Origin of the sequence: Alteromonas abrolhosensis (assembly GCF_001953635.1) — a bacterium.
GTDB lineage: Bacteria > Pseudomonadota > Gammaproteobacteria > Enterobacterales > Alteromonadaceae > Alteromonas > Alteromonas abrolhosensis.
The window spans coordinates 1-57,671 of record NZ_MEJH01000009.1 but is presented as its reverse complement, the minus strand read 5'-3'; the positions used below and the strand labels follow the sequence as shown (position 1 = coordinate 57,671).

The 57,671-nt window shown below is 44.6% G+C and carries 50 protein-coding genes, 3 tRNA genes, 1 other RNA gene and 1 pseudogene (1 of these 55 running past the window's edge); 42 read left to right on the top strand and 13 right to left on the bottom strand.

The annotated features are described in order from the left end of the window. From BGK61_RS13835 to BGK61_RS13790, 10 genes are all read left to right on the top strand, one after another. On the top strand, positions 1-275 hold the final stretch of the coding sequence (locus BGK61_RS13835) for a ParA family protein (RefSeq protein ID WP_014997659.1). 490 nt of this gene lie to the left of the window's left edge; only the last 275 of its 765 coding nucleotides appear in the window; its start codon lies off the left edge, out of view; its stop codon occupies positions 273-275. 7 nt (positions 276-282) lie between these two features. Then, a complete protein-coding gene (locus BGK61_RS13830; protein WP_014997660.1) occupies positions 283-1,089 on the top strand; it encodes a chemotaxis protein CheW in 807 nt (268 codons plus the stop codon). 17 nt (positions 1,090-1,106) lie between these two features. After that, positions 1,107-1,598, top strand: a complete 492-nt coding sequence (locus BGK61_RS13825) for a chemotaxis protein CheW (RefSeq protein WP_014948654.1) — start codon at positions 1,107-1,109, stop codon at positions 1,596-1,598. Positions 1,599-1,657: 59 nt separating this feature from the next. Further along, positions 1,658-2,092, top strand: coding sequence for a DUF2802 domain-containing protein (locus BGK61_RS13820; RefSeq protein ID WP_014997661.1), 435 nt, complete (start codon positions 1,658-1,660; stop codon positions 2,090-2,092). 109 nt (positions 2,093-2,201) lie between these two features. Next, positions 2,202-3,140, top strand: coding sequence for a homoserine O-acetyltransferase MetA (gene metA / locus BGK61_RS13815; RefSeq protein WP_014997662.1), 939 nt, complete (start codon positions 2,202-2,204; stop codon positions 3,138-3,140). Positions 3,141-3,143: 3 nt separating this feature from the next. Then, positions 3,144-4,211: a homocysteine S-methyltransferase family protein gene (locus tag BGK61_RS13810; protein WP_014997663.1), complete on the top strand. Its 1,068-nt coding sequence runs from the start codon at positions 3,144-3,146 to the stop codon at positions 4,209-4,211. 9 nt (positions 4,212-4,220) lie between these two features. Beyond that, positions 4,221-6,845, top strand: coding sequence for a methionine synthase (gene metH, locus BGK61_RS13805; protein ID WP_076012876.1), 2,625 nt, complete (start codon positions 4,221-4,223; stop codon positions 6,843-6,845). Between the two features lie 24 nt (positions 6,846-6,869). Further along, a complete protein-coding gene (locus BGK61_RS13800) occupies positions 6,870-7,460 on the top strand; it encodes a DUF938 domain-containing protein (protein ID WP_014997665.1) in 591 nt (196 codons plus the stop codon). Between the two features lie 34 nt (positions 7,461-7,494). Next, positions 7,495-7,779 carry a pyrimidine/purine nucleoside phosphorylase gene (ppnP, locus tag BGK61_RS13795; RefSeq protein WP_014997666.1) on the top strand — a complete coding sequence of 95 codons (285 nt, stop codon included), beginning with the start codon at positions 7,495-7,497 and terminating at the stop codon, positions 7,777-7,779. Positions 7,780-8,267: 488 nt separating this feature from the next. Then, positions 8,268-10,289, top strand: coding sequence for a methyl-accepting chemotaxis protein (locus tag BGK61_RS13790; RefSeq protein ID WP_014997667.1), 2,022 nt, complete (start codon positions 8,268-8,270; stop codon positions 10,287-10,289). A gap of 156 nt (positions 10,290-10,445) precedes the next feature. On the opposite strand, the gene BGK61_RS13785 is transcribed toward BGK61_RS13790, so the two are convergent. Together BGK61_RS13785 and BGK61_RS13780 are read right to left on the bottom strand one after the other, a co-directional pair. After that, positions 10,446-11,333, bottom strand: coding sequence for a LysR family transcriptional regulator (locus BGK61_RS13785; RefSeq protein ID WP_044556755.1), 888 nt, complete (start codon positions 11,331-11,333; stop codon positions 10,446-10,448). Positions 11,334-11,350: 17 nt separating this feature from the next. After that, the gene (locus tag BGK61_RS13780; RefSeq protein ID WP_014997669.1) at positions 11,351-12,319 is read right to left on the bottom strand and encodes a hydrogen peroxide-inducible genes activator; all 969 of its coding nucleotides are present in this window, start codon (positions 12,317-12,319) and stop codon (positions 11,351-11,353) included. 158 nt (positions 12,320-12,477) lie between these two features. On the opposite strand from BGK61_RS13780, the gene BGK61_RS13775 reads away from it, so the two are divergent. The 4 genes from BGK61_RS13775 to betI all read left to right on the top strand — a co-directional run bounded on the left by BGK61_RS13775 (position 12,478) and on the right by betI (position 18,106). Then, a complete protein-coding gene (locus tag BGK61_RS13775) occupies positions 12,478-13,131 on the top strand; it encodes a carbonic anhydrase (protein ID WP_014997670.1) in 654 nt (217 codons plus the stop codon). 11 nt (positions 13,132-13,142) lie between these two features. Beyond that, a complete protein-coding gene (locus BGK61_RS13770; RefSeq protein WP_076026095.1) occupies positions 13,143-14,780 on the top strand; it encodes a SulP family inorganic anion transporter in 1,638 nt (545 codons plus the stop codon). A gap of 253 nt (positions 14,781-15,033) precedes the next feature. Continuing rightward, positions 15,034-17,457 carry a TonB-dependent receptor domain-containing protein gene (locus BGK61_RS13765; protein ID WP_076012890.1) on the top strand — a complete coding sequence of 808 codons (2,424 nt, stop codon included), beginning with the start codon at positions 15,034-15,036 and terminating at the stop codon, positions 17,455-17,457. Between the two features lie 73 nt (positions 17,458-17,530). After that, positions 17,531-18,106 carry a transcriptional regulator BetI gene (gene betI, locus BGK61_RS13760; protein WP_076012888.1) on the top strand — a complete coding sequence of 192 codons (576 nt, stop codon included), beginning with the start codon at positions 17,531-17,533 and terminating at the stop codon, positions 18,104-18,106. Between the two features lie 241 nt (positions 18,107-18,347). On the opposite strand, the gene BGK61_RS13755 is transcribed toward betI, so the two are convergent. Next, complete coding sequence (locus tag BGK61_RS13755; RefSeq protein WP_076026094.1) at positions 18,348-20,423, bottom strand: M13 family metallopeptidase; 2,076 nt, start codon at positions 20,421-20,423, stop codon at positions 18,348-18,350. Next, positions 20,413-21,738 carry a GNAT family N-acetyltransferase gene (locus BGK61_RS13750; protein ID WP_076012081.1) on the bottom strand — a complete coding sequence of 442 codons (1,326 nt, stop codon included), beginning with the start codon at positions 21,736-21,738 and terminating at the stop codon, positions 20,413-20,415. Before BGK61_RS13750 ends, BGK61_RS13755 begins: the two co-directional genes overlap by 11 nt. Positions 21,739-21,856: 118 nt before the next feature. Between BGK61_RS13750 and BGK61_RS13745 the strand changes: the two genes are divergently transcribed. The 10 genes from BGK61_RS13745 (at position 21,857) to BGK61_RS13700 (ending at position 30,830) form a co-directional block, all read left to right on the top strand. Beyond that, complete coding sequence (locus BGK61_RS13745) at positions 21,857-22,315, top strand: regulatory protein RecX (protein WP_076012082.1); 459 nt, start codon at positions 21,857-21,859, stop codon at positions 22,313-22,315. Positions 22,316-22,628: 313 nt separating this feature from the next. Next, entirely contained in the window at positions 22,629-25,226 is a 2,598-nt protein-coding gene (alaS, locus tag BGK61_RS13740; protein ID WP_076012083.1) for an alanine--tRNA ligase, read from the top strand. Positions 25,227-25,360: 134 nt separating this feature from the next. After that, positions 25,361-25,552 (top strand): carbon storage regulator CsrA, encoded by a 192-nt coding sequence (gene csrA, locus BGK61_RS13735; RefSeq protein ID WP_012517705.1) that lies wholly within the window; start codon positions 25,361-25,363, stop codon positions 25,550-25,552. Positions 25,553-26,139: 587 nt separating this feature from the next. Then, a tRNA-Ser gene (locus BGK61_RS13730) sits at positions 26,140-26,231 on the top strand. 37 nt (positions 26,232-26,268) lie between these two features. Beyond that, positions 26,269-26,345: transfer RNA gene (locus tag BGK61_RS13725), tRNA-Arg, on the top strand. Positions 26,346-26,398: 53 nt separating this feature from the next. Then, positions 26,399-26,475, top strand: a tRNA-Arg gene (locus BGK61_RS13720). A 132-nt stretch (positions 26,476-26,607) separates the two neighbouring features. Beyond that, complete coding sequence (locus tag BGK61_RS13715) at positions 26,608-27,027, top strand: acyl-CoA thioesterase (protein WP_076012084.1); 420 nt, start codon at positions 26,608-26,610, stop codon at positions 27,025-27,027. 541 nt (positions 27,028-27,568) lie between these two features. After that, positions 27,569-27,856 carry an OadG family protein gene (locus BGK61_RS13710; protein WP_076012085.1) on the top strand — a complete coding sequence of 96 codons (288 nt, stop codon included), beginning with the start codon at positions 27,569-27,571 and terminating at the stop codon, positions 27,854-27,856. Positions 27,857-27,875: 19 nt separating this feature from the next. Next, the gene (gene oadA, locus BGK61_RS13705) at positions 27,876-29,696 is read left to right on the top strand and encodes a sodium-extruding oxaloacetate decarboxylase subunit alpha (protein WP_076012086.1); all 1,821 of its coding nucleotides are present in this window, start codon (positions 27,876-27,878) and stop codon (positions 29,694-29,696) included. 3 nt (positions 29,697-29,699) lie between these two features. Then, positions 29,700-30,830, top strand: a complete 1,131-nt coding sequence (locus BGK61_RS13700; protein ID WP_014948675.1) for a sodium ion-translocating decarboxylase subunit beta — start codon at positions 29,700-29,702, stop codon at positions 30,828-30,830. Between the two features lie 171 nt (positions 30,831-31,001). Here BGK61_RS13700 and BGK61_RS13695 read toward each other — a convergent pair whose 3' ends face one another. The 6 genes from BGK61_RS13695 to pspF are packed head-to-tail and all read right to left on the bottom strand — an operon-like array spanning position 31,002 to position 37,601. Beyond that, complete coding sequence (locus tag BGK61_RS13695) at positions 31,002-31,808, bottom strand: ATP-binding cassette domain-containing protein (RefSeq protein WP_076012087.1); 807 nt, start codon at positions 31,806-31,808, stop codon at positions 31,002-31,004. Then, the gene (locus BGK61_RS13690) at positions 31,808-32,803 is read right to left on the bottom strand and encodes a peptide ABC transporter ATP-binding protein (RefSeq protein WP_014997682.1); all 996 of its coding nucleotides are present in this window, start codon (positions 32,801-32,803) and stop codon (positions 31,808-31,810) included. The genes BGK61_RS13695 and BGK61_RS13690 overlap by 1 nt, the downstream gene beginning before the upstream one ends. A 1-nt stretch (position 32,804) precedes the next feature. Then, positions 32,805-33,698, bottom strand: a complete 894-nt coding sequence (locus tag BGK61_RS13685; protein ID WP_076012088.1) for an ABC transporter permease subunit — start codon at positions 33,696-33,698, stop codon at positions 32,805-32,807. Continuing rightward, a complete protein-coding gene (locus BGK61_RS13680) occupies positions 33,685-34,716 on the bottom strand; it encodes an ABC transporter permease (protein ID WP_014997684.1) in 1,032 nt (343 codons plus the stop codon). Before BGK61_RS13680 ends, BGK61_RS13685 begins: the two co-directional genes overlap by 14 nt. Then, positions 34,713-36,473 carry an ABC transporter substrate-binding protein gene (locus tag BGK61_RS13675; RefSeq protein ID WP_076012089.1) on the bottom strand — a complete coding sequence of 587 codons (1,761 nt, stop codon included), beginning with the start codon at positions 36,471-36,473 and terminating at the stop codon, positions 34,713-34,715. The genes BGK61_RS13680 and BGK61_RS13675 overlap by 4 nt, the downstream gene beginning before the upstream one ends. A 3-nt stretch (positions 36,474-36,476) precedes the next feature. Further along, the gene (gene pspF / locus BGK61_RS13670) at positions 36,477-37,601 is read right to left on the bottom strand and encodes a phage shock protein operon transcriptional activator (RefSeq protein ID WP_014997686.1); all 1,125 of its coding nucleotides are present in this window, start codon (positions 37,599-37,601) and stop codon (positions 36,477-36,479) included. A 221-nt stretch (positions 37,602-37,822) separates the two neighbouring features. On the opposite strand from pspF, the gene pspA reads away from it, so the two are divergent. From pspA to maiA, 7 genes are all read left to right on the top strand, one after another. Beyond that, positions 37,823-38,506 carry a phage shock protein PspA gene (pspA, locus tag BGK61_RS13665; RefSeq protein ID WP_014997687.1) on the top strand — a complete coding sequence of 228 codons (684 nt, stop codon included), beginning with the start codon at positions 37,823-37,825 and terminating at the stop codon, positions 38,504-38,506. A 75-nt stretch (positions 38,507-38,581) separates the two neighbouring features. Continuing rightward, positions 38,582-38,821 carry an envelope stress response membrane protein PspB gene (pspB, locus tag BGK61_RS13660; protein ID WP_014948683.1) on the top strand — a complete coding sequence of 80 codons (240 nt, stop codon included), beginning with the start codon at positions 38,582-38,584 and terminating at the stop codon, positions 38,819-38,821. Next, a complete protein-coding gene (gene pspC, locus BGK61_RS13655; protein WP_014997688.1) occupies positions 38,818-39,264 on the top strand; it encodes an envelope stress response membrane protein PspC in 447 nt (148 codons plus the stop codon). Before pspB ends, pspC begins: the two co-directional genes overlap by 4 nt. A 193-nt stretch (positions 39,265-39,457) precedes the next feature. Beyond that, a complete protein-coding gene (gene phhA / locus BGK61_RS13650; RefSeq protein WP_014997689.1) occupies positions 39,458-40,258 on the top strand; it encodes a phenylalanine 4-monooxygenase in 801 nt (266 codons plus the stop codon). Between the two features lie 214 nt (positions 40,259-40,472). Next, positions 40,473-42,029: a transcriptional regulator TyrR gene (tyrR, locus tag BGK61_RS13645; protein WP_014997690.1), complete on the top strand. Its 1,557-nt coding sequence runs from the start codon at positions 40,473-40,475 to the stop codon at positions 42,027-42,029. Between the two features lie 421 nt (positions 42,030-42,450). Next, entirely contained in the window at positions 42,451-43,461 is a 1,011-nt protein-coding gene (locus BGK61_RS13640; RefSeq protein WP_014997691.1) for a fumarylacetoacetate hydrolase family protein, read from the top strand. A gap of 174 nt (positions 43,462-43,635) precedes the next feature. Then, complete coding sequence (gene maiA / locus BGK61_RS13635; RefSeq protein WP_076012090.1) at positions 43,636-44,289, top strand: maleylacetoacetate isomerase; 654 nt, start codon at positions 43,636-43,638, stop codon at positions 44,287-44,289. Positions 44,290-44,334: 45 nt separating this feature from the next. Here maiA and BGK61_RS13630 read toward each other — a convergent pair whose 3' ends face one another. Further along, complete coding sequence (locus BGK61_RS13630) at positions 44,335-44,802, bottom strand: Lrp/AsnC family transcriptional regulator (RefSeq protein WP_014948689.1); 468 nt, start codon at positions 44,800-44,802, stop codon at positions 44,335-44,337. Between the two features lie 308 nt (positions 44,803-45,110). On the opposite strand from BGK61_RS13630, the gene BGK61_RS13625 reads away from it, so the two are divergent. Together BGK61_RS13625 and ffs are read left to right on the top strand one after the other, a co-directional pair. Continuing rightward, positions 45,111-46,169 (top strand): Glu/Leu/Phe/Val dehydrogenase dimerization domain-containing protein, encoded by a 1,059-nt coding sequence (locus tag BGK61_RS13625; protein ID WP_014997693.1) that lies wholly within the window; start codon positions 45,111-45,113, stop codon positions 46,167-46,169. Positions 46,170-46,255: 86 nt separating this feature from the next. Then, positions 46,256-46,352: signal recognition particle sRNA small type (gene ffs, locus BGK61_RS13620), an RNA gene on the top strand. Positions 46,353-46,367: 15 nt separating this feature from the next. Here the strand turns inward: ffs and BGK61_RS13615 are convergent. Continuing rightward, positions 46,368-46,649 (bottom strand): late competence development ComFB family protein, encoded by a 282-nt coding sequence (locus BGK61_RS13615; RefSeq protein WP_014997694.1) that lies wholly within the window; start codon positions 46,647-46,649, stop codon positions 46,368-46,370. Between the two features lie 237 nt (positions 46,650-46,886). Here BGK61_RS13615 and BGK61_RS13610 point away from each other — a divergent pair, with 237 nt between their 5' ends. The 9 genes and pseudogenes from BGK61_RS13610 (at position 46,887) to BGK61_RS13570 (ending at position 57,415) form a co-directional block, all read left to right on the top strand. Beyond that, positions 46,887-47,975 carry a tryptophan 2,3-dioxygenase family protein gene (locus tag BGK61_RS13610; RefSeq protein WP_014997695.1) on the top strand — a complete coding sequence of 363 codons (1,089 nt, stop codon included), beginning with the start codon at positions 46,887-46,889 and terminating at the stop codon, positions 47,973-47,975. Positions 47,976-48,489: 514 nt separating this feature from the next. Then, positions 48,490-51,132 carry a TonB-dependent receptor domain-containing protein gene (locus tag BGK61_RS13605; RefSeq protein WP_076012763.1) on the top strand — a complete coding sequence of 881 codons (2,643 nt, stop codon included), beginning with the start codon at positions 48,490-48,492 and terminating at the stop codon, positions 51,130-51,132. 103 nt (positions 51,133-51,235) lie between these two features. Beyond that, a complete protein-coding gene (locus BGK61_RS13600) occupies positions 51,236-52,150 on the top strand; it encodes a class I SAM-dependent methyltransferase (protein WP_076012764.1) in 915 nt (304 codons plus the stop codon). Between the two features lie 321 nt (positions 52,151-52,471). Next, the gene (locus tag BGK61_RS13595) at positions 52,472-53,233 is read left to right on the top strand and encodes a DUF3450 domain-containing protein (protein ID WP_014948702.1); all 762 of its coding nucleotides are present in this window, start codon (positions 52,472-52,474) and stop codon (positions 53,231-53,233) included. Between the two features lie 6 nt (positions 53,234-53,239). Then, positions 53,240-54,598 carry a MotA/TolQ/ExbB proton channel family protein gene (locus BGK61_RS13590; protein WP_014978639.1) on the top strand — a complete coding sequence of 453 codons (1,359 nt, stop codon included), beginning with the start codon at positions 53,240-53,242 and terminating at the stop codon, positions 54,596-54,598. Position 54,599: 1 nt separating this feature from the next. Then, the gene (locus BGK61_RS13585; protein ID WP_012517736.1) at positions 54,600-55,124 is read left to right on the top strand and encodes a MotA/TolQ/ExbB proton channel family protein; all 525 of its coding nucleotides are present in this window, start codon (positions 54,600-54,602) and stop codon (positions 55,122-55,124) included. A gap of 11 nt (positions 55,125-55,135) precedes the next feature. Further along, positions 55,136-55,534, top strand: coding sequence for an ExbD/TolR family protein (locus BGK61_RS13580; protein WP_012517737.1), 399 nt, complete (start codon positions 55,136-55,138; stop codon positions 55,532-55,534). A 1-nt stretch (position 55,535) separates the two neighbouring features. After that, positions 55,536-56,147 (top strand): annotated as a pseudogene (locus BGK61_RS13575) (energy transducer TonB). Between the two features lie 2 nt (positions 56,148-56,149). After that, on the top strand, positions 56,150-57,415 hold the full coding sequence (locus tag BGK61_RS13570) for a tetratricopeptide repeat protein (protein WP_014997703.1): 1,266 nt from the start codon (positions 56,150-56,152) through the stop codon (positions 57,413-57,415). 44 nt (positions 57,416-57,459) lie between these two features. Here the strand turns inward: BGK61_RS13570 and BGK61_RS13565 are convergent. Then, positions 57,460-57,671, bottom strand: a 212-nt coding sequence (locus tag BGK61_RS13565) for an integrase core domain-containing protein (protein ID WP_157888798.1), incomplete at its 5' end; no start/stop codon positions are given.

Here is a 57,671-nt window from a genome sequence, read left to right as displayed (position 1 = left end):
GAATGATTCGTACCATGGAAATTATGGGACGTTCGTTAGATAAATCCTTTGATACTGTAATTATTCCAACTATGTTCGACAAGCGCACAAATGCGGCGCTAGCATCGCGAAAACGCTTGATGGATGACTATGGTGAACGAGTATGGGAAGGGGTCATTCCTGTAGATACGCATTTTAGGGATGCAAGCTTGGTGCAGCTTCCTATATCAGCGGCATACCCAAAAACACGTGGTGTGTCTGCGTATGAGAAACTTTTAGCGGTATTGGAGAAATAACAATAACATGAGCAAGCAATCGCCTTTTGCCCGTGAAGAAGTGATGGAGGCCTACCTAGATAGCCTTCTCAAAGAGCCAGAAGCACCGGAAGATGTGACTGCGCGCACGGCAAAATTGCTTGAGCAGGCCTCTCAGCAGATGGCTGAGTCAGCACTTGCCTCTACCGCAAACGTCAATGAATCGTTGAAAAACGAACAAGAAGCGTTAGCGGAAAAAGTTACATCGTTAATTGAAACGCAAAAAGCAGAGACCATTGAGAGTGAGAAACAAGAGGCTCACACCGAAACTTTAGTAGAAAATCAGCAAGAAACAGCGTTAAGTCGCTCTGAAAAAACAAAAATTCCACTAAAGGATACTCTCGGTTTTCGCTTTCAAGCGCTATTCTTTGAGGTTGCAGGGTTGACCCTTGCGGTGCCGTTGACATCGCTAGGTGGGATCCACCAAATTGAGAAAATAGGGCCTTTATTTGGGAAACCTGATTGGTTTATGGGTGTAATGTTGCACAGAGAGTCTAAACTAAGTGTTGTTGACTCTGCAAAATGGGTAATGCCAGAAAAATATGACGAAAACCTCGCACAATCGCTTAACTACCGATATCTTATAATGTTAGGAGAAAGTACGTGGGGATTGGCGAGCGAAAAGCTTGTTAATACGGTCAATTTGACTACCGATGATGTTAAATGGCGCGAGTCCACAGGTAAGCGTCCCTGGTTAGCGGGGATGGTTAAAGAAAAAATGTGCGCGTTAATTGACGTTGAAGAATTAATATCTATGCTTAACAAAGGCTTAGGCAGTAACGACCAGACGCCATAGTATTGGGAGCCAGGTTCATGAGCGACGAAAGAATAAATAACAACGCCACCGACAGCAACGACGAAGTCCTTCAATGGGTAACGTACCGCTTAGGTGAAGAAACTTACGGTATTAACGTAATGCAAGTGCAAGAAGTATTGCGTTATACCGAAATAGCCCCTGTACCCGGTGCGCCCGATTACGTGCTAGGTATTATTAACCTGCGTGGTAATGTGGTAACTGTCATTGATACCCGTGCTCGATTTGGTTTGCCTCCTACAGAAATTACGGACAATACACGTATCGTCATTATTGAATCTGACGAACAGGTTGTCGGTATTCTTGTGGACAGTGTTGCAGAAGTGGTTTACTTGAAATCTTCAGAGATTGATAGTGCGCCTAATGTAGGTACTGAAGAAAGCGCCAAGTTTATTCAAGGGGTGAGCAACCGTGACGGTGAACTACTTATTCTTGTTGACCTGAATAAATTGCTAAGCGACGAAGAGTGGGATGAGCTTAGCAACATCTAGATAAATGAATAGGCAGTGTCGCTATCGATGCTGCCCACATTTCCCCAAGGGTTACGTCCATGGATTGGCAGCTTGCTGCACCTACCTTATTAGAACTCATACTGTGTGTTGTTGTAGTTTTGCTTACCGTTGCTGTAGGCGTGCTACATTCACACATCAATCAGTTGCGTAAAGCGTTAAGCGAAAGCGAAAATAGCCACGCTGAAGCTATTGCACGTGCCGAAACAATAGCCAAGAACGCAAACAATCAACAATCTGAAGCGCAAGCACGAAGCTTGGTCATTACTCGCCATCTTCAAGAATTAGATGAAAAGCAAACTGAAATAGAAAACCAACTTCGCGAACTGAAGCTACAAGACCCATCTCTACGCCTATATCAGCGTGCTGCTGACCTTGTTAAACAAGGCGCCAGCATTGATGAAATTATCGAAGCGTGTGACATTCCTCGCGCCGAAGCAGAAATGCTAGTGATGGTACACAAGCAAAATACTTAATATGTTGTACATCATAAAAAAAACGTTTAGACGTCTAGACGTAAAGATGTTGACATATTCCCAGTTATAGACACAATACAGATATTGTAATTTATCACTGGAGCCCTCTATGCCAATTCGTATTCCTGAGCAGTTACCCGCACAGAATGTACTACTAGGTGAAAATATTTTTACCATGGACATGGACAGGGCCGCCAATCAGGATATTCGTCCCCTTGAAGTCGGCATACTTAACTTGATGCCAAATAAAATAGAGACGGAAGTGCAATTACTTCGTCTACTGTCAAATACCCCACTACAAATCAATGTGGACCTGATCCGTATCGACAATCAAGCGCCTAAAAATACACCGCAGTCACACATGGATGCCTTTTATCACGATTTCTCAGCGGTAGCGGATAAGAAATACGATGGTCTTATCGTTACCGGCGCGCCCCTTGCGCTTATTGATTATGAAGAAGTGAAGTACTGGGACACCATGACCACCATATTGGAATGGGCGCAGCGTCATGTAAACTCGACCCTTTATTTATGCTGGGCTGCTCACGCCGCTATGTATCATTTTTACGGCATCACACGTGAACTAAGAGATGAAAAATTCTCAGGCGTGTTTAAACACAAAGTAAACGACCCGCACAATGAGTTACTACGAGGTTTTGATCCGACATTTTACGCACCTCACTCTCGGTATGGCCATATTAAAACGTCGAACTACAACAGTGTTGAGGGATTGAGTGTTGTGGCTGAATCTGACGAAGTGGGTGCCTATATTGTTGCATCAGATGATAAGCGCATGGTGTTTGTAACGGGTCATCCAGAATACGATCCAGATACGCTAAAAGACGAATATCTGCGTGATCTTGCTGCGGGTCAAACTCCAGCAATTCCAAAAAACTATTTTGAAGGTGATGATCCAGCCCAGTCTCCTATTGTACAGTGGCGCTCACACGGCAGCCTATTGTTTACAAACTGGCTGAATTATTATGTCTATCAGACCACGCCATACGATTTAAGTCAGCTAGCTGAAAAGTCACAGCCAAAGAGGTAGCACGTGAGCCAAAGACCAAATTCAAGCGCGCAGGCAACGCTAACAGAAGCCGCGAAAAAACGCATTCTTATATTAGACGGCGCAATGGGCACAATGATCCAGCGTCATAAGTTAGAAGAAGAAGATTATCGCGGAGAGCAGTTTGCCGACTGGCACTGTGACGTTAAGGGTAACAATGATTTGTTGGTCCTTACTCAGCCCGACATTATTTATCAAATTCACTGCGATTATTTTGAAGCTGGCGCGGACATTATCGAAACGAATACGTTTAATGCCACGACTATCGCTATGGCCGATTATGATATGCAGGCCCAATCTCGCGATATCAATTTAGCTGCCGCCAAATTAGCGCGAAAAGCGGCTGATGAGTTCACAGCCAAAACGCCAGATAAACCCCGCTTCGTGGCGGGCGTACTTGGCCCAACAAACCGCACTGCATCTATTTCGCCTGACGTTAACGACCCGGGTAAGCGCAATGTCACGTTTGACGAATTAGTGGAAGCTTATAGTGAGTCTACCGAGGCCTTAATTGAAGGTGGGGTAGATTTAATTATGCTAGAAACCATCTTCGACACATTAAACGCAAAAGCAGCAGCTTACGCGGTCGAGTCGGTATTTGAAAAGCTGGGTACGTCGCTACCTGTTATGGTGTCTGGCACGATTACCGATGCTTCAGGACGAACTCTATCGGGGCAAACTGCTGAAGCGTTCTACTACTCAATGAGACACATCAACCCGTTTTCTTTTGGTTTGAATTGCGCTCTTGGGCCTGACCTGTTGCGCCAATACGTAGACGAAGTGGCCGCTGTCAGCGAGTGCTTAATATCCGCACACCCGAATGCAGGTTTACCTAACGAATTTGGTGAATACGATATGGAAGGCCCTGAGATGGCCGAGCACATCAAAGAATGGGCGCAATCAGGTCTAGTAAATATTGTAGGCGGCTGTTGTGGTAGCACTCCTAAGCATATCCGCGATATTGCTAACGCGGTTGAAGGCATTGCGCCAAGAGAAGTGCCACAATTTGAACCCAAAATGCGTTTGTCAGGCCTAGAGCCGTTTGTACACTAGGAGGGCATAATGAGCGCAGAATTTTCCACATTTATCAATATTGGTGAGCGTACTAACGTTACGGGCTCTGCTCGTTTTAAGCGCCTTATTCTTGATGGTGATTACGAAGCCGCGTTAGATGTTGCGAGACAGCAAGTAGAGAACGGCGCGCAGATCATCGACATTAATATGGACGAGGCCATGCTTGACTCTAAGCAGGCCATGATCACATTTTTGAACCTGATCGCCTCCGAGCCTGATATTAGTCGAGTTCCTATTATGATTGACTCGTCTAAATGGGATGTTATCGAAGCTGGGCTTAAGTGCGTTCAGGGCAAAGCGATTGTTAACTCAATCAGCTTAAAGGAAGGGGAAGAGCTCTTCTTAAACCAAGCAAAACAAATAAAGCGCTATGGTGCTGCAACCGTGGTGATGGCATTTGATGAAACCGGTCAGGCTGACACGCAGGCTCGCAAGGTAGAGATCTGTCAACGTAGTTATAAGCTGCTTACTGAAGAAATAGGCTTTCCACCCGAAGATATTATTTTCGACCCCAATATTTTTGCAGTAGCAACAGGTATTGAAGAGCACGATAACTACGCGGTTGATTTTATTGAAGCTACCCGTGAAATACGTAAAACCTGCCCCTATTCACATATTTCCGGTGGCCTTTCTAATATATCTTTCTCGTTCAGAGGGAATAATCCAGTACGCGAGGCTATGCACTCGGTATTTTTATACCACGCTATTCGAGCGGGCATGGATATGGCTATTGTTAATGCCGGTCAGCTAGAGGTTTATGACGAAATACCCGCTGAACTTCGCGATGCAGTTGAAGATGTTATCTTAAACCGCAGAAGTGACGCTACAGAACGCTTGTTAGACATTGCCCCAAACTATCAAGGCGACGGCAAAGCTGCAGCGAAAGAAGATTTAACCTGGCGCGAGCAGGACGTTAATAAGCGCTTAGAGCATGCCCTTGTGAAAGGGATCACCGACTACATCATTGAAGACACTGAAGAAGCGCGCCAGCAGGCTGAACGCCCGCTACACGTTATTGAAGGGCCGTTAATGGACGGCATGAATGTAGTGGGTGACTTATTCGGTGAAGGCAAAATGTTCCTTCCTCAAGTGGTAAAGTCAGCCCGCGTTATGAAAAAAGCGGTTGCTCACTTACAGCCTTTCATTGAAGAAGAAAAATCAGACGATGCGAAAAGCAACGGCAAAATTCTTCTGGCCACGGTAAAAGGCGATGTTCACGATATCGGTAAAAACATTGTGGGCGTGGTGCTTCAGTGTAATAACTTTGAAGTGATTGATTTAGGCGTGATGGTACCAGCAGCCAGCATTCTACAAACGGCTAAAGACGAAAACGTAGATATGATTGGCTTGTCGGGCCTTATTACTCCATCACTTGATGAAATGGTACACGTTGCCAAAGAAATGGAGCGTCAGGGCTTTGACATTCCGCTACTTATTGGCGGTGCGACTACCTCCAAAGCGCATACGGCAGTAAAAATTGAACAAAACTATCATGCACCTGTAGCCTATGTTCCAAATGCCAGTAGGGCTGTAGGTGTATGTCAGCGCCTTCTAAACAAAGCGTCTCGCGATATTTACGCGCAAGAGCTCGCGAAAGAATACGATACGGTACGCGAACAGCACGCCCGTAAAAAGCCGCGCAGTAAACCAGTGACGTTGGCAGAGGCCAGAGGAAACGCCTTCAAGCCTGATTTTTCGGTGATGCCGGTAAAACCTGCTAACTTAGGTGTGACACCAGTTACTGCTGATTTGGCTACACTGCGCAACTACATTGATTGGACACCGTTTTTCTTAACTTGGTCTTTGGCTGGAAAGTACCCCCGTATACTTGAAGATGAAGTGGTAGGAGAACAAGCTCAGTCTTTATTCAATGATGCCAACGCCATGCTGGATAAAATTATCGAAGAAAACAGTCTTCAGGCAAAAGGCGTCATCGGGTTATTTCCAGCTAACCGCGTTAATGACGACGTGGAAATTTATACCGATGAGTCGAGAAGCCAAGTGCAAGGCATCGCTCACCATTTGCGCCAGCAAACCCTAAAAGATAAATTCGCTAACTATTGTTTAGCAGACTTCGTAGCTGAAAAGTCGAGCGGCATTAATGATTATATAGGCGCTTTTGCCGTTACTGGCGGTATAGGCGAGGACGAACTGGCTGATAGCTATATTCAAGCGGGTGATGACTACAACAGTATCATGGTGAAGGCGGTAGCAGACAGGCTTGCCGAAGCTTTCGCTGAATACCTTCATGAGCAAGTGCGTAAGCACTACTGGGGCTATGCTTCTGATGAGTCGCTAAGCAATGACGAGCTTATTCGAGAAAAATATCAGGGTATTCGACCTGCACCAGGCTACGCCGCATGCCCAGAACATACTGAAAAGCAGCTTATCTGGGATTTGTTGTCAGCAGAGCAGCATACGGGCATGAAACTCACGGAAAGTTATGCCATGTGGCCTGGGGCCTCGGTATCGGGGTGGTATTTCGCTCACCCTGATGCTAAATACTTTGCGGTTGCTAAAATCCAATCCGACCAAGTAGAGGATTACGCCAAGCGTAAAGGCTGGACTATAGAAGAGGCAGAAAAGTGGCTCGGCCCCAACTTGAGCGATTAATGCTGATAGAGGCGGGTGAATAGCATGGAAACCGAAAAGCCTTTTAGTCAGGCCTGTGAAAACAACAAGCGCGCCATTCTGAGCGTGCTTGAACGGGCATTTGCTAATTGTCATCAAGTGTTAGAAATTGGTAGTGGCACAGGCCAGCATGCCGTGTTCTTGGCTGAGTATTTACCTCATCTTATTTGGCACACCAGCGATCAACCACATTATCACGCGGGTATTACTGCGTGGCTAACCGATTCAAACGTGAGAAATGTGAAGCCACCCATTGCATTCACTGTTGGACAAGATGCGTTTCCTGATATCGACATTGACGGCATTTTTACCGCGAACACCGCACATATCATGCAAAAAGAAGAGGCAAAGCTATTGATGGAGTCAGTGGCTTTGCACTTACCTAAGGGCGGCATTTTTTGCCAGTATGGCCCTTTTACACATAGCGGCAAATTTACCTCTGAAAGTAACCAAACATTCCATTTTTCGCTTTTAGAACGCGGCTATGGTGGTTACCGCGATATCGATGAGCTTACTGCTTGGGCAGGCGAGTTAAGCTTGCAAAAAATAATCGACATGCCCGCTAATAATCACATGCTTATTTGGCAAAAAGGTTAAATCGGCATTACTAGTACAACCTAAAGGAGTAGCTATGAGCTTTAAAGTAAACCATTATTTCGACAACAAAGTGAGTTCTATTGGGTTTGAATCTGCAAATGGCCCCTGCACATCTGGCGTAATGGCTGTAGGTGAATACACATTTTCAACGTCACAAAAAGAACTAATGAAGGTTGTGGAAGGTGAGTTAGTTGTTAAGCTGCCGGATAGTGATGAGTGGCAGTCTTTTGCTACAGGCACTAGCTTTAATGTGCCCGCCGATGCTTCTTTCGACGTAAAAGTATTTACGCCTACGGCTTATCTTTGCTTTTATAGCTAGCTCTTTTAAGTGTTCAATTCACTCTGTATTTAAACTTTCGTAGAATTGACTTCCAGAGGTTGTAAAATTTCTCTGTATATCTCAAAGTATTAGAAGTGCAAGCGTACTCAGTCTACTTGCACTTTTATACTAATAAAACTAAACCTGTAATGTGTGCGAATTATCAGGGCCTGTTGACCTTTGATGTACGAATTTTGGTCTAAATTGAAGCCTTTTAATCGCGAAACAGTCCTGCAAGCCTAGTGGGCTAAGTTAAAGGGCTGTGACAAAGAGTAAAAGGCTTCCATAACGACCCCTTCGGGCAGCGCCTTTGTGCCATCTATACTGCGTTGAATGTTTTCGACTTAGAACCACTAAACCGTCAAACATCCGCCTTGTCTAGATGGCACAAAGACCGCTGCAAAAATGTACAACAAAGGTCAACAGGCCCTAGTGTTGGAACACACTTTTCACACATTGCGGCGCTTAGTAAACAATGAGAAGTACAAATGAAATCCATATCACTCCAAAAAAAGTTTATGCTTATCGTTGGTGGTAGCATAGCTTTCATGCTACTCATCACGGCCTTCTTCTTAGTTAACACGGTTGCGGACAATACACGTAGTCGCGTGGAAAAAGAGGTTAAGTCGTTAGTCGCTCGAGAAGCAAATGATGTTGAAGGCTTCTTCGCTACCTATGGTGGCGTGGCAAGAGCATTCCTAAGCAGTCCTTTTCTACAAGATTTTTTCGCTCGCCATAATTCTCGTGGGGCACCTGAAAGTCAATTGCCAGAGGCAAAAGACATTTATGCCACTTTCGAGAACATTAGCAGTCAAGATCCAATCATTAAATCTGCCTTCTTTGGCTCAGCAAAAACAGGAGAGTACTTTTACGAAGAAGGTCGCGTAGGGGTTGATACTTCAGGTCCTGATGCTGGCAACCCTAATGCAGGTTATTTCGCCACAAAGCGCCCATGGTTTACTACTGCCGTTGAGCAAGGCAAGCTATATGTAACGCCTCCTGCAGTTGATTCTCAGGACGGAAGCGTGTCGGCGGTTGTTCAAACACCTGTGTACAGAGACGGTGCACTGTTAGGTGTCGGCGGTGTCGATATCCTTATTAGTACGGTAGGCAAAGTAATAGACGCTATTCGTTATGAAAAGCAAGGAACAGCGTTTTTACTCGATGAAAATCAAAACATTGTTTATTTTCCAAAGCAGAGTAAGGAATTGCCGCTTAGCTCCTCTATTCGTAACTTTAATAACGTATTTGACAATACCGAAGGCTTTGGGAAATTAGCAGGAAGCATAGCGGCTAACGAGTCTGGCATTGAACATGTTACTTGGAATGGCGAAGATTATGTTGCCGTATTCGAGCACGCTAAGTTAACTAACCCACAGATGAACTGGTCATTGGGTATTCTTATTCCCGCCAGCATCATTGATAGCCCGATAAATACTGCTATAACCACGGCGATAATCGTCGCTGTTGTGATCATTGGACTGATTGCCCTGATTACCTATTTTGCAAGTGCCAAAGTCACTCAGCCATTGGTTGAAATGCGTCATGCAATGGCTGAAATAGCGCATGGCGACGGTGACCTTACTAAGCGTTTGGAAGTTAAAAGTAATGATGAAATTGGCGCTCTCGCCATAGAGTTTAATACGTTTACCGATAAATTGCGGGCGCTGTTGCAAGATACCGCCACCAGTACCAAGGCTGTGTCTGATGCGGCAGATCACCTTCGCGATGTGAGTCATGCTACGAGTAAGGAAATCAACCAAGAACGCAGCCAAGTAGACAATGTGTCTACAGCGGTTACCCAAATGGCAGCTACTGTTGTTGAGATTTCTAAAAATGCTGCGCAATCCAGTGATGCTGCTACGAAAGCCGACGAATTGGTACAAGCCGGCAGCGAGCAAGTGCAAGACGCCATGAGGGAGATTCGTGCACTGGCCGACGAAATAAGCCAGGGCGTTGAAGTGGTAGGCGGACTAAGTAAAGAGTCTGATAGCATTGGCGCTGTGGTTGACGTAATTAACAGTATCGCTGAACAAACTAATTTACTTGCGTTAAACGCTGCCATTGAAGCGGCGAGGGCCGGAGAGCAGGGCCGTGGCTTTGCCGTGGTTGCTGATGAAGTGCGTTCATTAGCAAGTCGTACACAAGAATCGACGACTGATATACGTAAAATGGTGGAGCGCCTGCAAGCAATGTCCGAGCAAACCAACAGCGTTATGCAGGAAGGGCAAACTCGTTCTCAATCTGGCGTGGATAAAACAGAAAAAGTGGTCGAGACCCTTGTGAACATTACCCAATCTATAGGGCTGGTTCATGAGCAAAGTACCCACATTGCTCTAGCTACCGAGCAGCAAACAGAAGTTGCACAAGACATTAATAAGTCGCTTGTGGCGATTACAAGTCTAAGCGATAAAACCAGTCAGCATGCAGAGGAATTGGCGGTAGAGGCTACCCAGCTAAGCGCGGTTTCTGGTGACTTAAAAGAGCTGGTGGGACAGTTTAAAATTTAGTGTCAGGCACAGCATTAATGCTGAGCTGAATGTGCTATTAAAATCTAAATTAAGCGGCTGCCTACAGCCTTTAGAGATTTCGCTTGCCTATGTTGATGGCAAGCGGATTCTTGTGTTCACAGCTAAGCCATTAGTAGAAAAATATCGGGTATAAGGTTAAGGCTTATGCCTTTGCGAAAGAGCAATAAAATCATCCACAAACCCCAATACGTCCTGCGCTTTTCTATGGCCCAAATACAAAGTTTTTGATACGCCTTGTTCTCCTAACGAGCGACACGCTAGAAGATCGCTTTCCTTCGATTCATCAATCAACCATTTAGGCAGCGCAGTAACACCGCGCCCGGCTGCCACCATCTGTAAAATGATCTCTGTGGTTTCAATGGTTTTATGCTGCTTCACTGTGCAATTGGCAGGAGTGAGGAAATGCGTAAATACGTCCAGACGACTAAGTTCTACCGGATAGGTTATCAGGGTTTCACTGCTTAGATCTTGCGGTGTTATGAAAGACTTCTTTGCCAGAGGATGGTGCTTATCCATTACCAAAACCTGTTCGTATTCAAATACCGGCGCGTAAGTAATAGTATCGAGTGAAAGTGGGTCCGGCGTGAGTAAAATATCAATGTCATAGCCATGAAGCGCCTGCAATCCGCCGAAAGAAAAAGCTCTACGTACATCAACATCTACGTCGGGAAATGCTTTTAAAAAAGGCGCTACCACTTTTAGCAACCACTCAAAGCAAGGGTAGCATTCCATGCCGATACGTAATATGCCCTGTTTTCCGTCGGCAAACCTTCGTAACTGGGCTTCGGTGTGTTCAAACTGAGGTAATACACGATGCGCTAAACCCAATACACTCTGGCCCGCCTGAGTTAGCGTGAGTCTTCTGCCGTCTTTTTTCCAAAGCGGAACGTCGAAATGCGCTTCCAGCTTTTTCATCGCGTGGCTTAATGCTGACTGGGTTAGAAAAAGTGATTTAGCTGCTTCGGTCATAGTCCCCTCAGCATCTATTGCTCTAACAATTCGCAAATGTTGTCTATCAATCATAAGTAACCACAGCTAATTTAACGTCTTTGAGCGTGCGATGGGGCAGCGCTGACAATAGTGACTGCATCTGACAGATGCGTTTCAATTATTTCTTTAATAATAATGGATATTTCCCTGAAGGTCTTTCGTCCCGGGGCGGTGTTTCGCCACGCTAAAGAATGCTGGCGCTCAATTGGCATATTAGCTATTTCACACACGTGTAGCGCTTCGGGTTTATGTAATTCAGAGTGAATATATAGGCCAGGCAAGAAGGCTACACCCATGCCCATAACTACCATTTGCCTTAATGTATCAAGGCTTGTGCCTTCATAGTCACGCTGTAAATCAGCACCAATTTCATCGCAAATACGCTGTACTTGGTGGTGGAAATGGTGTCGGTCTTCCAGTGTGAGCACCTTTTCACCGCTAATTTCTTCTGGCTTAACATACGCTTTTCCCGCCAGCTTGTGGTCAGACGGCGTAACAAATTTTAGCGGCTCCTTGAAAAGCGGCTGTGTGATTAACTGGGAATTTTCACCTGATAGCGGAGAAAGGATTAGATCATATTCACCACGCAATAGTCCGTGTTGTAATGCACTGGGCGCGCCTTCACGCACGTAAAAGCGCAACCCCGGCTTCCGCTTGTGTAGATCAGGTAATACAAAGGGAAGAAGATAAGGCCCGAGGGTTGGCGGTATCCCTAACCGATACGTAACCACTTCACCTTCCGATAAGTCGCGTGCAATTTCTCCAAACCGCTGTGATGCTTGCAGCACTTCTTCAGCAGCATCTAACAACGCTTTACCCTGTGGTGATAAAAGTGTTCCAGTGCGCGAGCGCTCAAAAAGCGTTAAGCCCAACAGGTTTTCCAGCGCGCTAATCTGACTGGTCAGAGTTGGCTGACTTATACCGAGTATTCCTGCAGCCTGCCTGAAACTTAGGTATTTAGCCACGGCCACAAAATAGCGGATTTGGTTGATTGACGGGGTCTTTCCGTTGAATTGCATGGTGAAAATTGCCCTCTCTTACTAAACTTACAAGTAGTACTGTTTGAGTGGTGATAGTATTTAGCTATCGCGAGTTAGTATATTAAACTATTAATCTATCAGGTGAAACTGGCGTAATTACATAATCATTACAATTATTAAAAAATTGGGAGTTTTATATGGATCACGTTATCTCAGGTGTCGCTAAATTCCAGAAGGAAGTTTATCCGAATAAGAAAGCTAAGTTTCAAAAGCTAGCGACTGGGCAAAATCCTGAAGTCCTTTTTATCACGTGCTCTGACTCACGTATCGACCCAAACTTAGTAACGCAAACTGATCCGGGTGAACTGTTTATCTGCCGTAATGCAGGTAACATCGTACCTCCTCACAGCAATCAAACTGGCGGCATGACTGCGTCAATTGAATTTGCAGTTGCTGCGCTGGGTGTTTCTCACATTGTAATTTGCGGCCACACCGACTGTGGTGCAATGAAAGGTGCTATTAACCCAGAAGGTTTAAGCGCATTACCACACGTTAAAGAATGGTTAGGTCACTGCCGAGTTGCGACAGAAGTTGTTAAAGAGCGTTGTGGTCACTCAGAGCTATCTCTTGACGATTTAGAAGCAGTAACCAAAGAAAACGTTGTTCAACAAATTCAGCACCTTCGTACTCATCCTGCGGTTGCCGCAAAAATTGCCACAGGTCAGGTTAAGTTACATGGCTGGGTTTATAACATCGGCTCGGGCGAAGTGCTTTATTACAACACTGAAACTGGCGATTTTGATGTAATGGACGAGTCTACCGCTGAAGCACAGCTAGCACGCGGCGAATAAGGTCTAAGACTATGGTAAAAATTAACCTTTCAAACCTACGAGGCGATTTTACCGGCGGTTTAACGGCCGGTATTGTAGCCTTACCACTGGCGCTTGCACTTGGCGTAGCGTCAGGCTTAGGGCCAATGGCGGGCCTTTATGGTGCCATCGCGGTTGGCTTCTTTGCTGCACTTTTCGGTGGTACACCTGCTCAGATCTCGGGCCCAACTGGGCCAATGGTTGTTGTGCTTGCAGGCTTGTTCGCAAGTCTGTCAGGCGACGCCAGCCTTATATTCACAGCTGTGATATTGGCCGGTATATTCCAGATTGTTTTTGGCGTCCTTGGCGTTGGTCAATACATTCGCCTGGTGCCTTACCCGGTAATATCGGGCTTTATGTCAGGCATCGGTGCAATAATCATCATTCTTCAAATCGGCCGTTTATTAGGACACGAACCTCCAGGCGGAACAATCGGCGCATTGACATACTTGCCAACAGCGCTTGCCGATATTGATTTTGCAACCTTGGCGTTAGGGCTTGGTACCTTGGTTATTGCCTACAAATGGCCACCGCAACTAGGCAAGTATGTGCCTGGCGCACTGGCTGCACTGATTATCGGAACACTAGTTAGCCTAGCGCTGTCAGTACCGATTCTTGGTGACATTCCTACAGGCTTACCTAGCCTTCACCTTCCAGTATTCGACCAAAGTAAAGCACTGCTAATACTTGAAGCTGCATTTATTCTTGCTGTACTAGGCGCCATCGATAGCCTGCTAACATCACTTGTTGCTGATAACATGACGCGAACTCGTCATGACAGTAACAAAGAGCTAATTGGACAAGGTATTGGTAACACATTTGCCGGCCTTATAGGTGGTATCGCAGGTGCAGGTGCAACAATGCGTACTGTTGTGAATATTCGCAGCGGTGGTAAGTACAATATTTCAGGCATGGTACACGCACTAGTTCTTCTAGCAATTGTGTTAGGTCTTAGCCCGCTTGCGGCGCAAATTCCTCACGCCGTACTTGCAGGTATCTTGGTTAAAGTTGGTTTGGACATCATCGACTGGAGCTACCTGAAGCGTGCTCATAAAGGCCCGCGTTGGGACTTTGGCCTTATGATCATGGTGCTTGCACTTACTGTGTTTGTCGACCTAATCACAGCGGTTGGTGTAGGTGTAGTATTTGCCGCATTAGCGTACGTTAAGCAAATCGCGCAACTGCAAATAGAAGAGCTTAAGAAAATCCCTGAAACGCTGAACGATCCTAAAGAGAATGAGTTGTTAGAATCACTGAAAGGTAAAGTATCAATCTTTAGCTTCGGTGGTCCACTAAGCTTTGGTGCAGCCGCAGATTTAGGTCACCATGTACGTGAACGAGTGAAGCCAGGGTCTAAAGTCACTATTCTAGACTTCTCTAGGGTACCGTTAATGGATGTGTCTGCGGCAATGGCTGTTGATACCGTTACTTCTGACGCGTTAGCAGCCGGGCGGCAGCTAGTTATTTGTGGTGCAAACGCTGAAGTGAATAAGGTGCTTGAGGGCGTTAACGAAGCCCACCCAGGCATACCTAACTTTGACACTTTACATGACGCCTTGCTTTATGCAGAAAAGCAAGTAACCGGAACTGAAAGCAAAAATACCCGTTTTCAAGCCGCAACGCAGTCGTAAAGTAAGATCAAGGTAAGATAACCTTTCCCTTTTGGCCCTCCTTAGCGAGGGCTTTTTTGTATCATCTCACCTTTGAAATCAGCTGCTATAAAGCAGCAATTTCTGAATCTCTGTTTTCACTATTGATTAAGATTTATTAGTGGTCAACGTTGGTCATTTTTTATTAATTGATTGTTCAATTAAACTTAACGCAACTGTAACAATAACTCCCTATGGTAGTGATCAAACATTACACAACTACTACGGGAAACACATGAAAACATATAACAAATTGTCGGTTGCAGTACTTTCAGCGCTGTCCTCTATGGCCGTTCATTCAGTAGCAATAGCAGAAGAAACCACACGTGCAGACGACGAACGAATAGAAGAAATCACTGTAGTTGGGCGAAGCGTTTCATACGCAAACAACGCAACCAGTGACGATATGTTTAAGCAACAGGCTAACCTTAGCAGCGTATTAGCCGCTGTCGATAACCTGCCGGGTGTACTTATCAACGAAGGTGATACCTTTGGGGCTGATGACTGGTCAACGTCTATTGTTATTCGTGGCTTTCAAGTAAACCTAAACGAGCAGCAAATTGGTATGACGGTAGACGGTATTGCCAACGGTAATTCAAACTACGGTGGTGGCGCAAAAGCAAACCGCTATATCGACACCGAAAACGTGAAAGGCGTTGAAGTTTCTCAGGGTACGGCGGATATCGCTTCCCGTTCACACGAAGCCCTGGGCGGCACACTGAATTTCACCACTATTGACCCGTCTGCGGAGCAGGGCTTAATAACCAGTGTGACTGCGGGTTCATTTGATGCGTCAAAATATTATGTGCGTTATGAAACGGGCGAGATCTTTAAAGATACCTACGCGTGGATAAGCCTTTCAAGTCAAGAAAGCTCTGACTTTATGCAGCAAGCAGCAGAGAATACGCGTGATCATTTAGCCATGAAGTTTATCTCTACTGTTAACGATGTGTCTCTTACAGGTTACCTGTCTTACGACGATACCCACGAAGATAACTACCAGCGCATTTATGGGCTGGCACAATATGAACAAAACCCAGACTGGGACCAGTTAACCGACGAGTGGACAGGCGTGCCTTATCAAGATCAGGCATATCGTCGAGGGTGGTCTACTTTGCGAGAGAATCTTTTTGCCTATCTACAGGCAGAATTCACGATTGGCCAAGTCGATTTTATGACCAACGTGTATTATCACGACAACGAAGGCCGCGGGGAGTGGGTTCCACCATACATTGTTGATATCACTGATGACGGCGCAGAAGGTCATTCAGAGCTTGTAGTCGGTAATACCGTATACGGTGGTCAACAGCTTGGACAAATTTACTTTGTAGACAGGCAAGGTAATCAACTAAGTCCAATCGAAGGTTGCCAAAGCTCACTGACTTTCCCTTATGGTGGTGCAGGCCCAGAATATGACCCAGGTTGCCACGAGCAAGGGGCAATTCCAGTGGGCTCTTATCGTCACACTCATTATGATAAAGAGCGCATTGGTATAAACGCTGATGCAATCTGGTATACAAAAATTGGCGATTTCGATAATACGGTACGATTCGGTATTTGGTGGGAAGACTACGAACGTGGTGAGTCTCGTGATTGGCACAAAATTACTAATTCGTCTATCAGTGTAGATTATGACAACGTGCCTTACTGGGTGCAGTACGACAGAACCTTCCCAGTTGATACCTTAATGTATTATGTTGAAGATGAGCTTGATCTAGGCTTTGCCCGAATTCGTGCGGGTGCCAAGAAGTTTAACGTCGATATTGAAAAAACGGACAACTTTGATTCAGCCAATAACTTAGCAGTGAATACTGACTCAGATACATTGTTCTCAGCCGGTATCGTCGCACCTTTACCCATTGAAGGAGTCGAAGTTTTCGCGGGTTACGGTGAAAACTTCGCGGCAATTAAAGATGCGCAGCTAGAACGAAACGACACTGATCTTCGCTTTATAAAGCCTGAAACTGCTGACAACATTGACCTAGGTTTGCGCTACGCATCACCGGGCTTTAATGCCAGCGTAACTTACTACAATATTGAGTTTAACGACCGTATTCAATTTACCAGTAACGAGACGTCAGAGGGTATAGACTTTCTTGAAGAAGCCGCGGGTGGTTACAAGAACGTAGGTGGTATTGAGTCCAGCGGTTTTGAAGTTTCAGCAGACATTATGCTAACCGAAGAATTCTCGTTGTTTACGTCTATTACCTTAAGCGAATCAGAATACGTTGCAACAGTAGGTAGTTCAGGTACGAAATACGATACCCTTGCCGATGCCCAAGCTGCTATTGCAGACGCTGAAAACCCTGAGGTATCGCTGGTAGCGATTGAAGGCAATACCGTTATCGGTACGCCAGACACTATGGCGGTAGTCAGTCTTGACTGGGCGCGCGATAATTATTTTGCTGGCTTGTCTACCAAGTACGTTGATAGTCGTTACTTGGATATTGATAACGCTGCACAAGTTGATGACTATATCGTTAGTGACTTCTATATTGGTGGCTTTATCGAAAACATCGGCCCAGGTGTTGAAGAGCTTGAAGTCCGCTTAACAGTGAACAATGTGTTTGATGAAGACTATGCGTCTACCATCGCACCAGGTGCATTTTGGATTGGCGCACCTCGCGCTGTTGCAGTCAACGCACGCTTAACCTTTTAATCGTGATATCATGCCTGCGGCGGCAACGTGCTGTCGCAGGTTATTTTTTAGATTTAAGGTTTGGAGTTGTAGCATGCCCAAGGTGGGAATGGAGCCAGTTCGCAAGAGACAGTTAATAGAAGCAACGCTAGAAGTGATGGCAGAAGTTGGCTATCACGGAACAACGATTAGCTTAATAAGTAAAAGAGCTGGGCTTTCTTCAGGGATAATCAGTCACTATTTTGGTGACAAGCAAGGGTTAATTGAAGCAACGATGCGCCACCTCCTCGACGCGCTAAAAATTACACAGCGCATTGACGATCCCCTAGAGCGGATTGATTTCATCATTGAAAATAACTTTTCTCAAACGCAAGGCGCAAGCTCAGCAACCAATACCTGGTTTAATTTCTGGGCGTTGTCACTTCACAATGAAGGTTTGCATCGTTTGCAGTGTATTAACCACAAACGTTTAGAACGTAATTTAGCGTTTAGCTACCGCAAGCTACTTCAGCCCGAGCAAGTTAAAAATGCCGCTTCGTCTACTGCAGCATTGATTGATGGCTATTGGTTACGTTACTCCATGGGCAGCGTAGGAAACGGTGACTTTTCAGAGGCTGTAGCCCGCTGTAAACAGTACGTTCGTGATTTAGTTGCTCAATACGGAAGATAGACAGGTATAAGGCAGATAAAAAGTAACCGCAAGATAAATAAGCGCTTGCTGCTTTAGAAAAACCACCGAATGAATGCTGACTAATAAAATAAAAAGGGCGGTTCGAGATAAATCGAACCGCCCTTTTTAATTATCTACACTCTTTAAATGGACTGCATGGTTAGCGTAATTGTCGCCAGATACAAATCGCTATCCGGCGCGAAAAGCTAACATGTGCTCACTAAGTGGTTAACTCAACAAGTTACCAAATTCTTACGCGCTCTTCAGGCGCAAGATAAAGTGCATCACCTGGTTTCACGTCAAACGCTTCATACCATGCATCATGGTTTCTTGGCGCTTGTGCACGATAACGACCTGGCGCGTGTGTACCTGCGCGAAGTTGATTCAGCATGCTTTCTTCAGTGCGTTTTTCTTTCCACACTTGTGCCCATGCAAGGAAGAAACGCTGATCGCCTGTTAGGCCGTCAATTACCGGCGCTTCTTTGCCGTTAAGGCTAAGTTTGTAGGCGTGGTAAGCCATAGCTAGACCGCCAACGTCACCAATATTTTCACCCAAGCTGTTGCGACCATTTACGAAGTTGCCTTCGATAGGCTCGTACTGGCTGTATTGCTCGGCTAGCATATCTGCTTTTTCTTCAAACGCTGCGCGGTCGGCATCGGTCCACCAGTTACGCTGAATACCGTTTGCATCTGACTTCGAGCCTTGGTCGTCAAACCCGTGTCCCATCTCGTGTCCAATAACCGCACCGATTGCACCGTAGTTCACGGCTGCGTCGGCATTTGGATCAAAGAATGGCGGTTGTAAAATAGCCGCTGGGAATACAATTTCATTAAACGAGCTATTGTAGTAGGCGTTAACGCGCTGCGGTGTCATACCCCAGCGGTTGCGATCCGTTTTCTCTAGCTCGCGCTCTACTGACTGGTCTTGGAAGAATGTACGTAGGTTACGAACATTGCCCACTAAGTCCTTGTCGCTAATTGTTACGCCATCAAAAGACTGCCATTCGTCTGGGTAGCCAATTTTAGGGTTAAATGCCATAAGCTTTTCTTTGGCATTTACCTTGGTTTCTTCGCTCATCCAGTCTAGGTTCTCAATACGCTCACCTAGTGCTGTACGCAAGTTCTCAACCAGCTCTGCCATCTGCTCTTTTGAGCTTTCTGGGAAGTATTCGTTCACGTAAATCTTACCGATAGCAAAACCAAGTGATTCAGTACCAGACATTTGGCTCACTGCACGCTTCCAACGAGGACGAGGCTCTTGCTGACCGCTTAGTGTGCGACCAAAGAAGTCAAAGTTGGCTAGGTAGATATCTTCAGAAAGGAAGTCCGCATTATTTGAAATAGTGTGATACTTCAAGTACGACTTCCAATCAGCTAGATCAGCTTCGTTAATAATCTTAATAACGTCTTTTACTGGCTCAGGCTGTGTAATATTCAGCTCAGGTACCTTATAACCAGTTTGAGCAAAGTACGTGTCCCAATCAAAGCCAGGGTATTCGTCAGACAGTTTGCTACGCTCAATTTGATTAAGTGTAAGGTCGCGGTCACGGCGTTTTTCGCGAGGCCACTGAATTTCTGCAATTTGTGTTTCAAGAGCAAGAATGTTTGCTGCTTTTTCGGCTGCGTTTTCTTCGCCTGCAAAATTAAGCATTTGCTCGATGTGTGCTACGTAAGCTTCACGAATCTTAACAAAACGTTCGCTATCACTTAGGTAGTAATCGCGATCAGGAAGACCTAAGCCACCTACGCCAACACTTAACTGGTATTCGTTCGGGTCAAGACGGTTGTACCACATGCCACCGTAAATTGGTGTGCTTGAACCTACCAACCAGCTATTACCAAACGCTTTGGTTAGGTCAGTTCTATTCTCAATGCTATCAATAGAGGTTAGTACGTCTTTAATCGGCTCAATACCTTTTTCGTTGATGGTATCGGTATCCATGTAAGCAACGAAAAAGTCGTGAACAAGCTTCTCTTCTGCATTCAGCGAAGACTTTTCCATTAGACCGTCAATGATGTTCTTAACTTGCTCTTCACTGCGCTCGGCAAGACCAGTAAATGCGCCGTAGCGAGTTTTATCAGCGGGTAACTCGTAGTTGTCGTACCATGTACCGCTAGCGTACATAAAGAAGTCGTCACCAGGTTTTACCGCTTCGTTGCGAGCGGTTAAATCTACGCCAAAAGATCCTAGCTCAGCTTCGCCCTTCATCTCTGGCGCTTCAACACTGCTCGTTTGGTCTTTTGTTTGTTCAGGTTGGCCACAACCTGCAAGGCCTAAAGATGCCGCAATCGCTACGGCAAGAAGTTTATATTTCATCATTTTTCTCGTTGTGATTATAAGTGTCGTCGTTAGGTGCAGTGACACTCGTTGTTTTTAAAGTAGGCACAAATTCCTTGTTAAACGGTAAAGCATTCCGTGCCTGATTAAAATAGCTTGTGATGTGCGGCGTTTCTCGCTGTAAAAAGTCTGCTACAGCTGTGTGAAACGACCCGTGTTGTAATTTGTGATGTGAACGGCAATAAATGGGCTCGAAGCCGCGAAGTATTTTATGTTCACCCTGGGTGCCGGGGTTAAATAGCGGCAGCTTTTTCGCAATGGCAAATTCAATGCCTTCAAAATAACAGCAGGCAAAATGTAGCCCGTCTATTTCTTTCAGCGCTCCCCAGTATCTGCCATACAGTCCTGTATCATCGTAGAAAAAGAGGGCGCTGGCTACCGCTACCTCATTCTCTATTGCCGTCACTATAAGCATGTTGTCGCTCATGCTCTCGACAAGCTGCTCAAAGAAGGCATCATTTAAATATCCCACGTGACCGCTTCGTTTTAAATAGGTTGCTTTGTAACACTTTGTGAAAAACTGCAATGTCTCTGGGCTAATCTCACTGCCGGTATGATGGGTGAAGCGGACGCCTTGCTCGTTTAGTTTGCGTCGACTTTTCTTGATATCTTTCCTTTTGCGGGAGGTAAGCGCATTTAGAAAATCATTGAAATCATTATAGCCGTAGTTATGCCACTGAAACTGTACCGCGTATCGGGTCAGGTAGCGGTTTAGCGTGTCGGATTGATCTCGAAGTCGTTCAATGGATAAGTCATCGGATAAATCATTTGCCTTGTGGGTACCGCTACTGGTGATTTGAGCCGATGTGCTTTCATTTGGGAATAACCAGTGAAAAGAAGATAAGGTTTCACCAAATACGGATTCTACGTACGTTGCCACCGTATCTTCCAGTTCGTGTAAAAGAGCCGGAGTAAGCACAATGTGCCCATCACAAAGCAGCCTTGGACCAGTTACAGGCGTGAAGGGGATGGCCGATATCCATTTAGGATAATAATCGAGACCGTGCTGTGCATAAGCATTAGCCCAAGCGTGGTCAAAAACGTATTCACCGTAGCTGTGAGTTTTCAGGTAGCCAGGAATAACAAGATTTGCAGCCTCATGCTGACCTTTCGCTATAGCGATATGACAAGGTTGCCATCCAGATTCATTGCAACACGAACCGCTGCGTTCTAGCGCATGCAAAAATTCATAAGAAAGGAAAGGGCCCGCTTCCTTTGCGAGATTTTGCCAGCGCTCTTTAGAGAACTGTTCAATCGAATCTATTATTGTTATGCGATAGTCAGATGCTGTCATGCAATTTACATCATGTAGAGGTTAAGTGCGTAAAACGTTAGATAGTCGCAATGTACGAGTATTTAACGCTAAAATAACGCGGTTTCTACGTTTAATACAGAAGAGTAAGCTTACAAAAATGTCAGAGTTCGACCGAAAAATCATTACCGACGCGATTACTCGCATGCTGGCACGACGAGAGCATAGCTTTAACGAGATCATGGGAAAGTTACAGCAGAAGGGAATAGCGAGTGATGCTTTCATGCCTATTCTGGAGGAATTCAGAGATGCTGATATTCAAAGCGATGCGCGATTTGCCGAAAGCCGAGCTCGCGCTCTGTACTTGAAAGGGAAGGGGCCTCGCGCGATAAAATTAGACTTACAGCAATCCGGTGTAGATGAGAGTACCGCAGAATACGCAATGAAAGAGATTGACGCTGACTGGTTTGAAAGCGCTAAGAAAGTAAAAGAGAAAAAGTTTGGTGAATTCTATGAAACCGAATTCGCGTTGAGGCAAAAGCAGAAACAGTTTCTTCAGTATCGCGGTTTTTATCAGGAACACATTGAATATGCGGTAAGCGCAAACGAATCTAGCTAAAACGGCTCTGGCACGAATGGCTGGGTTATCGCCCATGTTGCCTTGTAAATATGGGCTCTCGGCGATTCGTTTTGTGAATACTGGCTATTTTCGTCGATTTAAAGTGAAATTTGAGCCTATCTTACCCCCGTTACACTTAACAAAATTGCGCTATCCATGGTATCGTTGCGCAAATTTGTGTGCATTTTAATTATCCAGAGAAATATAGCGGAGATTGGCGTGTTGTGTATTAGCGAAACGCCCCGATTATAAGGCTCATTAGAACAGGCAAATCGCACGTTTCAAAAATAGAATAAAGGAAGTTAGGTTTTCAATGACATTATCAACTGCTGACTTACGTAACAAGTTTATCGATTATTTTAAAAGCCATGGCCACCAAGCGGTGGCGAGCTCGTCACTGGTACCGGCAGATGATCCCACACTTCTTTTTACCAACGCGGGCATGAACCAGTTTAAAGACTGCTTCTTAGGTGCGGAAAAGCGCAGTTATACCCGTGCGGTATCATCGCAGCGCTGCGTTCGCGCAGGTGGTAAGCATAATGACCTTGAGAATGTAGGTTATACCGCTCGTCACCATACCTTTTTTGAAATGCTGGGTAACTTCAGCTTTGGCGATTATTTCAAAAAAGAAGCGATAGAGTTTGCGTGGAATTTCCTTACCAAAGAAATTGGTTTGCCAAAAGAAAAGCTCTTAGTCACCGTTTATTCAGAAGATGACGAAGCGTTCGACATCTGGGAAAACCACATTGGCGTGCCAAAAGAAAAGATTATTCGCATTAGCACGTCAGATAACTTCTGGTCTATGGGCGATACCGGTCCATGTGGCCCTTGTTCTGAAATCTTTTACGATCACGGTGCTCACATTTGGGGTGGTCCTCCGGGAACACCGGAAGAAGATGGCGACCGTTTTATCGAAATTTGGAACCTGGTATTCATGCAGTTTAATAAACAAGCTGACGGTACTATGGAGCCACTACCAAAGCCTTCTATCGATACCGGTATGGGTCTTGAGCGTATTTCCGCTATTTTGCAAAACGTGCACAGCAACTACGAAATCGACCTTTTCCAAAACTTGATCAAATCGGCAGCATCAATTGTTGGTAGCGAAGATTTAGAGAACAAGTCACTTCGGGTTATTGCCGATCACATTCGCTCGTGCAGCTTCTTAATTTGCGATGGTGTTATGCCATCGAATGAAGGGCGCGGATACGTATTACGCCGCATTATCCGTCGAGCTGTTCGCCACGGCTATCAGCTTGGCGCAAACGATATCTTCTTCTACAAGCTTGTGGCATCACTTGCAAAAGAAATGGGTGAAGCATACCCAGAACTTGTAGACCAGCTACCGGTAATTGAAAAAGTACTGCGTGTTGAAGAAGAGCAGTTTAGCAAAACACTAGCCCGTGGTATGGCTATTCTAAACGATACGTTAGAAACCTTAGAAGGCGACACAGTGCCGGGTGACGTAGTGTTCAAGCTTTACGACACCTATGGTTTCCCTACTGACTTAACCAATGATGTAGCACGTGAGCACGACCTTAAGATTGACGAAGAAGGTTTTGAAGCCGCTATGCAAGCACAGCGTGCCCGTGCACAGCAGGCTAGCAACTTTGGTGCAGACTACAATAGTAAACTCGCCATTGACCACACAACCTCATTTACCGGGTACACCGATGTAGAAGGCCAGGCGAATGTGGTTGAACTTATCGCCGACAATGCGTTTGTTGAGAAGCTTGAAGACGGTCAAGAAGGCGTTGTGGTATTAGACAGCACACCGTTCTACGCTGAAAGCGGTGGTCAGGCTGGAGATAAAGGTGTGCTTCGCGTGGCAAACGGTGAATTCATTGTTACCGACACCCAAAAAATGGGTAATGCGTTTGCACACAAAGGTATTGCTAAAGGTTCGGTATCTAAAGGTGATACGGCAACCGCAGCGATTGATGCAGCAAATCGTGAAGCCATTAAAAAGAACCACAGCGCAACGCATTTACTTCATGCAGCACTGCGTGAAATTTTAGGTGAGCACGTAACTCAGAAAGGTTCATTGGTTGAAGCGCCGCGCATGCGTTTTGACTTCTCGCATTTTGAGGCGGTAACGGCTGAGCAGCTTGCTGAGATTGAAAGACGAGTTAACCAAGAAATTCGTGCAAATCACACGTTAGCAACTGAACTCATGGATTTAGATGAAGCCAAAGCATCAGGCGCTATGGCGCTGTTTGGCGAAAAGTACGACGAAAAAGTTCGTGTGGTAACCATGGGGCCATTCTCTGTTGAGTTATGTGGTGGTACTCATGTTACGCGTACTGGTGACATAGGTTTGTTCAAAATTACCAGTGAAGCGGGTATTGCATCGGGCGTTCGACGTATTGAAGCGGTTACTGGAGAACACGCACTTGAAGTTGTGCAAACACAGCAAGCAACACTGTCTTCATTGTCTGCATTATTAAAAACAGACAGCCAAAATGTACTCGATCGCGTAGTTTCTCTACAAAATCAGACTAAAGAACTAGAAAAAGCGCTCAATTCTGCGAAACAAAAACTGGCGAGTCAGCAAGGTGCTGATATGCTTAGTAATGCATTAGAGATAAATGGCGTTAAAGTTCTTATTGCTAATTTGGAAGGTGTTGAAGCGAAGTCATTGCGTTCAATGATGGACGACATTAAAAACCGAATTGGTGAAGGGATCGTAGTATTAGGTGTGGCTAATGACGCGAAAGTGAATCTAATTGCTGGCGTTACTAAAAACCTCACAAGTAAAGTTAAAGCGGGCGAGCTTGTTAACTTTGTCGCATCTCAAGTAGGTGGCAAAGGGGGCGGTCGTCCAGATATGGCACAGGCCGGCGGTGATCAGCCTGAAAACTTAGGCCAAGCGTTAGATTCGGTTAACGCTTGGTTACAAGATAAGCTATAATTATTTTTGTGTATAACAGTGAGTTTTTGAAGTGACGCAGAAACATGGAATCACTGTCGCTTCCATCGGGTCGTGCCGATGGGTTAGCAAATCTTAATGGATGATGTTCAGTATTAAGGAACAGGAGCAAGCGAATGCTTATTTTGACTCGTCGAGTTGGTGAAACGCTTATGGTTGGTGACGATGTAACCGTTACCGTACTAGGTGTAAAAGGGAATCAGGTACGTATCGGTGTGAATGCACCAAAAGAAGTTTCTGTGCACCGTGAAGAGATATACATGCGCATTCAAGCAGAGAAAGGCGGTCAGCCAGGCTCTGCAGAATAATTGCATTATACGCTTCATTGGAAAAGGTCAGCTTATGCTGGCCTTTTTTGTTTTAGGTGAGTAAATCTCTATCGGACTTTATTCTTATACCCATTGAATAAGCCTTTTGTGTCTTTTCTATTTCGTCAAATATGACGCTGTACTTACCGATGGCTTCCGGTAATGAGCAAGTTAATTTATTGGAGCGTGCACAGCCTTTTTAATGCTCTATGCCTTTTAGATTGACGATCTTAAAATCGAAACATTTACCACTTTATTTAAGGTTTTGAAGCGTTTTTGTATAACGTAAGTAATCAATACGAAGCAGCGCACTTGGTTATATACAAATAATTTTAAAACTTTTTGATATTATTTTTGGAAAATTGACTAAATTATTAAAGAGGGTCAGTTAAAACTGCAAAGCAGCTGCATATATTTAAATGCGAATTAACGAATAGCGTTAAATAAAATTCGGTTTAATTGCTTGTATTGCGAACAAATTACTGGTTTTTTGCTCGAATCGTTTAAAATGGCAGCGAGTGAACAATTTCTTTATAAAAAAGGTTTGACTCAGGCCAATGAATCCGTAAAATGCACCCCGCAGTCAAGGAGAGGTGGGTGAGTGGCTGAAACCAGTTCCCTGCTAAGGAACCATACGCATATACGCGTATCGAGGGTTCGAATCCCTCCCTCTCCGCCATTATTCGTTGGCAGTGACGGCCAACAACAAGTTTTGCGCGTGTGTAGCTCAGCTGGATAGAGTACCTGGCTACGAACCAGGCGGTCGGAGGTTCGAATCCTTCCACACGCGCCACTTATTTTAAAGCGTCACCTTTTGAGGTAATATTCAAAAGTACACAAGTTTACGCGTGTGTAGCTCAGCTGGATAGAGTACCTGGCTACGAACCAGGCGGTCGGAGGTTCGAATCCTTCCACACGCGCCATATTGAAAAGCCCACCTTTTTAGGTGGGCTTTTTCATTTCTACTTTTCTTTACTCCACTTTCGTCTAAGCGCGCTGTTTGAATTTTGAGCTAAGCTTAATGTGTCTAACAGCAGTAAAGCGCGAGGTACGCTATGGCACATCCAACCACCACTTTCCGATTTTTAGCAGAGCCCACTGATGTGAACTTTGGTGGCAATGTACACGGGGGAATTGTAATGAAATGGATTGACCAAGCCGCTTATGCTTGTGCCGCACAGTGGTCGAAATGTTATTGCGTTACAGTTTCAGCGAACGGCATTCGCTTTATAAAGCCAATAAAGGTAGGTCAACTCGTAGAAATAACCGCATCCTTGGTACACACTGGTGCTTCAAGTATGCATATCTATGTTGTGGTTAAATCGGGCGACGCTACGGAAAATACTACGTCGGTCGCAAATCGCTGTTTTATAACTTTTATGGCGGTGGACTGCGAGGGTAACCCAGTCAATGTGCCTGCTTACGTTCCCGAGGATGAACGGCATATGCAGCTGGATTTATACCAATCCGCATAGATAATTACCCACTCAGAAGGCGCTGGCAAGTTTCCTAGCGAAGCGTGGGAACGCAGGAATGGCTGTTCCCTTTCAAATTCCCAGAATGAAGCTAGGAAGCTTGCCAGACCTTCCCGAAGGGCGAGTTTAAAATGTCCGTACTCTTTGTTGTGTCACCTTGATGTAGAACCACTATACCTACGGTAACACGCCGCGATTACGAACATTTTAACTCTCGCTGAGTGGGTGATTATCTATGCGGATTGGTATTGTTGGCGATGCACGCCAAAGACTTCGCTAAACAGTTAGACAGTGACTTTACTGAGAATATAGGTTTTCATTAAAGCGTCTGCATAAATGAACATTACAGTGTGCAGTGAAAATAGAAACTCAAACACAAGTGTTAATGATGCGCTTTGTTGCAAATTTATTAAAAAATAATGCATTAAGTTTCATTTTTAGTGGGTTTTATTCAATTTTTAGTGGTTTTTTATGCTGCTTTGTTGTGTTTTGAAAAACCACGTGATACTTATTCAGGTACAAAATAACAACAGGTTTGAATATGAACTCGGGATCGGTCGCTAGTCTGCTCTTTGAAGCAGGCTCTCTAATGCTCATAGGAATGGTTTTTGTTTTTTCATTCTTAGGGCTGCTCATTGTGGGTATTCATCTCATTGCACGGTTTTGTGAAGCCTTTCCCGGAGAAGAGCAAGAGCCTTTAGCCAATGTGAATCGACCCTCAGTTAACGTGGATCTAAATAATCAAGCGGTACAACCTGGAATTGACGGAAACGTTATCGCCGCTATTTCCGCTGCTATTCATACACATCGCCAAAATTCTAAAAAATAAAGTCTAATCAGGAGTTACCATGTCTAAGCCTCTGGCCCTAACCGAGCTGGTCCTGCGTGATGCCCATCAATCACTCCTTGCTACGCGTATGCGTGTTGAGGATATGCTTCCTATTGCGGAAAAATTAGATAAAGCTGGCTTTTGGTCGGTTGAATCATGGGGTGGTGCTACATTTGATGCCTGTATTCGTTATTTGGGGGAAGACCCATGGGAGCGCATTCGAAAATTAAAAGCAGCCATGCCTAACACGAGACAGCAAATGTTGCTGCGCGGTCAAAATTTATTAGGCTACCGACACTATGCTGATGATGTTGTTACCCGTTTTGTAGAGCGAGCCCACGAGAGTGGGGTCGATGTATTTAGAATTTTTGATGCTATGAACGACATCAGAAATTTGAAAACCGCAATAAAAGCGACCATCGACAGTGGCGCCCATGCCCAAGGGACAATCTCTTACACGGTAAGTCCAGTGCACAACCTTAAGCTTTGGCTTGAAATGGCGAAGCAGTTGGAGGACTTAGGAGTTCATTCTATCTGCGTAAAAGATATGGCAGGTCTTTTAAAACCGTATGAATGCGAAGCACTGATCACGGGGCTGAAAGAAACCGTCAATGTTCCCATTGCCATGCAGTGCCACGCCACGACAGGATTAAGCACAGCAACATATCAAAAAGCTATTGATGCCGGTATCGATATGCTGGATACGGCTATCTCCTCTATGAGCATGACTTACGGCCATAGTGCGACTGAAACCATGGTTTCTATTGTGGAAGGTACAGAGCGCGATACGGGCATTTCACTGCCTGAGCTTGAAGACATTGCTAGCTACTTCAGAGAAGTAAGAAAAAAATACAGTAAGTTTGAAGGCAGCCTCAAAGGGGTAGATGCACGTATTCTTTTGGCTCAAGTGCCAGGTGGGATGCTAACCAATATGGAAAGCCAGCTTAAAGAGCAGGGCGCTCAAGATAAATTCGAAGAAGTACTAAAAGAAATTCCACGGGTACGGGAAGATCTTGGATTTATTCCCCTAGTTACGCCAACCTCACAAATTGTAGGCACGCAGTCGGTACTCAATGTACTTACCGGCGAGCGTTATAAAAGCATTACTAAAGAAACCGCAGGCGTTCTTAAGGGTGAATATGGCGCTACCGCTGCACCAGTAAATAAAGAGTTGCAGGCGCGTGTGCTTGATGGTGCAGAGCCCGTGACCTGCCGCCCTGCTGACAATATTGCCCCAGAGCTTGAAACGCTTAGTAAAGAACTTGATGAACTGGCTGAGAAAAAGCAACTCTCGCTGTCAGACGATAAAATTGACGATGTTTTGATTTATGCCTTATTCCCACAGATAGGCCTTAAATTTATCGAAAACCGCGGCAACCCTGACGCATTTGAACCTGCACCTAGCGAGCAAGAATCACAAAGTTCGAATGCACCTAAGCCTGCTGAAGCCAAGTCAAACTCACAGGGGGCTACAACGAGTGAAACTTACGATGTAAATGTAGATGGAAAAGTGTATCGTGTTGAAGTGGCACCCTCAGGTACGCTGACGAGCGTTACACCTGCTAGTGGCTCTCAGACACAAGCACAGCCTCAAACCAATAGCGCTGCGCCATCGGCCTCTACCGCTTCTCAATCTATTGATGCACCGCTTGCAGGTAACGTGTTCAAAATCTTGGTGAGAAACGGCGACAGCGTGTCAGAAGGCGATGTGGTGATGATCCTTGAAGCCATGAAAATGGAGACAGAGATCCGCTGTGCATATACAGGTACGGTCACCGATATTACCGTAGGTGAGGGCGATGCCGTAACCAGTGGCCAACCGTTAATCTTATTGGGGTAGTACATGGATAAGTTAATGGTACTTTGGGATAGTACCGCGCTTGCGCATTTTGAGGCCGGCCAGCTTATAATGATGGCAGTAGGTTTCGGCTTGCTGTACTTGGCCATTGTTAAGAAGTTTGAGCCACTGCTTTTATTGCCCATTGGCTTTGGTGCATTGCTTACTAATATCCCTATCGCTGGTTTTTCAGAAGCGGGGGGCTTACTTCACTACATTTATAAAATCGGCATAGATACAGGGGTATTTCCTCTGCTCATCTTTATGGGCGTAGGCGCAATGACGGATTTCAGTGCGCTTATTGCTAACCCCAAAATGCTGTTACTTGGCGCGGCTGCGCAGTTCGGCATTTTTGCTACCTTATTTGGCGCTATAGCGCTGAACCTTATACCTGGCTTTGAGTTTACGCTAAAGGATGCAAGCGCCATTGCTATTATAGGTGGCGCGGATGGGCCGACGGCTATTTTCCTCGCCTCACGGCTTGCACCTGATTTGCTTGGTGCGATTGCAGTCGCTGCATACTCTTACATGGCGTTGGTGCCTATTATCCAACCACCCATCATGAAAGCGCTGACCACAAAAGAAGAGCGCGAGATAAAAATGGGTCAACTACGACCTGTGTCAAAGCGAGAGAAGATTATTTTCCCGCTTGCTGTGCTGTTTATGACTATCTTGTTCTTACCGGCCGCTACGCCGCTTGTCGGCATGTTCTGCTTTGGTAACTTGATGAAAGAGTGTGGCGTGGTAGATAGGTTGAGCAAAACTGCTCAAAACGAACTTATCAATACGGTCACTATTTTCCTTGGTTTAGCAGTAGGATCAAAGTTATCAGCTGAAGCATTTCTTACGGTCGAGACCTTAGGGATTTTGGGGCTTGGGGCTATCGCGTTTGGTATAGGTACTGCCGCGGGCGTACTCATGGCCAAGCTAATGAGTAAGCTGTCGGGTGGCAGTATAAATCCACTGATTGGCGCAGCTGGTGTATCTGCTGTACCAATGGCAGCCAGAGTGGTGAACAAAGTTGGGCTGGAAGCAAATCCCCATAACTTCTTACTTATGCATGCAATGGGGCCTAACGTGGCTGGCGTGCTAGGTAGTGCGGTTGCCGCAGGTATTCTTTTGGCTCTGGTTGGCTAGAAAGCACGAATGCATTGCTGTACAAGGGGCAGTTTATCTGCCCCTTTTTTATTGCATGGCTTTCGTTCAAAAAAAGGTTATCTAGGGTTTGCTTTTTGTGACGAGTAGAGCGTACCTGTTTGGTGCGTAAGTGCGCTTTTCAAAGAAAACAGCACCTAAACGATAAACTCGTTATTCTCGAATTGTGTTTTGTGGCACTAGTGATTGGTATGCGGTCACGAGTTTCTTAGTGCGCGTATGCTGCGGCCATCTAAATATAGTTTCGGTCTTGCCTTCTTCTACAATTTCGCCGCCTTCCATCACAATAATTCTATCTGCAATGTGGCGTACAATACCCAAATTATGACTAATAAAGATAAACGCCAAGCCAAGCTCTTGTTGAAGCTTCAATATAAGATTCACCGTCTGCGAACGAATTGACGGGTCTAACGCTGCAAAGGGTTCGTCAGCCACTAGCACTTTAGGTTTTAACACAATGGCTCTGGCTAGTGCTACGCGCTGCTGTTGCCCATCAGAAAGCATGTGACGGTAAAAGTAATAGTGTTCGCGCAGCAGGCCTACCTTTACTAACATATCTTCTATGATGGGTTTACGTTCTGCTTCACTAAGGCCCGTATTTAAACGTAAAGGCTCATCTAGAATTTTGCCAACAGGAACCGATGGATTCATAGATTCGGAACTGTGTTGAAGAATCATTCGAATATCATGGGTACGTTTCTGCTGGCCATCTTTAGATTGGTATTTGGCTAAGTACTTGTGCGTGTTAATTTCAATTTCACCTGCATCAGCAGGTAGTGCACCTACCAAAAGCTTCGCCAACAAGGATTTACCTGAACGGTTTTCACCAATAATAGCGATGGTTTCTCCGCGCTTTACGCTTAAGTTCACCGGGCCAAGTTGAAATACTTCAGGACGCTTCAGCCAACGTTTTTTTTCGTTATGAATAAACGTGAGATCTTTAACCTGCATGATATCCATTACAGCTTCTCCATATGTAACGGAAAATGACAGCTGTAGCTGTGGTCATGAATTTTACGTACGGCAGGTGTCTGTACGCAGGCACGCTGAGCACGAGGACAACGTGGACCTAATCGGCAACCAATAGGCAAATGTTGTAGCGTTGGAATAGAGCCGCTAAGCGTAGGTAGCAGTGATTTGGGCGGTAAATCTTTTCTGAAGCTTGGCGCACTGTCTAACAACGCTTTTGTATAAGGATGCAGAGGACGCTTCTTAATATGTTTCATTCTACCCGATTCCACGGTCTGCCCTGCATACAGTACCGTCATAGAGTGCGACATACTTGCTATAGCTAGAAGGTCGTGGCTAACAAACAAAATTGAAAGCGAGCGCGTCTGATTCAAACGCGTGAAGAGCTTTAGAATTTGTGTTTTTGTTGTAGGCTCCATTCCCCGAGTTGGGTCATCGGCGATGAGCAATTTAGGCTGTGAAACCAAGGCCATCGCAATCATGAATTTTTGACCTATATCAGCAGGAATTTGATGAGGAAACGCGCTTAAGTAATGCTTGTGGTGCTTTATTCCTACTTTGTGAACGGTACTTATTGCGATCTTTTTGCGGTGTTGTGCACGCTGCCAGAACCAGCTACCTTCAACGAACTCATCGGGAATACTCTCTTCTAACTGCTCGCCTAAAGTTGCTGATGGGTCTAAGCTGGCTTGTGGGTTTTGGAAAACTACTGCTATTTCTCGGCGCATAACTTCACGACGCTGCTGTACAGACATACTCAGCAGGTTTTCACCATTCCAGCTCATGCGGTCAGCGGTTAAATTCCACTGATTGGGGAGGGCACCGCAAATTGCCGACACAATCAAACTTTTACCCGAACCCGATTCACCTACCAGTGCACGAATTTCACCACTGCTTACCGACAAGTTAACCTTGTCCAACGCTTTAATCGCGCCTTCGCTGCTCTGCATTTCTAAGGTGAGGTTTTTAATATCAAGCATTGGCATATTAATGACTCACTCTTTTTCTAAGTGCTGAGCGCAAACCGTCACCTACGATATTTATCGAGAGTACCATGAAGAATATTGCCATACCGGGGACGGCTACGTTCCAAGGAGCAAGATAAGCCACATCTAAGCCATCCGCTAAAATAACGCCAAGCTCAGGAAGTGCTGACTGAGCGCCTAAATTTAAAAAGCCCAACGCAGAGATATCGATAACGGCAATCGAGAGCGCAAGGGTGCCTTGTACAACGAGCATCTCAGTCATGTTAGGTAAAATAGAGTGAACAAAGAGCTGCCATTTGCTAGCGCCGTCTAATTTAGACGCCACAATATAGTCTTTCTTCATTTCTGCGCGCACAAAGCTTCTTGTGTGGTGCACGAACTGTGGAATGAGCGCGAGTGTAATCGCCCACATACTGTTAACCAGACCTGTACCTAATATGGCAACAATGATGATGGCAATAAGCAGTGTGGGAATAGCCATCAGTGCATCTAGTAAGTGGTTGGCAATACTTGAACGAACGCCACGCAACATTCCCGCAAAAGTACCCAAGCTTACGCCAACTAACATAGCGAGCACAACGGTAATAAACGCGGAGCCCAAAGTGATACGGCATCCATAAATAATACGGGTAAATAAGTCTCGCCCCAACGCATCGGTACCGAATAGATGAGATATCGATCCATTAGCTAACCAGCTGGGCGGTATTAACAGTCCGTCGATATTTTGTTCTACCGCATCATAGGGGGTAATAATTGGGGCAAACAAGGCACACACGACAAATAGCGCCAGTATGGACAATCCAAGCATAGCAATGTGGCTAGCTTTAAATGATGCCCATGTCCGCTGCCACGGCGACGGATGGAATTCTTCGTCGTATAAACTAAACTGTGGCACGTTCGTATTTCTCTCTACTTGGGTCAATCATTCGGTTAAACAAATCAACCAGAATCGTGAGTGTAATTACCACCGTTGATACCGCCATCATCCCAATTCTAAGGGCAGGGTAATCTCGTTGATAAATAGCTTGAATCAGCCAATTGCCAATTCCTGGCCATGAAAATAAGGTTTCGACAATCATCGCATTGGTTATAAGCGTTGTTATTTGTATTGCCATCAGAGGTAAAATGGGCAGCAATGCATTACGTAAAATATGACGGAAAAATATTTGCCAACTCGAAAGGCCTCTAGATATTGCCGCAGCAATATAAGGGCGGTGCTTCACATCAATTACTGAGCGCCTTGTGATTCGTACCATAGACGCGGTGGCGATGGCACCAATAGCAAATGTTGGCAATGCCAAATGAGATAACGCATCTTTGAAGGCCAGTGTTTTGTTTTCTATGTCAGACAGAAGAATATCGATAAGAATAAAACCTGAAATGGGCTCTATGTCATACAGTAGACTGATACGTCCTGATAATGGAGCCACATCTAATTGCAAACTGAATATTAAAATTAGCAGTAGTGCAAACCAGAAAACGGGAAAAGAGTACGTAGTAATGCTGGCGCTATTTATTAAATGATCAGACGTTGAATAACAACGTATTCCTGCATAGTAGCCCAGAGGTATTCCAATGAATAAAGCCATCAGCATGGCATAGGTTGCCAATTCTATTGTAGCCGGCATTGCAATACCTACTTCTTCTCTCAGCGGCAGGCCTGAAGTAAAGCTGTAGCCCCAATCTCCGGTTAGCAAATTGCCCACGTAATAGAAAAACTGGAATATGAATGGTTGATCAAGCTTAAACTGTCGCTCTAATGCCGCACGCTGAATTTCATTTTGCGGCACAAGCCCTGTTAAGTTTTCTAGTGTATCGCCTGGAAAAAGGTAGGCGAGAGAAAACGAAATAATCGCTAACACCAAGAGCGTTAATACGAATAAAGTGCAGTATCTTACGAGGATCTGTATCACAGTGCTTTTTCTACTCCGCCAAAGCGTACACCGCCGAAAGGATTAATCGTCATGCCCTCTAATTCATTCCTGTATGCCTGATAGCGATAGGCATGTGCAATGGGAACGAGAGGAAGGCGTTCGTATAGTAAGCGGTTTACTTGTCTATAAATGGCCGTGCGCTCTTCAATATCATCGGTCTGAAGCGCATCATTGAGTAATTTATCATAATCTTCACTACACCACATGGCGCGATTAGTACCAGATGGAATCGCTCCACAGCTCAACAGCGGGCGATAAAAGTTGTCTGGGTCACCGTTATCGGCAGACCAACCTATTAGCACAGAATCGTGGAGGCCTTCTTGAAGGTGGCGTCTAAATGTAGTCCAATCATAGCTGACAATAGTGGCCTCTACACCAACATCGCGAAGATAGCGCTGAATAAGCTCAGCCATTTTAGTTGCATTAGGGTTGTAAGAACGTTCAACGGGCATGGCCCATATTGTCATTGAAAAACCTGGTTTTACACCAGCGTCAGCCAGTAATTTACGGGCTAGGACAGGGTTGTAAGCTGTATCATCTGCATCATTTTGAAATGCCCAACTTGCTGCTGGGAGCAGCGTTTTAGCTCTTGTTGCACTGTCAAAGTATACCGCTTCTAATAGTGTGTTCTTATCAATAGCCGCTGCTAGCGCGCGTCTAACGTCTGGGTTATCAAAAGGAGGACGTTGTGTGTTAAAAGCCCAAAAGCCAATGTTAAGTCCTGGTTTTTCAGCAAGCGTTAAATCTTCTTTTGCCCGAATCACTTCAAGCTCAGTTTGCGCAGGAAACGCTGTTGCATCGCATTCGCCAGTCATCAATTTAGCCAGCCTTAGTGAACTTCGGGGCGTTATATCGAATATAAGTTGTTCTACAACGGTTTTTTCAACATCACTGGTTTGCGCCACCTCGTTTTCAGATACAACTTCACTGCTTTGATTATTTTGTGAGTCTTGGCTGGCGCTATCACCAGCGTCAACGAAGGTATAGGTTTCGCTATCCGTATCATCGTCTAACAGCTGGTCGCGCCAATAGTTATCGTGACGCAGATATTTAATAAAGTGGTCTTTGCGGTAGCTATCAAATTTAAACGGTCCAGTGCCTACGGGAAGTTCATCAATTTTGCTTGGCGTACCGGCTTGAGTAAGTTGTTCGGCATATTCCTCTGACAATATTACTGCGAAGTCAGTGGCTAGATTGGATAAAAATGAGCTGTCTCTGCGTTTAAGTGTAATTTCAACGCGGTAGCCATTCACTCGCTCTACTGAAGCAATATTTTGTGCAAGGCCAATACTTTCAAAGTATGGATAGCGTCCGCCTGATACATAATGGTATGGATGGGAGCGCAGGCGCCACCTATTTATGCTAAAGATAACATCATCGGCGTTAAAGTTTCTTGTTGGCGTAAAATACCGTGTCGAATGAAACCATACGTCTTTTTGAAGCTGAAAAGCATAAGTAAGGCCGTCGTCACTTACCAACCAACTACTCGCTAAACTGGGCACAATACGGCCAGACTCTGGGTCGAAATCAAGCAGTCTATCGTACAACTGGTGAGATGACGCGTCAGAAGTCGTACTAGAAGTATCAAGTTGAGGGTTGAAGGTGACGGGATTACTTTCAGAGCAGTAAATAATACCCGTATTGTAAAACGCTTGTTTGTTCTGCTTAGCACAGGATGCAACAAGAAGCGCTGTACATATACATAATGACAAACGCTTTACCAAACCATGGGACATGCTTTACGCCTCGACGCTTTCCGCGGAAGAATCTAGTAAGTTATATTTTTTGAGATAGCCTCGTAGCTGATGATATGTCAGGCTTAATTTTTCAGCGGTTTTCTTTTGATTAAACTGACTGTCAGCAAGTGCCTGTTTTATCATATCTATCTCATGTTGTTGAGAACGTTCTTTCAAATCTATGGGATATTCAACAATTTCAGGCTTTTTCACTGGTGCCAGGGGCGTAATGTCTGCACTTTCAATGCGTTCGTTGGTGATTGGTGTATCTGATTGTGCTGCATGGCTGACAGACGAATCTGTTGCGTTTACTCTGTCATTCGTCTTCACTCTGCCTTTAGGACGGTAGGCAGATTCAAAGGGATCGAGAATAATTTCGTGTACCGGTAGGTGAGGGTTGTTTGTTCTGTAAACTGCGCGTTCTACCACGTTTTTAAGTTCACGAATATTGCCAGGCCAATCATATTCTAGCAGGGTACGTTTCGCCTTCTCAGTGAAGCCGCTGAACAATTCCATTTCCATTTCGCGGGCCATATTAATAGCAAAGTTCTCGGCCAACATCATGATATCTTCTCTACGCTCACGTAGCGGAGGAATGGTAATAACGTCAAAGGCGAGCCTGTCGAGAAGGTCTGCCCGAAATTCACCTGCATCGGCAAGAGCGGGTAAGTCTTCGTTGGTAGCCGCAATGAGCCTTACGTCAGTTTTTACCGACTTACTTCCGCCCACGCGCTCAAACTCACCATATTCAACAACGCGAAGTAGCTTTTCTTGGATAAGGCCCGATGTATTTGCCAACTCGTCAAGAAACAAGGTGCCATTGTGAGCCACTTCGAAACGTCCTTCACGGCGCTTTGATGCACCAGTGAACGCACCTGCTTCATAACCAAATAGCTCACTTTCTAATAGGCTTTCACTTAAGGCTGCACAGTTAAGCTTGATGTAGTTCTGATCCCAGCGCTTAGATAAGAAGTGAAGACGCGCGGCAATAAGCTCTTTACCCGTACCTCGCTCACCAATAACGAGCACAGGCTTGTCTAGGGGAGCTATCTGTGAAATTTGTTCTAAAACTTCTAGAAAACTATTCGCTTGGCCAAGCAAATTGTCTTGCTGTCGATACCTACTCATTAAATCCCTCAAAAGTTAGTCATTTCGACCAATTAATAGTGTAGAACAAAACATATTGAGAAACGAGTATTATTTGAACTTATAAAAAGTGCTTAAAAAATAGTTGGTTACAGCAGTTATAAAGTTGGCAAGTATATTGAATACAACTCATACCAAGAGTAACCTATTTATCAAGTGTGGTGTTTTTTAACACTTACCATTTTTAGCAAGAGGTAATTATTATGGGTATCTTCTCGCGTTTTACAGATATTGTGAATTCGAATATTAATGCGCTTTTAGATAAAGCGGAAGATCCTGAGAAAATGGTTAGATTAATCATTCAGGAAATGGAAGACACGTTGGTTGAGGTGCGCTCTGCATCTGCGAAGACATTAGCCAATAAGAAGGAAATCGCCAATCAAATTGCAAAATATGAAAGTGATGCAAGTGATTGGGAAGCTAAAGCTGAGCTTGCTTTAAGCAAAGACAGAGAAGACTTAGCGCGAGCTGCATTGCAGGAAAAGAAAAAATCTGCTGAAGCTGCTGAAGCGTTGAGTAAAGAACTGGCTATCGTTGAAGAACAAATTAGTAAACTTCAGGACGAAATTGGTCAGCTTCAAGAGAAGCTAGCTGATGCGAAAAGTCGCCAAAAAGCGATCATTATGCGTCAGAAAACAGCGAGCTCTCGTCTTGAAGTGAAAAAGACGCTGGATAGCACTAAAGTAGATAATGCAATGGGACGCTTTGAGCAATACGAGCGTAAAATTGATGACCTTGAATCTCAGGTTGAAGCCTACGATTTAGGTAAGAAAACATTGCAAGACGAATTTGCTGAATTAGAAGCAAGTGACAAAGTTGAAGATGAACTTGCTGCGCTAAAAGCGAAAGTTAAAGGTGCAAATCAAAGCACTGAAAAGTCAGAATAATAAGAATAGGGTGTACCCTCCTGATGTTAAATCGGAAGGAGGGTAGTGACATCAGAGTTTGTAGGAGAGATTGAGATGGATGAAGGTACGATTGCAATGTTGGTCATGCCCCTTGTGGTGTTTTCAATATTCGTTGCTCCCATTTGGCTAATTTTGCACTATCGAAGCAAAAAGCAAGTGAACCAAGGACTGAGTGCGGAAGAGCATGCGTCTTTGCAAGACTTAGCTGAGAAAGCTGAGAAGATGAGCGAGCGCATTGAAACACTTGAGGCCATTTTAGACAGTGAGGCACCTGAGTGGAGGAATAGAGCATGAGAAATGGTAAGCAGCTCTATCGAAATCCGGAAAATGCAAGGATCGCAGGTGTGTGCTCGGGTATTGCTGAATATTTCGGCTTGGAAACCTGGTTAGTAAGAATCTTAGTTGTGACTGGTTTCTTTCTACTAGCTGGCCCATTCATCTTTGTCGCTTACATCGCTGCGTGGTTTATTCTTGATAAGAAGCCTGTTGGGTTAAAGAATTCGCCGACGCCACCTGTATTTTCAAGAGGTAAAGGCTGGACGAACCCTAACGGTGGTCAGGTAAAAAGCCCTAAAGTTGAAGTGAAAACTAAGGTTTGGCAAGCGGGTGAGCCTCCAAAGCAGGCGTTCCATGATATTCGCAATCGCTTTGAAAAGGCGGAAGTACGACTTCGTAAAATGGAAACCTATGTAACGTCTCGCGAGTATCAACTTAATAAAGAAATTAGCCGTCTCTAATTTCACCCTGAAGACGAAAGAAGACCGCTCACTTAGAGCGGTTTTTTATTATAAAAAACAATGTGTTTAGCTAGTCTTGTAAAATTCTTGTTACAGCAAAACGGAGTCCCTCGTAAGGGCATCCACTTTCCGGCGTCGCGAATTTCATTAGACTGATAGGCAAGTTATTTAACACCTATTGGTTACAGAAGTTATGCCAAAATCAACCCAATACCAGTCGAGACAATCTGACGAAAATGGCATCATCCATTGGTCAGACGAAGAGAACCAAATTTGGTCTGAACTCTATGCGAGACAAATTCCGCTGGTGAAAGAAAGAGCGTGCCAAGAATACTTGGACGGGCTTGATTTGTTGAAGTTAAATGAGAAGGAAATCCCTCAACTACCCGACATCAATAAGGTGCTGATGGAGAAAACAGGATGGCAAACTGCCGAAGTACCTGCATTAATTAACTTTGGCGAATTTTTCCGACTACTGGCGAATAAACAATTCCCTGTTGCTACCTTTATTCGTACACGAGAAGAGTTCGATTATCTTCAGGAGCCCGATATTTTTCACGAAGTGTTTGGCCATTGTCCCTTACTAACGAATCCTGCGTTCGCTCACTTTACCCATACTTATGGCAAGCTAGGCTTAGCGGCAAGCAAAGAAGATAGGGTTTACCTTGCGCGCCTTTATTGGTTTACCGTGGAATTTGGCTTAGTAAGAGCGAAAGGCGACTTGAAGATATACGGTGGAGGCATCTTATCTTCCCCGGGCGAGACAATATATGCGTTAGACAGCGACACGCCTTTGCGCAATCCGCTTACTGCTATTGACGCATTGCGTACACCTTATCGCATCGACATTATGCAGCCTCTTTACTATATTCTACCAGAATTCGACCACCTGTTTGAATTAGCGGAAATGGATATTATGGCACTTGTGGAAGAAGCTAAGTCTCTGGGCTTATTTTCCCCACTTTTCCCACCTAAAGAGAAAAAAGCCAGCTAACACTATTGTTAATCAAATGTGTTTTATATAGGATGCCGCTCACAGAAGCGGCATTTTTACATCTGTCTTTGTCACAGCCGCTGTCACGCCTCTTGCGCACCGTTAAGTTTGTAATTCATCGCAAATTTAATCATCTGTAACATTTATCTTGTTATCTTTTTGTAAAAGTATGATATCCTGTACATATATGTTTACAAAATAGCTATAACACCCTATGCGTCTAGAAATAAGCTGTCAGGACCGTCTTGGAATCACTCAAGATGTTTTAGATATTCTCGTTACTAAAGAAATCGACTTACGCGGCATTGAAATTGATCCGGCAGGGAAAATTTTCCTTAATTTTCCCAATATCGAATTTGCAGATTTTCAGCACTTGATGCCTCAGATTCGTCGTATTGACGGTATTGACGACGTGAAAACGACCCTATTTATGCCAGGAGAGCGCGAGAAAAATCAGCTTTCTGCTATTTTAAGAACCTTACCCGATCCTGTGTTCTCTATAGATGCCAAAGGCAATATTTTGCTATGCAATGAAGCGGTATGCGCAGGGCTGGAAATTCCGAGTAGCGATATTGAAGGAACTGAAATTAGCGAAGTCGTAAAAGGCTTCAACTTTACTAAGTGGATGGATGGGAAATCACCCGGCCCACAGTCTTCGAAAGTGAAGTTTATCCAGCAGGATTATCTTGCGGACATGCTGCCTATTACCGTGCCAGACGGCGAGCAGAATATGATCATGGCAGGCGCTGTGGTCATACTGAAATCAGAAATGCGACTTGGCCAACAATTTACAGCGTTTCACCAGTCACCCACCGACAGCTTCGATCGTTTTATTACTCAGTCACCGTTCATGAAGCGTGTTGTCCATGAAGCTAAGCGAATAGCTGACCTCGATGCTCCCATTTTAATCTTTGGAGAAACTGGCACAGGTAAAGAGATGATTGCCAGAGCCTGTCACCAGTCCAGCCGCCGCAGTGAAGGTGCATTCTTAGCCCTTAACTGTGCCTCTTTACCCGACAGCGTGGCAGAGACCGAGTTGTTTGGCTATGCCGCGGGAGCATTTAATCAGCCAAATGCAAAAGTGGGTTTATTGGAACAGGCAAAAGGCGGCACTCTTCTACTTGATGAAATAGCAGATATGTCTTCTCAGCTTCAGGCTAAGTTGCTGCGCGTTTTAGAGGACGGGGAGTTTAGAAGAGTAGGGGATTCTGAGCCAGTTAAAGTAGACGTGCGATTTATTTGCACCACCTGTCGTGATCTCGGTCAGCTAGTAGAAGAAGGGCGTTTCAGGAAAGAATTGTACTACCGCTTAAACGTATTGAGTTTGGTTATGCCTTCTTTAAAAGACAGAAGGCAAGATATCGTTCCACTTGCCGAGTCATTCATTGTTCAACACAGCACCAAGTTAGGCCGCCGTCCAGCAAAACTTAGTAAATCATGTGTTGATTTTCTTCAGCAGTATCCTTGGCCGGGCAATGTAAGACAGTTACAGAATGCATTGTATCGCGCGCTATCACTTCTCGATGGCAAAGAAATTACCAAAGAAGATATTCAACTTCCAAGTTGTGCTCCAAGTGTCACTTATATAGACGAAAACTTCGATGGAACACTGGACGAAGAAGTGAAGAAATTTGAAAAGGATCTGCTTAAGCGCTTATATCCATCTTATCCAAGTACCCGTCAACTGGCTAAAAAACTGGGATTAAGTCATACGGCAATAGCCAATAAGCTGCGCGAGTACGGCATCAATAAGGCAACGGTAAAGCTTTAGAACATGGTTATGTATCGACCTTTCCTGTTTAGCAAAGGTCGATGCCGTTTCCTTTTCAAGAGGGGTTAAGCATAAATAACAACGGTGAAAACTAATGCGCACCGTTACTCCACGATGTCTTTTTGCTTGCCAATACCCTTGCCACGCCTCTGTTACGAAAAATTTACATTACCCACGGAGCGAGCGACACAGCGCTATACCTGCTCAGTAAACGTTTTGTGGCGTACATCCTTTCTTACAGCAAAATAAAACTTCGTTAGCAGAACACTTCTCAATGTATACCAACTAGTGGCATAACTATATTCATGTAATTGTGCGAGGAGCCGTCGCTTAAATTTACACTGACCCCATATTTAGGGCGTAATGTAATGAGGGAGGACAACGGCGCCAAGCGAATGAATTATTTTTCGAGGAAAGAACAATGAAATTAGCTACCTATAAGAATGAAACCCGAGATGGCTGCCTAATGGTAGTGTCGAAGGATCTTTCTCGAGCGTGCAGTGCACAGGACATTGCCAAAACCATGCAAGACGCATTGGATAATTGGAAAGAAGTTGCTCCTCAACTGCAGATGAAATACCAAGCGTTAAATGATAATGCCTGTGACAGCGTGCCATTTGATGCATCTCGCTGTGAGTCTCCTTTGCCTAGAGCGTACCAGTGGGCTGATGGAAGCGCTTATGTAAATCATGTGGAATTGGTGAGAAAGGCACGTAATGCTGAAATGCCAGAAAGCTTTTGGACCGATCCATTAATGTATCAAGGTGGTTCTGATGACTTTATTGGACCTGAAGATGACATCATACTTCCAAGTGATGACTGGGGCATTGATTTTGAAGGTGAAGTTGCCGTTGTTACTGATGATGTTCCTATGGCGTGCACGCCAGAGCAAGCTGCTGAGCGCATTCGACTTATCATGTTAGTTAACGATGTATCACTTAGAGGACTAATTCCGGGCGAGTTGGCAAAAGGGTTTGGCTTCTTTCAATCAAAACCAGCTTCGAGCTTTTCGCCAGTTGCTGTAACTCCAGACGAACTAGGTGATGCATGGAAAGACAGTAAAGTGCATTTACCTTTGCGCTCTACTTACAACGGTGAATTGTTCGGTAAGCCTGAAGCGGGCCAAGACATGACGTTTGATTTCGGTCAGCTAGTTGCGCATGCTGCGAAGAGCAGAAATCTAGGTGCAGGCGCAATCATAGGCTCAGGCACTGTGTCTAATAAACAAGGTACTGACCATGGTTCGGCCATTGCTGAAGGTGGTGTTGGTTATTCGTGTATTGCTGAAGTGCGCATGATTGAAACCATCCGTGACGGCAAACCTTCTACACCCTTTATGCAGTTTGGTGATCGCATTCGCATAGAAATGCTGGACAAAGAAGGCAACTCTGTTTTTGGCGCTATCGACCAGCAGGTTAAACCGCTTAGCTAAAACGCTAGACGTGAACATTTGAGTGAATAGTAACGACATTGTGGTTGGGTAAATAGGCTTACTAAGCAAGCACGATGTCGTATTACACACTATTCTTATTAAGGGCCATTAAACTTCAAACCATTGCAAAGTTTGATAGCCCTAATTGTAACGTTTGACAAGTGTGGTAGTACCATGAGTATAAAACTTTACGGCTATTGGCGTTCAACTGCTTCGTATCGTGTGCGCATAGCGCTAAATTTAAAAGGTGTTGAGTACGAATACGTACCTGTACATTTAGTAAATAACGGGGGCGAGCAGCATAGCAGCGATTATACGCGATTAAACCCAGCGCACCTTGTTCCCACACTGGTCGACGAAGACGAAGATATAATTCTCAATCAGTCTTTGGCGATAATTGAGTATCTTGATGAAAGATACGATGGTGAGCATCAGCTTGTTCCTGAACATCGAACAGAGCGAGCACGAGTCAGAGCGTTAGCACAAGATATCGCGTGTGATATTCAGCCTATCGGTAATCTGCGTGTGCTGAATGCGCTAAAAGGAAACTTTGATGCCTCTCAAGACGACGTGGCCAGGTGGGCAGCACACTGGATAACGCTAGGATTTGACGGCATTGAAAAGCGCCTTCAGACTCAAGCGGGTAAGTACTGCTTTGACTTTAATGTTACGCTTGCAGATGTTTGCCTAGTACCTCAAGTGTACAATGCGCAGCGTTTCAACGTTGATATGAGTCGCTACCCTTTAATTAGTAAGATTGCGAAAAACTGTAACGAGCTAAGCGCATTCGAGTTGGCTAAGCCGGAAAATCAAATAGACGCAGTTTGAGTAAGAGGGGCAGAGTAATAATGTACTCTGACCCCATTATTCAGGTTATTGGCGCTTGATAGGTAGCTCTGTGGTGTTTTTCACCTGTTTTAATGCGAAGGTTGAGCTTAGGTGGTCAACAAGAGGTAGGTGAGTCAATTTCGTTTTGAGCAAGAATTCGTATTCTTCAATACTTTCTACTATCACTTTTAATAGGTAGTCTTTTTCACCGCTGGTGGTATGGCATTCCACGATTTCATCGATATTTTGAACCGCATTTTCAAAATCAGTAAGTGAGTCACCATCATGGTTTTTTAACGTAACATAAATAAAGACTGATACGCCTAGATTAAGTTTCTTACTGTTGAGTAATGTAACTTTCCCCAGAATAATGCCATCGGCTTCCATACGTTTGACACGTCTCCAGCACGGGGTGTGCGACAATCCTACACGCTGGCTCAAATCCGCCATCGACACCGTGGCGTCTTGCTGAAGTACGCGCAAAATCTCACGGTCAAATTTATCCAATTTCATTAACACTGTTTCCGTCGTTTTTATGATGTTTATTATATATCAAAAAAAATTCTAGGATAGCTGTCCTAGAAAAATTGTATTCAAATCTATTGTATTTCAGTTTGTAAATTTCATTAACAAACTTTGCAAGGCCTGTCCTCAAAACAATCGGATACACTTGGCAAAATGTTGCTGATCTTTGCGAGGCTGATAAGTGTATCGCAAATCATCTTCAGACTCTCACATCATCCCAAATGAGCGGCGTTTTGTTTTCGTGACAGCTTCACCTTGGGTAGGCTTTAACTCACTACAGTATTAATAGGGAAAATATGTCAGTTTTTGATCACCCAGAGTTCAATAATCATGAACACGTTGCGTTTTATCATGACGAGAAGGCGGGCCTAAGTGCCATTATTGCTGTACACAACACCAACCTGGGTCCCGCTCTTGGTGGTTGTCGTATGTGGCCTTACGTGAATAGTAGTGAAGCGCTAACCGATGTACTGAGATTATCAAAAGGTATGACATATAAAGCTGCTATGGCTAACTTAGAGCTTGGTGGTGGTAAATCAGTCATTATCGGTGATCCTCGAAAAGCCAAAACACCAGAAATGATGAAAGCAATGGGCAAATTTGTAGAGTCATTAGGCGGAAAGTATTTTACCGCGGAAGATTCGGGTATCTCAGTAACGGATTTGCAAACAATGGCAACCGAGTCTGATTATATAGCCGGCATTCACGCTAAGTATCATTACGCAGGCGAAGTACCAGATGGAAACCCAGCACCGTCTACAGCATATGGTGTGTTTGTGGGATTAAAGGCAACGGTAGAGTACGGTTTGAAGCGTAGCCTTGATGGCGTCAGTGTTGCTATTCAAGGCATGGGGCACGTTGGCTACCGTCTTGCAAAGCATTTACATGAACACGGTGCGAAGCTTTACGTTGCGGATATCTATCCTGAAGGCGTTGAAAAAGCTGTGTCTGAATTTGGCGCAACAGCGGTAGCACCAGAGGAAATTTTAAGTTTAGACGTTGACGTGCTTGCGCCGTGTGCATTGGGTGCGGCCATTAACGACCTATCATTGCCTGAAATTAAAGCTAAGGTCATTGCTGGCGCTGCAAATAATCAACTGGCACGTGAAGATATTGGCGAGTTGCTTCAGCAACGCGGTATTTTGTACGCGCCAGACTACGTAATTAACGCCGGTGGGGTTATTGATATCTTCCATCAGCGCATGGAATCAAGTTCTAACGAAGCATTACGCGCACACATTGAGCAAATCGGTGAGACACTTAAAGAAATTTATACTCGTGCAGAGCAAGAAGGGGCGGCCACTAACCGTGTAGCAAACCTTATTGCTGAAGAGAGATTTTCTTTAAAGGGTTGAAAACTCTGAACCAAATAGTCATAATGCGCCCCGCAGTCAAGCAGGGGCAAATGACTTTGCTTTGAATGCGATTTTCTATGGTGGGCTTTTGGTCCTCCCGCAATGATACTCTGTGAACCCGGTCAGGCCTGGAAGGGAGCAGCCGCAGCAGACGACTCATGTGCCGGGATGTGGCTGGAGGCCCGCCACCCAAACCTCCTAATCCTCATCTTTCTTAGATTTCTCAGTTTCATCTAAATACTTAAGTGCTTTACTGATCGCGTGCTCAACGTTCATTTCCATTTGATTACGCTCGCTTTGCGGTAAGTAAAAAGCCATATCAACTTCATACCGAATATAACGTGGTGGAACTTGGTTTAACGCAAGGCAGCACAAATCAGCTAAGTAATCAGGGCTTTTCGTGGTATCAAGCCCAAGCTTGCTAATTCTTTCTAATACTAGGTGTTCATAATAGTTGTGGATATCGTCATCAAGTTTCATATTCATTCCCCTTATAATTTTTGTTAGCGCCGTTCGTTGACCTGTTGTGTTGTACGAGGTAGCTACGCAGATAGAGCAGCCGTTTACCTTTCTAGATGGACACATTTTTATACACGTTAAGTGATACAACACGGGCCATGGCTATATATCCCTATAATGTATAGCTTGTATTCTGTGGATGTCGAGGTGACGGTGATAGAATTACAAAGATAAACAAAGCAATAAGGCAAGAACGACATGAAAAAGAATATAGAGCCCTGCTACTACGGTGATTACCTACAGCTTGATAAAATACTGGGGGCACAAGATTTACAGAGTGAGAAATACGGTGACGCGGCGCATGAAGAAATGCTGTTTATTATTGTCCACCAAGTTTACGAACTCTGGTTTAAACAGGTCCTTCATGAACTCAATGCAGTCATTGATACTTTCAATCAGGAAACGGTGAAAGATCAGCAGCTAACACTAGTTGTGCACCGCTTGCAGCGGGTAATACAAATTCAAAGTTTGATGAATGACCAAATTGCGATCATGGAAACAATGACACCACAGCAGTTTTTGTCGTTCAGAGATTACCTGGTGCCAGCATCTGGCTTTCAAAGTATCCAATTTAAACGCCTTGAAATATCGCTTGGTTTGAAGCGTGATTTCAGAATCGACTTCGATAAACAAAGCTTCTATAACCGGTTGACTGATAAAGACAGAGCTTTATTGGAAACGCTTGAAAGCAAACCTAGTTTGTTTGAGCTGGTCGATAAGTGGCTATCTAGAATGCCGCTTTTAAAAACAGAAGGTTTCGATTTTTGGCAATACTATAAAAATGCTGCCGATGAAATGTTGAAGGACGATCATCACACCATTTCAACCAGTGACATGCTGTCAGAGTCAGAGAGACGACAGGAGCTCAAAGACTTACAAGCAACCATAGAAAACTTTGATGCTTTATTTGACGATGCAAAATTTGAAACGCTGAGGGGGGAGGGCAAATTCCGCCTAAGTCATAAAGCATTGCTTTCTGCACTATTTATAAAGCAGTACTCAGAAGAGCCAATTTTCAATCTACCGTTTCAACTTATTACTGCGTTAACCGAAATTGATGAACAACTGACTATTTGGCGCTATCGCCATGCAATGATGGTTCAGCGAATGCTTGGTACTAAAATAGGCACGGGTGGTTCTTCGGGACATCATTATTTAAAGAAGACCACTGAGTCTAACCGCATCTATTTGGACTTTTTTAACATGGCAACATTCTTATTGCCGAAAAGTGCGCTGCCAGAATTGCCTGAACCTGTAAGAAGGCGACTAGGGTTTTATTTGCAGTAAGTATTGACCGAGAATATGTGCCGTGTGAAAACCGGGAATGCTTAACTTACATTTCCGGTATTCTTGAAGACTGTGATTCTAAGGTAGAGTGTTGAATTTTCCACTCCCGAGTCTGAAAACTAGCGTCAATATCATTAAGCAAAAATTAATACTTATTTCAAACTCCGATAATTTGATTTCACGGTACAAAAAACGACCTGAAAAAGAGTGATAAATAACCTGTAAAGTAGGGTGGTACAAAAAACAAACAAAAAAAATTTAACTATTTTTGTTGTTGTCTAAATTGTTGTTTTTATTTGTTTATTTGCGATTTTGTAGCAAATTAATTACATGTTTCATAAAACCTAATAAAAAAAAATTGAACTTTTCCGAACCGTTTATCTGATCCTTATTGACCCTGAATTGAGCTTGTGTTTATTATCAATATGAGGTCCAAAGCCTTACTAATAATAAATCGTTATAAAGACGATGCTCGAAATGCTAAAACGTATTTTCAAGTCCAGGGAGACAATACATGTTTACAAATTCTAAGCTGGCTAAATCAGTCAAGCTAGCGTGCGCGTTTAGTGCTGCGTCCGCTTTCTCATTTTCTGGTGCAGTTCACGCACAGGAAGAGCAAGAAGCTGTTGCTGTTGAAAAAATCGAAGTAACAGGATCACGTATCAAGCGTACTGACCTAGAAGGCGCTGCTCCAGTTGTTTCAATTACAGCTGCTGATATTAAACTAGAAGGTGACTTTACTGTTGCTGACGCGCTGCGTTCAAGCTCACTAAACTCTTTCGGTTCATTCTCTGAGCGTTCAGGTAGTTCTGCACAGTCACAAGCTACAATCAACCTTCGTGGTGCTGGTTCTCGTCGTACACTAGTACTTCTAAACGGTCGTCGTTTCCCTGGCTCACCTACGCTAGGTGGTGCTTCTGCAAACCTTAACGCTATTCCAATGGCTGCGGTTGAGCGTATCGATATCATGACTGAAGGTGCATCTTCTATCTATGGTTCTGACGCGATGGCTGGTGTTGTAAACATCATCCTTAAAGACAACTTCGAAGGTCTAACTTTCAACATTGGCGCGGGTATGCGTGACCAAGACGAAGGTACTACTTCTTCTGAATTCTCTGTTGTTGGCGGTATTTCTAACGACAAAGGTAACGTAACGTTCTCATTCGATCACCAGCGTCGTGAAGGTATTTCTGATGCAGATCGTGATTACACTAAAGCAAAAATTGGTGACTTCGACGGCGACGGCGATATCCAAGCTTACACTGCAGATACTGTAGGTTGGTCTTACTTCGGTGCAACAGTATTGTCTCCAGACTTCTCAGAAGCTCAGCCTTCACTTCTTTGTGATAGCCTAATCTCTGAATACGGCGAAGATACATTCCGTCGCGTAGACGCTGACGAAGATTGGGGCGAAGGTTCTGAGTACTGTATGTATGCGTTTGCTAACGTGTCTTACAACACAGCATCAATTGACCGTAACACACTGTATGTAAGTGCCGATTACGAAGTAATGGAAGATGTTGAGTGGTTCGGTCAAGCAATGGTTGTTCAAAACTCTTCATTCGGTCGTTACGCTCCACCTGCTGCGGCATGGGAAAACATGTCAGCTGACAACCCACACAACCCTTACGGTGTTGATGGCGCGTACGGTTTATTCCGTTGGGTTGGTATCGGTACTCGTGACGGTAACGTAGACGACTACAACCAAGATTACACAACTGGTCTTCGCGGTATGCTAGACTGGAACAATGCTGAGTGGGAAGTTTACTACCACTTCAACATGGCTGACAACAAGTCTGTAGGTCAGTACTACCTGTCTTACTCAGGTCTTGCTTACAACGAGCAAAATGGTATCGACCTAGGTTCAGACGAAGGCGTTGCAAACATGAAAGCAACAACCCTTCAAGAGTCTAGCTCACGCTTCCACCAGTACTATGCAGGTATCGGTTTCGACATGTTCGAACTACCTGGTGGTATGGTTGCACACTACTTCGGTGCTGAGTTCTTTGAACAGACTTACGCTGACATCTATGACGGTCAGTCTGAAGCTGGTCTAATCGGTGGTTCTGCAGGTAACTCATCTATGGGTGACCGTGATGTAACAGCTTTCTTCTTCGAATCTGTACTTCCAGTATCTGACACTGTAGAGCTAAACATCAAAGCACGTTACGATGATTACTCTGATTTTGGTAGCAAATTATCTCCAGCAGTATCTGCTCGTTGGGAAGTTGCAGATGGCCTAGTACTTCGTGGTTCTTACTCTGAGTCTTTCCGTGCGCCAGGTCTTGACCTTCTAAACGCTGCACGTACTTTCTCTGCAGAAGATGCAATTGACTACAACAATGGTTCAACTGTTGAACGTCAATATGACACGTACTACACAGCTAACTCTGAGTTAGATGCTGAAACTTCTGACTACATCAACCTTGGTGTTGCTTACGATGTAAACGACAACCTAAGTGTTAAACTTGATTACTTCAACCTATCGATTGATAACGTAATCCAAGCGAAAACGCTTCAAAACCTACTTTCTGACGAGGCTGCAGGTCTAATCACTGCGGTTTCAGTAGATACTGATACTTCAGACGAGACTTTCTACCTTAAGCGTGCGGCGTCTGGTGTTCTAGTTGAAGCTGGTACGTCTTACTTCAACGGTGCAGGTTTTGAAATTGAAGGTATCGACTTTACTCTTAATGCGAACCTTGAAACTGAATTCGGTAACTTCCGCTTCCAGAACGTTAACTCATTCGTACTATCTTACGACACTGAAGTTGGCGGCATCGTTCAGGATATCGCTGGTTGGTCTGGTAGCCCAGAGTTCAAGTCAGTTGCTACTGCGGTTTGGAGCTTCGAAGAGCATACTCTTGCTTGGAACATGACTTACACAGACAGCACGTCTGAGTTTGAAACAGCGCCTAAAGATGCAGATGGCAACACTATTGTTGGTCCTTACGACATCGCTGGTAAGCTTGATAGCTGGTTAATCCACAACGTAACTTACACGTTTGATATGGCTGACTACGGTTCAATCACTCTTGCTGTTAACAACGTAACAGATGAAGATCCAGTATTCTCATCTAACGGTACGTGGGACAACCAAGACCTATATAACAACTTTGGTCGTGACTACCGTCTAAACTACCAAATTAGCTTCTAATTATAGAATCTAGATAAAAAAGGCCGAGCAATCGGCCTTTTTTTATTTGTGGACAAATAAATTTACCTTTTACAGTGCTCAGCACCAATTAAGAGAACTTTTCATGAATAGTTATTGGAGTGAATACTGGCAGCAGGGCCACGTTAACTCTTTTGCCGATTCAACAAGTCGTAATTATGAAGGCGAGCTTGCAGAGCAATGGTTGGCGTTTTTTAACGAAACGAACGTTCATGGTGGAAAGGTTGTTGATCTTGCGACAGGAAACGGCGCCCTTATCGACCTTGCAGTAAATGTTGGTAATTTCTGCGAACCTGAATATATTGGTGTCGACTACGCGACCTTAAAAATAGGCGATAGTCTTAGGCAGCCAAAGATCTGCTTTTTGCAAGAACAGAATATTGAGTCGCTACCATTTGCAGATAATGAAGTGACCGCTGTCGTTTCCCAGTTTGGTATCGAATATAGTGTCCTGAATCTTACACTGAATGAAGTAAGTCGGATTTTGCAGCCTGGTGGAAAGTTTAGAGTGGTGGTCCACCGAAAGGAAAGCGTAATTGTTGCCCCAAATTTTCAAATTCTAAAGGTTATACAAACGCTTCAAGAAAAGGGGAGTCCTTTAGATGCTCTTAAGCGCTTAGTGGCTGCGTTAAACGAATCGACTAAGCCAAGCCCGGAAAAAGAAACCATTCGAACCGAGCTGAATGAAAAAGTCGGAAAACTCGTCGATGAATATAAACAAGCATTGTACGATACAAATTTCCCCAAGCTTTTGAAGACGGTCTTGAATCCGAATATTTCGTTTTCACAAAAAGAAACTATCTTCAAAGAGTACGACAAAGAGCTAGAATCTCACGGTGTTAGACTATCTGATTTAATTAATGCAGCTAGAGATGCCGAAGAAGTTACGTTACTCAAAAGTAAATTAGCGTGTAACGATTTTGTTGATATTTGCGCTTCAGACGTTGTTGACAAAAAAGGTTTAATAGGCACAACAATTAGTGCCGTAAAGAAGAAGTAATCGGACGTGTTTGTAGTCACTAACTGTGAATTTTTATGCGTAACGTGTCCTTCAAGTTAATTTATTAACAAACAAATTGCATAAAAGGTGATTAATTGGGCGCTGAGTGAACAATTAACCTCCACTTCTATGGTGCAAGTGCTTTGCTAACTTGACTCTACCGAGTAATCCATGTGAATATACCACGTTCGTAGTAGTGCATTTTCATATCATTACTACATTCCTGAAACAAAATTGTGAAAGTTTTATACGCCCCTTGCCCGAATATTTTCCTATCGGCGAGGATTCAAATAAGAAATTTGGTTGGGAACTATGTCCAAAATGAGCAAGAGAACTCTTATTGCTTCTACTGTTATGGGTGCATTCGCACTAACAGGTAGCGCAGTCTCTGCAGATACGCTTGAAGATCTTCATAAAGAAGAAGCGAAAATCCACGCGGCTGCAGCGAAATCTCAAGAAAAAATCAATACGTTGTTTGAACAATCTCAAGAACTACTTGTTGAGTATCGTCAAACAGTAGATGAGACAGAAAACCTTAAAATCTACAACGATTACATCGCTAGCCTAGTTGCTGATCAGCAGCGCGGTATCGATTCGTTGCAACGTCAGATCGACAGCATCGAACAAACTAAGCAGGGCATCGTTCCTCTTATGTTCCGCATGATCGACAGCCTAGAACAGTTCATCAAGCTAGACCGTCCAATTCACTTAGACGAGCGTCTTCAGCGTGTTGAGCGTCTTCGCGACCTTATGGCTAACTCTAACGTAACTGTTTCTGAGCAGTTCCGTCAGGTACTAGAAGCTTACCTAGTAGAAGTTGAATACGGTACTAAGATCAATTCTTACCAAGGTACTATCGACGACGCGGGTACTGAAGTTACTGTTGACTTCTTTAACCTTGGTCGTACGGCGCTAGTTGCACTTTCTCTTGACCAGACTCACGCGTGGGTATGGAACAACGAGAGCCGCGCTTGGGAAAAACTGGGTGACGAGTATCTGTCTTCAGTTGTTGACGCAGTTAAGATGGCTAACAACGTCATTCCTGCGGATCTGATTAAACTACCAATTAGCGCAGCGGAGTAATTGTTAATGAAACCAGTATTCAAATCTCTTTTAGCCGCTGCGACAGTTGCAGTTGCAGCAACCGGAGCGCAGGCTCAGGAAGCAAAGAGCCTGAAAGATCTTCTAGACCAGGTTCAACAGAACCGTGTTTCTGAAGCTCGCCTAGACAAGCAACGCGAAGCTGAGTTCCAATCAGCACGTGCTGACAAACAAGCACTTCTTCGCAAGGCACAAGCAGACCTTAAAGCTGAACAAGCACGTGGCGACCGTCTACAGAAGCAATTCTCAGACAATGAAGTTACGCTAAATGAAAAGGCTGCTGAACTTGACCAAGCTACAGGTACACTTGGTGAAATGTTCGGTGTGGTACGTCAAGCATCTTCTGAAGCTTATGGCCGTATCTCTACGTCTATCGTAAGTGCACAATTCCCTGGTCGTGGCCAGTTCCTAGCTGAAATGTCAGAAGACTCTAAAGGTCTTCCAAATATTAAAGAACTAGAAGACCTATGGTTTGCTCTTCAAAAAGAAATGACTGAAGGCGGTGAAGTAGTTAAGTTCACTACAGAAGTAGTTAACCTTGACGGTGGTTCTTCACAGCAAGAAGTTGTTCGTGTTGGTACTTTCAACCTTGTTGGTGAAGCTGGTTACCTAGCGTATGACGCTGAAGCTGAAGTTGTTCAGCCTCTAGGTCGCCAACCAGACGGTCACTTCGTAGCTTCTGCTGACGAACTAATTGACGCAACTTCTGGCTTTGTTCCTTTCTATGCTGACCCTTCTCAAGGTGCAATCCTTGGTCTATTGAAGCAGAAAGCGACAATGGCTGAGCGTTATCACGCGGGTGGTCCAGTTGGTTACACAATCACAGTTATGCTTGCGATTGGCCTACTAATTGGTATTTACAAAATGATCACGCTTACGATCACTGGTGGCAAAATGCGTTCGCAGCTTAAGAACGTAAACAATCCTTCTGAAGGTAACCCACTAGGTCGTATTCTTAAAGTTTACCAAGAGAACAAGACTGCTGATGCAGAAAACCTTGAGCTTAAACTAGATGAAGCGATTCTTCGCGAGCTTCCAAAAATTGAAAGCGGCATCAACGTTATCAAGATTTTCGCAGCGATTGCTCCTCTACTAGGTCTACTAGGTACAGTACTAGGTATGATCGAGACATTCCAAACCATCACTCTATTCGGTACAGGTGACCCACGTATGATGGCAGGAAGTATCTCAATGGCTCTTGTAACTACTGCTCAGGGTATTATCGCGGCTCTGCCTCTAATTCTTACTCACAGCATCGTAGCTTCTCGTAGCAAATCAATCATCCACATTCTTGATGAGCAAACTGCGGGTATCGTAGCTGCTCACTCAGAGTCGGAGAAAGCGTAATATGAATTACCTGATTGGATTATTCGAATCGGTCAGGGACTTTATCGCTACCGGCGGTGACGTACTTTATTTCGTTGCTGCCGCGCTCTTTCTCATGTGGGTTTTAATGATTGAGCGTTACTGGTATTTAACCTCGGTCTTTCCAAAGGTGAAGAAAAACATCATCGCAAATTGGGATGCCCGAGCAGATACTACATCATGGTATGCGCATAGAATCCGTGACGCGTGGATTTCTCAAGCGTCAGACGACCTAAACGCTAGAATGCTGATTATCAGAACCATTATTGCAATGTGTCCACTAATCGGTCTACTTGGAACAGTAACCGGTATGATCAGTGTTTTCGAGACAATGGCAACGCAGGGCACCAGCAACGCTCGTCTAATGGCTGCTGGTATCTCTATGGCAACTATCCCGACAATGGCGGGAATGGTAGCTGCGCTATCTGGACTGTTCATCAGTTCACGTCTTGAAGCGAAAGTGAAGCTGGCAAGAGAAGGGCTAGTTGATAGCCTGCCACATCATTAGAGAGAGAGATTATGGCTCGAAAAGTCAGAACCGAGGAAGAAGATGCACAGATCGACATGACTCCCATGTTGGATATCGTGTTTATCATGCTGATCTTCTTTATCGTTACCACTGTTTTCGTTAAAGAAGCAGGGATCGAAGTCAACAAGCCAGATGCGAGCCAGGCGATTCTTCACAAAAATGCAAACATTTTCATCGCCGTAACTGAAGACGGAAATGTTTGGCTAGACAAGCGTGAAGTAGCGCCGGACAGCGTAAGAGCGAATATTGAAAGACTGCTTACCGAGCAGCCTACAGACTACGTAATCATCCAAGCTGACGTTAAAGCGAAGCATGGTTTAGTAGTTGAGATTATGGATCAGGTTAAAGCCGCTGGCGTTAACCGAGTCTCGGTAGCGGCAAGGGGATAAGATGTTACGTATAATTGTATCTATACTTTTAGGTGCTGGTGTTGCATTTGCCCTTTTCGTTCTAATGGCCAAGTTGATTGAAAATTCATCTAGACCAGCAGACGAAGTACCGCCTGCACCGGTTATCGATATTGTAATGCAGGAACCAGACGACCAAACGCAAACGCGTACTCGTGTTCCACCACCACCGCCGCCTCCGCCGCCATAGCCTCCTAAAATGGAGCAAGTTGAGCCGGAAACTGCGGAACCTGATGCAGATGGCTTTAGCTTAGCTATTCCAGCTATCGACACAGGTGGTGTTGGTGTAAACATTGGTGGTGTTGGTGCAATGCAACGCGATGGTGAAGCAACACCTATCGTTCGTATCGACCCGAAATATCCACCTGATGCAGCTCGTGATGGCCGTGAAGGTTGGGTAAGACTATCTTTCACTATCAACGAAGTTGGTGGTGTTGAAGATATCGAAGTTATCGAAGCTGAACCTAAGCGCGTATTCGACCGTGAAGCACGTCGTGCTCTACGTAAGTGGAAATACAAGCCTAAGATCGTAGATGGCAAGCCGGTTAAACAACCTGGCATGTTCGTCCAGCTAGACTTTAAACTGGAGCAATGATCATGATGAAACGTTCATTCAAAATGTCAGCCGTTGCTTTAGTGCTAGGTGCAGGTGCGGTGCTTTCAGCACCCGCTGCCCTGGCGCAGTCAGCACCTGTTGTTTGTCCTGGATATGAGAAGGGAAAAACAACGCTAGTAGGTGAGCGTACCGGTAAGAAAGTTCAAAAAGCTTTTGAATTCTATAATGAAGACCAGCTTACTGAAGCGTTAAACGTTCTTTATGAAATCGATCCTTCTGACGATTTCGACAAGGCATACGTTAAGCGTTTCATCGGTAACTTATTGGCTTCACAAGAAGGTCAGGGCGGTAAGGCGTTAAACTATTTGGTCGACTCTGTTCAACCAAAAGTTCTTAACGACACAGAGCACTCTCAAACACTTAAATTGATAGGTGATTTGAGCATGCAGGAAGAGAAATACACTGATGCCATCAAATGGTATAACAAGTGGATGGAATTTACCTGTAAAGAAGATGCTGACGTGTACACGCGTTTGGCGCAGGCTTACTTTGAATCTAAGCAACTTGCTAAGATGGTTGAGCCAGCAGACAAAGCAATTGCTTTGTATGAAGAGCCAAACAAAAACCCTTACGTACTTAAATTGACTTCTTACTACGAGCGTAAGATGTACCCAGAAACGGTTGCTGTTGCAGAAGAGTTAGTTAAGACTTTTCCTCAAGAGAAAACCTGGTGGTCGCGTCTTGGCTTTTTCTATATCTTAGTTGAAGACTACAAAAAAGGTCTTTCAACACTAGAACTTGCTTATATGCAGGGCTATCTAGAAAAAGATTCAGAAATCAAAACGCTTGCTCAGCTTTATCAAAGTAACGGTATGCCTTACAAGGCTGCTAAGTTACTTGAGAAGCACATGAAAGAAGGCTTGTTGAAGAATGATGCCGATATGCTAGCTAACATTGCTAACGCGTATCACCAGGCGAAGAACTTCAAAACTGCAGCAAACCTGTACGCTCAGGCTGCCGCAAAGAGTTCAGATCCTGAGCACTATCGTAAGCAAGGTACACTTCTACTTGTAGCTGAAGACTATAAAGGCGCTATCAAAGCACTAGAGAATGCTCTAGAGCGTGGCGCTGAAGACCCTGAGAAGATTCACTTCACGTTAATGGAAGCGAACTTCTACGCAGGTAACTTTAAGTCTGCTTACAAACATGTACTAGAAGCTAAGAAAGATCGCTCACTACGCCGCAACGCTGCAGCGTGGGAACCTTATATCAAGGAAAAAGCGAAAAACCGTGGTATTAGTATTTAATATGCGGTTTGACTAGTCCTGAAATAGGTTGACACTTATTTCGGTTAAAACGCCCGATGTATTTCATCGGGCGTTTTGTATTTAAGGGCCAGATGTGGCCTCCTACCATTATAGATAGCTACTGACTCTGCAACCATCTTTCTCGCTTCTTCTAAATCTCTTGGCTTATGGAGTAAGTATTCATTTTTAAGAATACCGTTTATCCGCTCTGCAAGGGCGTTTTGATAGCAGTCGTAGCCATCTGTCATTGAGCACT

Bases quoted from the DNA above. Each gene is read 5' to 3' on its own strand.
- BGK61_RS13745 (WP_076012082.1), top strand. From the start codon at position 21,857: ATGTCAGAGTTCGACCGAAAAATCATTACCGACGCGATTACTCGCATG.
- BGK61_RS13750 (WP_076012081.1), bottom strand. From the start codon at position 21,738: ATGACAGCATCTGACTATCGCATAACAATAATAGATTCGATTGAACAG.
- BGK61_RS13765 (WP_076012890.1), top strand. From the start codon at position 15,034: ATGAAAACATATAACAAATTGTCGGTTGCAGTACTTTCAGCGCTGTCC.
- BGK61_RS13780 (WP_014997669.1), bottom strand. From the start codon at position 12,319: ATGCAATTCAACGGAAAGACCCCGTCAATCAACCAAATCCGCTATTTT.
- metA (WP_014997662.1), top strand. From the start codon at position 2,202: ATGCCAATTCGTATTCCTGAGCAGTTACCCGCACAGAATGTACTACTA.
- BGK61_RS13775 (WP_014997670.1), top strand. From the start codon at position 12,478: ATGGATCACGTTATCTCAGGTGTCGCTAAATTCCAGAAGGAAGTTTAT.
- pspA (WP_014997687.1), top strand. From the start codon at position 37,823: ATGGGTATCTTCTCGCGTTTTACAGATATTGTGAATTCGAATATTAAT.
- BGK61_RS13695 (WP_076012087.1), bottom strand. From the start codon at position 31,808: ATGGATATCATGCAGGTTAAAGATCTCACGTTTATTCATAACGAAAAA.
- BGK61_RS13800 (WP_014997665.1), top strand. From the start codon at position 6,870: ATGGAAACCGAAAAGCCTTTTAGTCAGGCCTGTGAAAACAACAAGCGC.
- BGK61_RS13615 (WP_014997694.1), bottom strand. From the start codon at position 46,649: ATGAAACTTGATGACGATATCCACAACTATTATGAACACCTAGTATTA.
- BGK61_RS13675 (WP_076012089.1), bottom strand. From the start codon at position 36,473: ATGTCCCATGGTTTGGTAAAGCGTTTGTCATTATGTATATGTACAGCG.
- BGK61_RS13830 (WP_014997660.1), top strand. From the start codon at position 283: ATGAGCAAGCAATCGCCTTTTGCCCGTGAAGAAGTGATGGAGGCCTAC.
- pspC (WP_014997688.1), top strand. From the start codon at position 38,818: ATGAGAAATGGTAAGCAGCTCTATCGAAATCCGGAAAATGCAAGGATC.
- phhA (WP_014997689.1), top strand. From the start codon at position 39,458: ATGCCAAAATCAACCCAATACCAGTCGAGACAATCTGACGAAAATGGC.
- BGK61_RS13690 (WP_014997682.1), bottom strand. From the start codon at position 32,803: ATGCCAATGCTTGATATTAAAAACCTCACCTTAGAAATGCAGAGCAGC.
- BGK61_RS13580 (WP_012517737.1), top strand. From the start codon at position 55,136: ATGGCTCGAAAAGTCAGAACCGAGGAAGAAGATGCACAGATCGACATG.
- ppnP (WP_014997666.1), top strand. From the start codon at position 7,495: ATGAGCTTTAAAGTAAACCATTATTTCGACAACAAAGTGAGTTCTATT.
- BGK61_RS13595 (WP_014948702.1), top strand. From the start codon at position 52,472: ATGAGCAAGAGAACTCTTATTGCTTCTACTGTTATGGGTGCATTCGCA.
- alaS (WP_076012083.1), top strand. From the start codon at position 22,629: ATGACATTATCAACTGCTGACTTACGTAACAAGTTTATCGATTATTTT.
- BGK61_RS13755 (WP_076026094.1), bottom strand. From the start codon at position 20,423: ATGAAATATAAACTTCTTGCCGTAGCGATTGCGGCATCTTTAGGCCTT.
- betI (WP_076012888.1), top strand. From the start codon at position 17,531: ATGCCCAAGGTGGGAATGGAGCCAGTTCGCAAGAGACAGTTAATAGAA.
- pspB (WP_014948683.1), top strand. From the start codon at position 38,582: ATGGATGAAGGTACGATTGCAATGTTGGTCATGCCCCTTGTGGTGTTT.
- maiA (WP_076012090.1), top strand. From the start codon at position 43,636: ATGAGTATAAAACTTTACGGCTATTGGCGTTCAACTGCTTCGTATCGT.
- BGK61_RS13790 (WP_014997667.1), top strand. From the start codon at position 8,268: ATGAAATCCATATCACTCCAAAAAAAGTTTATGCTTATCGTTGGTGGT.
- oadA (WP_076012086.1), top strand. From the start codon at position 27,876: ATGTCTAAGCCTCTGGCCCTAACCGAGCTGGTCCTGCGTGATGCCCAT.
- tyrR (WP_014997690.1), top strand. From the start codon at position 40,473: ATGCGTCTAGAAATAAGCTGTCAGGACCGTCTTGGAATCACTCAAGAT.
- BGK61_RS13715 (WP_076012084.1), top strand. From the start codon at position 26,608: ATGGCACATCCAACCACCACTTTCCGATTTTTAGCAGAGCCCACTGAT.
- BGK61_RS13785 (WP_044556755.1), bottom strand. From the start codon at position 11,333: ATGATTGATAGACAACATTTGCGAATTGTTAGAGCAATAGATGCTGAG.
- BGK61_RS13585 (WP_012517736.1), top strand. From the start codon at position 54,600: ATGAATTACCTGATTGGATTATTCGAATCGGTCAGGGACTTTATCGCT.
- BGK61_RS13610 (WP_014997695.1), top strand. From the start codon at position 46,887: ATGAAAAAGAATATAGAGCCCTGCTACTACGGTGATTACCTACAGCTT.
- BGK61_RS13820 (WP_014997661.1), top strand. From the start codon at position 1,658: ATGGATTGGCAGCTTGCTGCACCTACCTTATTAGAACTCATACTGTGT.
- BGK61_RS13825 (WP_014948654.1), top strand. From the start codon at position 1,107: ATGAGCGACGAAAGAATAAATAACAACGCCACCGACAGCAACGACGAA.
- BGK61_RS13770 (WP_076026095.1), top strand. From the start codon at position 13,143: ATGGTAAAAATTAACCTTTCAAACCTACGAGGCGATTTTACCGGCGGT.
- BGK61_RS13605 (WP_076012763.1), top strand. From the start codon at position 48,490: ATGTTTACAAATTCTAAGCTGGCTAAATCAGTCAAGCTAGCGTGCGCG.
- BGK61_RS13625 (WP_014997693.1), top strand. From the start codon at position 45,111: ATGTCAGTTTTTGATCACCCAGAGTTCAATAATCATGAACACGTTGCG.
- pspF (WP_014997686.1), bottom strand. From the start codon at position 37,601: ATGAGTAGGTATCGACAGCAAGACAATTTGCTTGGCCAAGCGAATAGT.
- BGK61_RS13570 (WP_014997703.1), top strand. From the start codon at position 56,150: ATGATGAAACGTTCATTCAAAATGTCAGCCGTTGCTTTAGTGCTAGGT.
- metH (WP_076012876.1), top strand. From the start codon at position 4,221: ATGAGCGCAGAATTTTCCACATTTATCAATATTGGTGAGCGTACTAAC.
- csrA (WP_012517705.1), top strand. From the start codon at position 25,361: ATGCTTATTTTGACTCGTCGAGTTGGTGAAACGCTTATGGTTGGTGAC.
- BGK61_RS13600 (WP_076012764.1), top strand. From the start codon at position 51,236: ATGAATAGTTATTGGAGTGAATACTGGCAGCAGGGCCACGTTAACTCT.
- BGK61_RS13630 (WP_014948689.1), bottom strand. From the start codon at position 44,802: ATGAAATTGGATAAATTTGACCGTGAGATTTTGCGCGTACTTCAGCAA.
- BGK61_RS13640 (WP_014997691.1), top strand. From the start codon at position 42,451: ATGAAATTAGCTACCTATAAGAATGAAACCCGAGATGGCTGCCTAATG.
- BGK61_RS13710 (WP_076012085.1), top strand. From the start codon at position 27,569: ATGAACTCGGGATCGGTCGCTAGTCTGCTCTTTGAAGCAGGCTCTCTA.
- BGK61_RS13700 (WP_014948675.1), top strand. From the start codon at position 29,700: ATGGATAAGTTAATGGTACTTTGGGATAGTACCGCGCTTGCGCATTTT.
- BGK61_RS13590 (WP_014978639.1), top strand. From the start codon at position 53,240: ATGAAACCAGTATTCAAATCTCTTTTAGCCGCTGCGACAGTTGCAGTT.